Below are 57,671 nucleotides of genomic sequence, written 5' to 3'. Positions count from 1 at the left end.
AGGAATCGATGCCCTTCGTGATCCTGCAGTTCATCGTGCTGGCCCTGTGCGTCATTTTCCCGGGCATCGTCACCATGCTGCCCAGGGCGCTCGGATTCTAGGGAGCTTGCTGATGAACCATCCAAATCTGGATCTGCTGTTGACGGGCGCCACCGTCATCACGGGAGATGGCGCCCGCAGGGTGATCGAGGACGGGGTGATCGGCATTGCCGGATCGTCCATCGTCCTGCTCGACGACCGGGCCGCCCTGCCCGCCCTGCCTCCCGCGCGGCGCACGCTCGGCCTCGACGGCCACGTGATCCTTCCAGGATTCGTCAACGTGCACACGCACACGATCCTGACCATGGTGCGGGGCGTGGCCGAGGACATGGGCTTTGCGCCCGCCTACACGCCGGGCGTGCCGCACGGCCACGAAGTCACGGAAGAGGAAGCGGTGGCGCTGGCGCGGCTGGGGGCGCTGGAGGCGCTGCTTTTCGGCTCGACCCTCATCAACGACAGCTACGTCCACGCCGACCTGACCCTGCCGGCGATGGCTGACCTGGGACTGCGCGTCTACACCTGCGGCCGGGTCCACGACGTGGACTTCTCCCGGGTCCACCTGGGCGATTGGCGGCACGACCCGGCCATCGGCGAACGCACCCTGAACGAGGCCCTGCGCCTGCATGAACGCTGGGGCGGCCAGTTCGGCGGCCGCACCGGCGTGCAACTCACGCCGCACGCCCCGGACACCTGCTCGCGCGAACTGTTGCGCCAGGTCGCCGACAGCGCCGCGCGCCACGACATGCGCGTCTCGACGCACCTGTCCCAAAGCCGGCTCGAGAACCGCCGCATCCAGGAACGCGACGGCTGCAGCCCCTGCGAACTGCTCGACTCGGTCGGCCTGCTCAATGAACGCCTGGTCGCGGCCCATGGCATGTATCTGAGCGACGACGACATCCGGCGTGCCGGCGCCGCCCGCATCAATCTGGCGCACGTCCCCAAGGGGAACGCGACCGGCGGACGCATCGCGCCCACCCGGGCCCTGCGGCAGGCCGGCGCGAACCTGACACTGGGCACCGACAATATGCACGCCGACATGATCGAAGTCATGCGCTGGGCGCTGTGCATGGCGCGTATCCAGGCCGAAAAGATCGAAGACGACTGGCAGCCTGAGGACGTCCTGGAAATGGCGACGATCAACGGGGCCCGCGCCATGGGGCTGGAGGATCGGCTGGGCAGCCTCGAGGTCGGCAAATGCGCCGACCTGGTCTGCCTGGACATGCGGCGGCCCCATCTGGTGCCTCGCATCGATGCACTGGGCAACATCGTGCATACCGGCCAGGGTCGGGACGTCGCCATGGTCATCATTGACGGCGACATCGTCGTCGAACAAGGCCGGGCGCTCAAAGCCGACCAGGATCGTATCCTGGCCGACGCGCAAGCCGCCTCGGAGGCGCTCTGGGAGCGGGCACGCGCCCAAATCGCCTAATTATCCACTCTGGACATCTCGCCATGAATCTGCTGCTGATCAACCCGAACATCTCCGCAAGCGTGACCTCGCTCATCGAAGCCGAAGCCCGGCGGGCCGCCCTGCCCGACACCGTCCTCGCGACAGCGACAGCGCAAAGCGGCGTCGCCTATATCGAAACGCCGGGAGAAGCCGTCGTGGCCGCCCACGAAGTCTTCCGCATCCTCGGCGAATGCCACGACCAGTACGACGGCGCAGTCGTCGCCGCGTTCGGCGATCCGGGCGCGGTCCAGGCCAAGGAAGTCTTTCCCATCCCCGTGATCGGTCTGACCGAAGCCGCACTCGCCAGCGCCTTCCTGCTGGGCGGCCGATTCGCGATCGTGGGGATTTCTGAACGCATCGGCTACTGGTACGAGGAAACCGTCGCCGCGCTGGGCATGACGCGCCGGTACGCCGGCTACCACGGCCTGGGGCAGGCATTCAAGGACGTCGGTTCGGTGGGCGTGGAGGCGCGCGACATCCTGCTGCGCATGTGCCTGCAACGCGTACACGAAGGGGCCGACAGCATCATCCTGGCGGGCGCGCCGCTCGCCGGGCTGGCCCGCGAAATCGAGGCAGAAGTCCCGGTGCCGCTGATCGACGGCGTCGGCAGCGCCGTCCGCATGCTCGAAAGCATGGTGCGCGCCGCCCATGGCCCGCGCAAGACCGGCGCCCTGTCCGCACCACCCGCCAAACCGCACCAGAACCTGCCGGCGGGCCTGTCCCGCGTGATCGGCCGGCATCCCTAGGATCATGCGATAATCCCGGTCTTCCGGCCCTGGGCGCACCGCGCTTCTGGCCGGAGCGGGCCTCTAGCTCATGCCTGGTTAGAGCAGCGGACTCATAATCCGTTGGTGCCGAGTTCGACTCTCGGGGGGCCCACCAGAATTATCAAACACTTAGGCCAGTTCTTCGGAACTGGCCTTTTTGTTTTTGGCTTTCATGTAGGCACTATGTAGGCATTTTGGAACAGCACAGATCACCCCGAATCCACATCATGCAGTAGCCTACAGGTTGAATATGCCTACGAACGGAGTCTAGTCAGGTGGAAGATTCAAAATTGTCGCCACGGCGCGCAGCAAGTCGCTGGCTTGCAATTCTGCGAGAGCCGGACACATCCCCTCAACGCGATTTCCTGTCATTGGAGGATGCAGCCGCTCGATTGGAATGCCAGCCAGGTGATCTGCTCGACAAAGGGCTGGCCGGGGAACTCGCACTCTACGCGCCGGTCCTGCATGAGACACTGTACTCGTGGCCAGTAACCCAACATGGGCAGCCGCACGCCCGGTTATTGGGCAACGGGGGCGATCCAGCGCCAATCTTTCAGGAAAGGCTGCAATACGGCGACTACGCTATGCTGCTGCCTGTGGACCTCAAGAAGATCAAGATAGAGCGATCCGTCAAGCCCGAAGGCTATGTTTGTCCGGAACGAGTGCATCGTCTCTTGCTTGAGTGGGAGGCATCCCAACAAGAGAAACCGTCCACATCGTTGATTGACCGTCTGAAACGGCTGGCAAACCAGGTGGGATGGATTCCGACATTTCCCCCAGAAACGGAAGTCGGCCCGGTCAAACAGGACATGTTGCGTGTGGACAGCGGAGATGTGCAGCGTCTTTTATCGGAAACAGTTCTCGCGCTGAAGCCGGAGGCAATGTCGGGGCCAGAATCGGAGGCAGCGCCGTCGCTCATGAGCAGCGAAACGGCGACTCCACTAGGGAGCGGACCACTGCCTCACGAGGAAAGCTTGCCCCAGACCTCAGCAGTCCCTGACTCAGGCTTGACGGTACTTGAAAGGCAAATACGCGCTATCGAAAAAGAAGCGCGTGAGCTGGGACTCAATCCCAAGAGTATTCCTCCGGGGAAGAAGAAAGAACTCCTGCCCATCTGCCTTGAAAACCACCCCGACTTGTTCACAACCAAACCCGGAACCAAAAACATCGCTTCTAAATTCGAAGAGGCCTGGAAAGCAGCAAGCAAGGCTGGTCGCATCATTCATAGCGAGCGAGAGAAGTTCACTGGCCGTAGCACAGGCAGGAAGTAGGGAAATTTCTTCCCACCTTTTCTGGTTGCACCCCCACTCGCCCCCACTCCCATACTCCGTTTCGCCATCCACGCAGAGCCACGCAACTCCGCATAGATGGTGCGGCGACCACGCTCTGGTCGGTTCAGAAAACGGAGTCCATCATGGCTTCTGCAGTTCAAAACGCATCGCCGTCAGCACACGGCGTTGGCACCAAACTCTTTGCCAGCAAAAACCTTGTCAAGCCTCAAACGGTTCGCAAGGGATACAGCATCAACGGAGCATACCTGGGGGTCATACCCACCAAGCTCGCCAATGGCCGATTACTGTGGCCTGACGTGATCGTAACCAAGCGCGATGGGGCCATCCCGGCTAACAACGAACTCGTCGCCACTGACACGAGCGGGGTGGCGTAATGCAACATGAACACCCTACCTACCCCAAGCGCACTATCCCTGGCATGCTTGGACGAATGCACACGCGTTACGGAAATACCGACAAAGATGCTGGAATCTTCGGCACCTGTTTCCAAGGGGTCGCATCATTGCTGACATCAGGCGTCGCCAAGGTCGCCCGCCTTGAAAATGACACATCAATGGTGTTAAGCAGTTCAAACATTGCCATAGGCCCATCCGGCTCGGGCAAATCAGTAGCTTTTCGTCTAGCCACTGCCCCCATCAAAACCAAGGAAGCCAAACTGCGGGAACACATCCGCGAAGCGCACCATGACACCGAAGCGAAACGCCTCGCCACCGGCGGCAAGATCAAAGCTGTCACGGCAGAAATTGGTAAAGAGTATCTGGAGGGCGGAGATACTTCCAACCAGGAAGGCAAGCTGCTCCAGCTCATCCGCAACGCCCCAGCAGACGTAGCGGACTCTGCCCTGATGCAATCGAACGCCACCGTACAGGCGCTGCTACGTCAACTGGCCCGCAACCCTGTTAGCGGCCTGATGACAGCAGAAGGGAATCAGGTACTAGACATGATTCGCGCCGAAGGCTTTTCCATAATCAACAGCGCACTGGATGGCGAACCGATGGCACTCAACAGGGTCAGTAGTGGAGTAATAGTCATCGACATGCCTCTCCTGACGGTACTTCTGCTAACGCAGAATGAAAATTTCAGCAGGTCTCTGCTACGGAGCGGCACTATCTTCAATACCTCTGGCCTGGGGCCGCGCACCCTATGCTCATACTGCCCCGAAGAATGGGTTGGTACGGAGAACATCATCCCCGACAGCGAAGCGGATCGGGAAATGAACCAAGCGTACACGGACCGCTGCCACGATCTTCTCGACTGCATGGACGAAAACGTGCGCTCAGGCATGACCAGCATGCGCATCATCAAACACTCTCAATCCGCTAAAACTCGTCTAAACGCACTCCGACGCCAGACAGCTGAACTCCTGCAGTCTGGCCTCTACCCTTCCTGCTCAGGCTTTATCAACAAGATACCCGACCATGTCAGCCGCATGTCCGCAGCATGGAATGCATTTGAAGGCCAGGAGGGAGACATTTCCAGCGAATATGTGGAGGGTGCAATTGAGGTAGTGCTGTACCACTTGGAGGTTCACCGCCTGCTCCATGCCAAGCCAGCACCTGCGCGCAACGAAGTTCAGGATGCCCAGCTATTGCTCGACATGCTGTACGAACTGCGTAGGGATGAGCGTCCGCCAACTCGCCAGGAACTGCAGAATCTAGCATTCAACGCAGGGATTTCTTCCGCTGCCCGGTTCGGCAATGCGCTGGGCCTGCTTGGTGCTGACCGCCGAATTGAGGTAACCCGCGCAGGCCGCATCCTTATCGTCCCACCTAACCGCATCCAGCCGACATCTGGACGGCTTGCCTCGCAGCCCAACATGGCGCGGGACCGTTTCGACAACTAATCATCGACACGAGCACAGAGGCGGCCGCCTCTGTGCTCCAGGAATACGCGCTATGAAACCATATCACCAACACCTGCTGGAAACCCATTCTCAGACTCGGGATACGCCCCCGGAAAACATGCCGCGCCTGAGTGACAGTCAGATTGCCGCATACCTTGACAAGATGCTGCAGACCGCCCCCCTCGCCAATGGCACGACATGCCGCATAGGCGGCAGCCTACAGCTTTTCAACAGCCTGCTGCGTTTCATGGATGCAGCCATAGCTTGCGACCTAACCAAGCTAAAAGACGAGTTATCTCTTCCCGAAGACCACGTCAAGCAGCCCCTCTGGCGTCATCTTCCCCTGCTGGATCACTACTTTCACAGCCTGTATTCCGACGACTTCAACAACTGCCCGGCAACCCAGCTTTTCTTCGATCTTCTGCCTCAAACCCGCTTCCGGTATGGCCCATTCAGCATTTTTAATCCTGCGCTGCCATTGGCAGACAACAAGCGTCTGCTGGTCTCCCAGCACTCTTTTCTTGATCTCGTGACCTGCATACAGTCGGAAGCGATCCGTATCAACCTACCACACCGAATGCAGTCATGGCAGCTCCCGGTCAACTGCAATATCCTCCGCGCCAACGCCTACGAGAGCTATCTGTTCAAACGCACCCCTGAGATCACTCTCATCGAACTGATGTTGACCTATCCCCAGTCTGCTATGGCCAATGGTGACGACTTGGATCACCGTATGACTCTCATCGAGGAGCAAAAGCTTCAAGACCAGAAAGCCAAACTGAACCAAACGTCGGCAACAGAGCAGGAGGAAGCATTTCCCGTCATTCCGCCAGACACACTCAAGCGCGACCTGGCCATGCTCTTGGGCGGCATGAAACACAAAACGATTTTCAGGGGCAAAATTGGGCATGCCACCAGCATGGAGTGGTCCCGCAGCGGCGGTCACTTTGCACGCATCATGCTGTTTTTTGACACCCCGTTGGGAAATGAGGAAACCCTGCTGCTAGGTGATCAAATCGGAGACTATTTTTCTGAGCGGACCAACGGCAGGATGGCCTGTCTGAACTGCGGCTGGAATCCTGTAGATTACCCTGAAACGGGGCGGATTCAGGCCAACGACGTCGAAAAGCGAACGCATCTCCTGCGCCGCCTGCTGCTCTGGGCGCAGAAGCACCAGTTTCTGAACATCAAAGCGTCGGCAGGCTTCCGCACGTTCACTACGTCCGACATTCCTCAGAAATGGCGTGAGCCACATCAGCCGAAGAACTCTATCCGCAAAGCACTCCCGCTCACGGAACACGGACATATCACGGCATAGCAAAAACACCTGTTTCCCTCCTGCCATGTCCAAAGTAGCCCTCCAGTCGGGGGCTACTTTGGACGCATATCCGCCACTGTACTACCTCTTGCTGATTTTTCATCGTTATGACCGTACTAGCCTGTACCTACGGCCAAGACAAATCGCTGCAAATAAGTCACGGGATCATGCATAATGAAGTTACAAGAAGACACACCAAGGATGCTAGCGTGAACACCTTCCACAATCCTGACCGATTCATGTCTGATCTCCGTCAAGTGCTGTCGCAAGGTAGGAAGCGAGTGGGCCTACTGGTAGGAGCTGGAGCCCCAATGTCATTACGCGTTGACGGTTCAGGATCCTTAGTCACTGAAGGGGGCCAACCACTAATGCCCGGCGTGGAGGACTTAACCAGCCAATCTATTAATGCGCTTGAGGGAAAACACAAAAAAGCAGCCGAAGCGATTCGTGAAGAACTAGGAGCTAATGCCAACATAGAGACCATCCTAACCCGCATTAGACTCTTGCAACAAGCATTAGGGCCAGCCAAAGTGCATGAGCTCGATTCTGATGGCTACCGAGCACTTGGATCAGAGATATGCAAGAAGATTGGCGAGGTCGTTGGTGCAGAACTACCAAAAGAGCGTAACCCTTACACCGAGCTGATCTCTTGGATCAGCGGGACTCTGCGGACTCATGCCGTTGAAATCTTCACCACCAACTATGATTTGTTATTTGAAGAGGCATTCGAAAGGTCTCATGCTTCGTATTTCGATGGTTTTACCGGCGGGCATATTCCTTTCTTTGATCCTGTTAGCGTCGCTAGTGATGATCTACCTCCGCGATGGTCGCGGCTTTGGAAACTGCATGGCTCTTTAGGATGGGCACTGGAAGGGAACTCAGTAGTCCGAGGTCGAGGGCGAGATGCTACACAACTCGTCTACCCCGACCACCTGAAGTACGAGCTGACTCAAAAACAACCGTACTCATCACTGTTCGAGCGTTTACGCCAATTTCTGCTCACACCTGATAGCATTCTGCTCACATCCGGCTTTTCCTTTCGGGATGCACACATCTGCGCGGTATTAGATGAGGCCCTGGCGATGAATGCAAACGCCTCCGTCGTTGCTTTCCAATATATGCCCCTAGCCTCGGAAGAACCTTCCTGCAAGATGGCATACGAACGTCCCAATCTTTCTGTATATGCAGCAGATGGAGCAGTCATTGGAGGGGTGAAGGGCACCTGGAGGCTCGGTGACCCGCCCAAAAACTGGGAAGAGATACGAGCAACATTCTGGGGCCCCCGATCCCCTGGCACCCCAAGCTTGTTCTTGCTTGGCGATTTTGCGCACTTCACACGCTTTTGCGCACTTGCCCAAGCAACAGACATGAATGCCCAAACAGCCCAGGATTCACCTGGGACACCCACGAGCGGAGAAATCCCCTCCACAGCTACGGTTGCGGATCCAAAAATAAGCGAGGCAACTCTGTGAGCGAGAAAGACCCAACATTCTTGGGTGCAGTTACGTCGGTATCAGGGCCAACTGTAATCGTATCCCTTGCGGAATCTCTAGCATCGGGCATAGCGCTAATCAATGGTCACATGTATCGTGTCGCTCAGGTTGGCAGTTTTGTCCGAATTCCTCAAGGCTATCAGGATCTCTTCGGCATAGTCAGCGAAGTTGGTGCATCGACAGATTTAAACGCTACCAATGGCGGACGTTGGATGAAGGTGGAACTGGCAGGAGAAGCCATTGGCCAAGGCTTCGAACGCGGCCTAAGCCAGTTACCATCCATCAATGATGCAGTACACATTGTGACCGAACCTGATCTCCTGCGTATCTATGGTACCAATGGACCTGATCAGGTTATTATCGGCACCCTATCCAGTTCCGAAAGCATCCCCGTCCAGCTATCGCTAGACGCACTCGTAACACGGCATTCCGCTGTACTTGGATCCACTGGCTCTGGAAAATCAACAACAATCGCCAGTCTATTACGTTCCATCGTCAGACCCAACCAGGATGATGGAGCACCAGCAGCCCGCATTCTCCTCCTAGATCTGCATGGAGAATATACGCACGCTCTTTCAGATTTCTCCCGGGTATACAGCGCCACACCTCAACCGGGAGAGCATCCGCTATACGTTCCGTATTGGGCGCTTCAGTCTAAAGACTTACTCAACTTTGTTGCAGGCAGCTTAACTGAGAATCAGGAAATTGCGTTCTCTGACCTAATTCAGGAGATGAAATCTGCTGTGTTAAGCACAGGCAACTTTCCCGGCTTAGACCCCCAATCGCTTACAGCAGACAGTCCTATCCCGTTCAGCCTTAAGCAATGCTGGTACAACCTCATCAACTTCGAAACCACCACATTTACTGGCCCTCATCGAGACCAACCGGCACTGGAACATCCGGGAGATGCAGAAAATCTTATCCCGCCAACATACACCCCGGCTGCAATGGGGGCGGCGGGGCCATTTCTTAATCAGCAGGCCAAAGGAATCCGACGACAGCTAAATCTAATGCGATCCCGTTTGCTAGATCACCGTTTTGATTTCATTCTGCACCCCGGACCATGGGAGCCTTCTTTGGATGGGTCGGTACAGAACGATCTAGACACACTGCTAGATAACTGGCTAGGACATGAAAAACCGGTCACAATCTTAGACCTTTCAGGAGTCCCAAGCTCAGTCCTCACAACTCTCATTGGATCCATCCTCAGAATTGTCTATGAAGCCCTTTACTGGGGCCGTGAAAAAACAGAGGGTGGGATACATCGCCCCCTCCTCGTTGTCATGGAGGAGGCACATAGGTATCTAGCAAGTACAAAAGAAGACACCCCAGCCGCAGAGGTGGTCAAGAGAATTGCCAAAGAGGGTAGAAAATATGGGATTGGCGCAATGGTAGTTTCTCAACGGCCTGCTGAAGTAGATGAAACGATCCTTTCACAATGCGGCACAATTCTAGCGTTAAGACTATCAAACCCAGAAGATCGTGCTCGTGTCAAAGGAACACTGCCAGACAACCTTGGCGGGCTAGTAGATCTCTTGCCAGTACTCCGAACCGGTGAAGCGATCATAGCGGGGGAAGCTGCCAAACTACCAGTACGGTGCAGGGTTACTCTCCCCCATCCAGAACAACGGCCTAAAAGTTCAGACCCAAAAGTTTCTGAAGCATGGGCCAATAAGCGCATTTCAGAGGGATATGACCGCGTGGTGGCCTCATGGCGAGCGCAAAGAACATTTGCTGTAATAAAAGATCTTCACATCGTACGAACTCTAGTCGAGGATGAATCTGACCGGCAAGGAGATAAGCAATGAATAGAGAATCCGTGGCATCGTCCAACATCGCATCTATCGGCTATGACGAACCATCTCAAACTCTAGAAGTGGAGTTCATCTCAGGAGCCATCTATCAGTACTACAACGTAAGCAAGGCACTAACAGAACAACTCATGCAGGCAGGATCAAAAGGCCAATTCCTAGCCTACCAGATCAAGAATGCATACCCCTACTCCCGTGTTGGATAAACATAACTCCCGGTGAAGGTAAGGCGGGTCTTGGCATCTAGCGATTGCACCGGGTGGTAGGGCGTATCTCGTTCCGCTGCACGAAAATCCACAATTGCCTAGATTAAAGAGATAACCAGTAATCCTTAGTTAAGGAAGAGGTTGGCGCGAATGCAGAATACGATCTACTCGATTTGCAAATTAAACCTATACCGAGATATTCCGTAAGGAATGCACGTTGCCACGCACTCTCCTCAACAGCCGCATTGACTACAATAACTCTGTCTGGCGGTGGATTTCCCTCACTCTGTCGCCGATAAGCATATTCTTCAACTTGACCAATAGCAGTCCTTAGACGTCCTTGAATAGAGAACGGTATGATACCCACAGATGGCTGCATTCACTGGTGCAACCGCCGTGTGGATTTAAGCCCCCCCGCTGAGGATCAAGTCTTTATAAAACCGTCCGCACCCATGCCTGTGCGATCAATACATTCAAAACAAACGCAGGAAGCGCATCATGGCTCTCTATGTTGTCAATGACGATCAACTCAAAGCTGTACAAACTACCACCTTCGCACAAGAATCAATCTTGGAACGCAAACATCTACAAGCCATGCTGCGCCAGGATGCAACGCCCTTAGGTGAAGATCTACTGGTGCTCTGCGAGGAGTTCGGTAACTGGCAGGACAGCAATCGCCGGATTGACTTGCTTTGCCTAGACAAACAGCGCAACGTTGTAGTGGTCGAGATCAAGCGCACAGAAGATGGTGGCCACATGGAACTACAAGCCATCCGCTATGCCGCCATGGTGTCCAGCATGACGCTGGATCAGGTGATTGCTGCTCATGCCCAGATGCTGGGTGGCGACAACGCCGCCAATGAAGCGCGTGATGCCATTCTCGAGTTTCTGGAATTGGACTCAGTTGACGAAGCCGAACTCAATGGCGAAGTCCGCATCATCCTAGCCTCGGCCGACTTTTCACCAGAAATTACTACATCTGTCATCTGGCTCAATCGCCAAGGATTGGACATTCGATGCATCCGTCTTCGGCCCTACAAAATGAACACACAAGTGCTGATTGATGCCACACAGATCATCCCTTTACCCGAAGCCGCCGATTACGAAATCAAGATCCGTGAGCAGGTCGAAGAAACGCGCAAAGTACGTACTAAGCGACAGGAAATCTTCAAGCGGTTCTGGACCCAGTTCATCGACAGGTCCAGTAAGCATGCAGAGCTATTCCGCAACCGCAGCACAACCACCGACCATTGGCTTTCAGCGGGCATTGGTCGCGCGGGTTTTGCTCTCACCGTGTCACTAACCGAGGACCGCGCCCGAGTTGAATGTTTCATCCGAATTGGCAAAGACAACGCGCCGATCAACAAAGCTGTATTCCGGGCACTAAAAGCTCAGCACACCACCATAGAGGCCACATTCGGCGGTGAATTAGACTGGCAAGAACTGCCGACCAAAAGTAGCTGCCGCATCTGTAAGGATTTCAACGAAGGAGGCTGGAAATCACCCGAGACCGAATGGCCAACCATTCAGGATTGGCTGACAGAAACGGCTGTGAGAATGGAGAAAGCGCTCAAAGCCCCCATCCAATCCCTAAAAATTGAAGCACTGAAGACCATAACGGGGATTGAATCATGAATCAAAAAAATCCAATTAAAACTATGCGGCTAAAAAGGTTGGATATTGAGACCAGCTAGCATGAACACCCTAACGGAATTCACATTTACCAAATAAAAATATTTAATTTAACAATAGCACCCATTACCAAGCAGCACACTCGGTTTATTGAAAAGCCATCTGCAATTCACAACCAAACCACCTATTAAATAAGAATCGTCCTATGAAAAATCCCCCGCAAGATAGGGGATCAGTGGCGGATTATTCGGATCCCCATTGACAAGATGGCGACAGCTTATCTGAAGATTTATTCCATCAGGAACAGCATTGAACTCATTATCAATAATAATAAACTGAGTCCCGACAAGTTCCCCCGCAGCAAGTTCATAAACCAACCTAAAAAACGCATCAATCACTTCAGGATTTTCAATCGAACTAACATTCTTAGTAGGTGTATCAATGATGAGTATTGAGGGCAGCTTTGCATCACCCGCCCGTGAGCAAACCCGATGCAATGCCAAAGCAAAGCAGGTCTTGAATAACGCCTTCATCCCACCGCTTCCAGCGTTATCAAAGGAAAGCACTACAAGAGCTTCACCTACCCCAAGGGGAATACTCGGATAAAAAGTCGCGGGATCAATCTCCACCCGATAGTCTGCTCTAACATCCGGGAACTTCACACGCACCAAGCAGTCCAGAAAAAGCTCACCAAGCAACTCAACGTTCTTGCGATCATTGAAAGCAGATTTCTTGGCCGCATCCAACTTAATCCGCAGATCTGCCTCATCAATCTTTAAAGCCTCTGCTTGTGTCTGCTGCTCTTGAAGCACATCTGGCAACTTTCGGTATTTCAGCATCGCATCAAGCCGTTGTTCCAGGGTCGCTACAGTGCGTTCGTGCTGCAACGCCTGAGAGAGGAATGCAGAATCATATTCCCTCAGCCGTACTCCTAACGCATGATCTGCTGCACTACGCTCTGCCACTACCTCGTCAACACGAATCTGAACGGCTCGCTTTTGAGCATGCATGCGCGCCAAGGTCTCCTTCAATTCTGCCTGCCGAGCCCTCAAGTCTTTATCGACCACTGCCTCATCAAGCGTCCCTACGGCATCAGTGACATGCTCAGGCTGTCCACACACAACACAAAGCCCTGTCTCTCGGACCGGGAGTTTTTGGGTACATCTAGGACACGACGAAAAATCAACTCCGCCCAAAATCATTCGGGCAGACGCCGTTCGCTGAAAGCGAACGGAAAGCATCTGCAATTCGTTGGAATATCGTTTAAGCTCATCAATACGCTGGTCGATCTCCGCAGAAGCCTGTTCAAGCGCGATCTGTTCTTGGGCAAGGTGTCGCGCACGGTCTCGAAGTTCCTCTGCTGCATGCGGTACGGGCGACCGCTGCTCCCTTGCGATTTTTGCTGCCTTGCGAGCCTGATCGATTTCAGCTTTGGTCAACTCAATCTTGGTGTCATACGCATTGATATCATCCAACCCAGCATCCATCAGCGCCTTTGCAAGCGCCTGCGCGCTAGCCTGCAACCCCAAGCGTTGCGTTCTTACATCCTGAAGACAGGACTCCAACTCAGCAACCTGCTCTGTCCGATAACCAAGGACATATCGCAAAGCGTCTACACTTTTTGCGCGAATCGCATAGTTATCCGAGTCCAGCCTAAAAAAGACGCTGTCCATCCCATCTTGATCTAAATAGCAAAATCTAAACAAATCTCGAAAACTCAATCGCTCCAGCCGCTCATTGGGGGTTCCTTTACGCCTACGCACATATGGCGGTTCCTCTCCCGCAAGATAGAAAAGCAGATCTGACAACACAGCAACACCAGTATCAGGCAGTACCTCTCTATCCCCTACTTTTGCAGGGACAAGCACCTGCAAAATCTCATTAGCATCCTGCCAGGAAACAGTGATCTGACTTGAATCCTTATCCCGATGCAATATCACGGGAACATCATTAATAGACATCCCCAACGCTGCCGAAAGCATCTCCGCCTGCAAAGCGGGCGTCCAAGCACTATTACTTCCAAGACAAAAATCAATCAATCGACCGATGCTGGACTTTCCGGACCCTATAGGTCCGAAAAAATAAACCACCCGCGGCAGGCCGATCCGCTCGACTGTTCTATGAAGAGATAGGTGAAGTTCTTTAAATTTAATTCTCATATATTAATTTCCTCCCCCCACTTCATATCGGTCAGTTCAGGAAACGTGGCATAAACAAAATTTTTTAGGTTTGTCCCATTACGATTTCCGAAGCTCTTTGCCACAAGTTTCGCGCGAGCAGCAAGATCCTCAAGTGGCTCTTGACCCGAAAGCACTGTGGCCATGGCTTGGCCCGCTGGAGTAGGCCAAAGCTGAACAGTATTCCCCTTCACACCGACAATCACTAGCCCCCTCGCCACCATCAGCGCAACCCAACGACGGTACCTGTAGTCCCAAGGACCATAGCGAAATCTAACCATTTTGCTTTCAATGGTTGTTCGCTCAAACTCAGTCACATCCGCCTTCCTCGGGTCCTTCCCATCAGACACCAAAGCACGCTCAAGACAATTGGGATAACGCAACAGAAAGTCGAGCTTCGCCAACTTTGTCAGCCCCTCGATAGGACGCCCTTTGTCACCTGCATGTGCAGACATAAGCAAGAGCAATCGTGCCACATGCAAATTGTCATCTCGCTCAGTAGCGGCAAGTGCGCGTGCGAGTTCAAGCGCCATCTTGATTCTCCTCCTCTAACGGAGTACCCCATGCAAATTTACACTCACCAGAAAGCATTCCGGCAATGCCCATCAGGGTATCTTTCGGCTCATGAAAAACACGCGCTGATTCCTCTTTCGCGAGGCTATCCATTCGCTGCAAAATTTCCTTGTAAATTGCTAGACCACGTGTTTTCTCATCGGCATGATCAAATGTCATCACCTCAGCATCTTTGCACTCAACCAGCACAGTACTAATGAGTTGATTTGCGATCTCATCAAAGTCATCCGGCTCGAGAAAGGCTCGCTCCATCAAACGTTGATCTGCTGAGTCCATACGCATGCGCAACGGCTCAAACTGACTGCCTAGATATGCATTTCGCATTTTCCGGTTAAGAACTTCAGCCCTACCAGCCGTGGCACCAATGCAGATGCCTGTTCCGTTATCGACAAAGCGGAAAGTCGGCTGTCGAGTCCGAGCCACCAATTCGGCTGCTGACTCGGGGGTTAAACACTTCCCTCGAATGGCCGCATCCGGCCGCCCGTTCGTAGCAAGATACCCGAAAGCACCATCTATGCCAGCAACCCGCAGCCTGCATGCTGCTTGGACAAGCCCTATCAATTCGTCCCTCAAACGACAACATGAAACCGCTGTCAACCCAGCACAACCAGGTAATTTTGGAACGACCGAGACTGCCAAAGCATCATCACACCCCCTAAGGACTGGTCCTTGCACAAATCTAAGCTTACGCAGGACACGGAAGAGCAGCACTGCATCACCTCCAGTTTTGCAAACAAGAGAGGCGAAAGCCGCCTTATATGGCTCCTCCAATTCCGAAAACGCTGAAACTCGAGAACAACACTGAGTGAGACGAATAGGACTCGCCCTCAGTGAATCTGCTCTTTTTGTAGTTGGTGCTGGCACATAAGGAGCAGCATTGGAAAAGAACTCATAGCCATCTATAACAGCCCCATGCTTGCCTTCAAACGAACAGAATCGGAAGACCGCATCGACTAAAGCATCATCGCCCCACCGCCAACACGCGTTCTCTCTACTATCAGTCTTGACCTGCACAGCAATGAAGCGACCTGTCGGAAGCTCCAGTAAATAATCATCGTGATGCTCACACCACAATGCACGAACTGTGCGAACCGCAGTCAAACTCTGCGCGAGCAACCATACACCGGCAGACCATTGATACCGAAACCGCTCTTGCGTTTCATCCCCACGATCTAAAGGCACTGTCGCCAACTCATCGACCTGTTCTGGCAGCCCCAGTGGTATGGGCTTATTGTTCTCCTGCCCCATCTCACCTCCATAGATTACGCTCATGTTACACATGAATACGTCATACTGGTGCTATTTCGGAAAACTGCGCTAAATTGCTGCACCGCCTACAGATCGGCATATCGACTCGCACATAGCTACGATCCTAAATTTTTTTACCCACATATCACCCTCATGAGCTTCCCCACTGGAATGCTCCAGGCAGCCCCCATCTGCCTGTCACTCCACTCCGAGGCTGATATGACCATTTCCTGTCCCCGCTGTAACTCCCAGCACATCACCACCCGCCACTATGGCAGCAAGACCGGCAGCGCCATTGGCGCGGTCGCAGGCGCAGCAGGCGGTGCCGCCGCCATGTTTGCCGGTGCAGAAACCGGCGCAACCCTGGGCCTTGTGGCTGGCCCTGTCGGCTCCATCGTCGGCGGTCTGGCGGGCGGCCTGATAGGCATGCTGCTAGGTGGTGCCACTGGCTGCGCCACCGGCCATGCTGTCGGTCGCCAACTCGATGAACAGGTACTCGACAACCATGAGTGCCTGGACTGCGGCCACACGTTCCACGTTCCGACTGCCGAGCAGTAACCCCATCCGTTTCTTTTCATAGCGTCTATGCCTACAGCCCTGACGGCTGTAGGCATAGGCGTTTCTGTCGTTCTCTTTCAAAGGAGCAATCATGGCTCATCTCGTCGAATCCATGGCCTACGTCGGCCAAACGCCCTGGCATGGCCTGGGCAATGAACTCGCTCGTCATCAACCGCTTGAAGTCTGGGCGCAGCAAGCGGGCATGAACTGGCACATCCAAGCCGGTGATGTGCGCTACATCGCCCAAGGCGATCACCTGGGTTCCATCCACGCATTTCCCGGCCAGAAGGTGCTGTACCGTTCCGACACCAAAGCCCCGCTGTCCGTGGTCTCTGATCGTTTTCAGGTGGTGCAGCCGGAGGAAATCCTGTCCTTCTACAAAGACCTGACCGAAGCCGGGGGTTACGAACTCGAAACCGCTGGTGTTCTCAAGGGCGGGCGCAAGCTCTGGGCGCTGGCCCGAACCGGCCAGAAGGCCGTCCTCAAGGGCCGGGATGAGGTCAACGGCTATCTGCTGCTGGCCACAGCCTGCGACGGCACATTGGCGACTACCGCCCAATTCACCTCTGTTCGTGTCGTCTGCAATAACACGCTGGCGATTGCCCTGGGCGACGGTGCTGGTGCCGTGCGTGTGTCGCATCGCAGTGTCTTTGATCCTGACAGCGTGAAGCGCCAACTGGGCATTGCAGTGTCCAGTTGGGACAGCTTCATGGTGCGCATGAAAGCACTGGCTGATTGCAAGGTCACGGATACTGCCGCAGAAGCGTTCTTGCGCCGTGTGCTGACCTATCCGGCTGCGGCAGATGGTGGACAGCCTGCCGTCAACAATCGGGCCTTAAAAAGCGTCCAGGAACTCTACAACGGGCATGGCATGGGTGCGGAGCTTGGTTCGGCTGCTGGCACGGCCTGGGGGCTACTGGGTTCCGTCACCGAATTCGTAGATCACCACCGCCGTTCCCGCAGCACGGATCACCGCCTGGATGCAGCGTGGTTCGGCCAGGGGGCAGCCATCAAGCAAAAAGCCTGGGACGAAGCCCTCAAACTCGTCGCATGACGGCTGTGGGCCGTTCAAGTCCCTCCGTTCGCACCCATCAACCCCATGAAGCCCGGCAGCGCCTATGCGCTGACCGGGTTTCGTCATTCTGGAGGTTTTCATCATGGCATTACCCAACCGCAAGCCAGACAGCCGCCCCGCCCTGCGTCTGGTCGATACCCGCAAGCTAGATCGCACTGAATGGCTGGAAGTCCGCAAGACCGGCATTGGCGCATCAGATGCAGCCGCTGCTGTAGGACTGTCTCCCTACAAAAGCCCGCTGGAACTGTGGCTCGAAAAAACAGGCCGGGATGACACACTGCCCAAACCGGATCCCAAGGACACCACGGAGCCTGTGTATTGGGGAACATTGCTGGAGCCGATTGTGGCGTCAGCCTACACCCAGCAGACCGGGCGCAAGGTACGCAAGGTCAATGCGGTGCTACAGCATCCCCAACACCATTTCATGCTGGCGAATCTCGACCGGGAAGTGATCGGCAGTCCTGCCGTGCAGATCCTCGAATGCAAGACCGCCGGGGAATACGGCGCTGCGCTCTGGCGCGATGGCGTCCCGGAATATGTGCAGTTGCAGGTTCAGCACCAGTTGGCCGTCACTGGCAAGCATGCAGCAGATGTCGCAGTCTTGCTGTGCGGCCAGCGGCTGGATGTTCACCGCATCGAACGTGACGATGAACTGATTGACCGGCTAATCCAGCTTGAAGCCCGGTTCTGGGATTACGTTGTGCAGGACACCCCGCCGCCTGCTGATGGCTCCGAATCGGCAGATCAGGCCTTGCGCTGTCTGTATCCGGGTAACGGCCCCACGGTGGATTTCAGTGATGACCGAACGCTGTCCGCCACCTTCGCGGATCTGGTCATGATGCGGGCCGACATCAAGGATCGGGAGGCCCAGGCCGAAAAGCTGAAGCAGACCCTGCAGCAGGCCATGGGCAATGCGGATTGCGCTCAGTTTGAGACGGGCCGCGTCACCTTCAAGCGCAGCAAGGATGCCACGCTGCTCGATGTCGATAGCCTGTTGCTCGATCATCCGGAACTGGTTGTGGCCTACGCCAGCACACGCCCTGGTTCCCGGCGTTTCCGGGTACTGACATGACCCTACGCCTTCTATCTATTTCCCTCTCACATGGCTCGCCTCTGGTGGGCCATTTTCATTTATAGGAACCTCACCATGCTCAAAGGCTTTGCCATCACCCCTCCCATCGTCGGGCGCATCTCCATTGGCCGGATTGTCGAAAAGAACGGCAAGCGCCTGCCGGAGAAAGACGATCAGTTCACCCTGACCACCCAGGTACAGAACCATGACGGCTGGATGCTGCACCCGGCCCACGAAGCGCAGTTGAAACGCTCCCAGGCAACGAAGCTGCGCACGATCCCGGTCATGCTGCCTTTTAATGATCCCGATTTGAACCTGCGGGCGGAATACATCCAGTTCAACCGGGAGACAGGCCGACCCGTGGCGATCAGCGATGGGCTGACCTGTCAACGCCGTACCGGCAAAGGCATGGAAACCATCACCTGTGCAGCCACCCAGGACTGCTGCCGTCACCAGAGCGACACCAAGCCCTACGGACGGCTGTATGTGAAGATCGGAGACGAAGACGATCTGGGCGTTTTCATCTTCCGCACCACCTCCTACAACTCGATCCGGACGCTGGCCGCCCGTCTGCGCTATTACGCGGCTGTCTCTGGCGGTCTTCTGGCAACCCTGCCGCTGGAATTGAAGCTACGCGGCAAGTCTACGACGCAAAGCTATCGCACCCCAATCTATTACGTCGATCTGGTCATCCGGGACGGCATGACGCTGCGCGACGCCATCCAGGAGGCACGGCAGGCCGATGCGGAGCGTCAGGCGCAGGGCTTTGACCAGGCGGCACTGGATGAGGCGGCACGGCTGGGATTTGGGAACGGATCACTCGAGGAAACCGACGATGATCTGCCTGCGGTCGCGGAGGAGTTTTTTCCTGAGCAACAGCAAGCCCACATCCAGCACCCAACTCCAAGTGTGATCAATGGCACAAACCTGTCCGACAAGCTGAAGAAAAAAGCAGAGGCTGTCTTACCATAGCCTCTGTCGGAACAAAGATGCCTTACCCAGAACTGGCCAGCACCCGAATAGGTTGCTGGTCACTCTTCAAAATAATCCGAGTCAATCTTCGGGATCTTCAAAGCCTTGGATGAGACCCCGACCTCATGATCCATCATCAGATTGACCAAGCGAGCACCATCAATCAGCACAATACCTTCGACAGACCTGGCGAAATCTACGGCTTGCGCAGTAAATCCAGACGTAGTCATAAAAATACCTCGCTTCGCCTTCTGTCCTGCCAAAGCGCCATAAAAGGCCTGCAACTCCGGGCGGCCCACTGTGCTCTGCCACCGCTTGGCCTGCACATAGACCTTCTCAAGCCCCAGTTTATCGAGGGAAATCACCCCATCAATGCCACCATCGCCTGTGCCGCCGACACGCTGTAGATCCGTGCGGCTGGTGCCATAGCCCAACTGGTGCAGCACATCCAGCACAATCACCTCAAAACGCGCAGGGGATACTTGCAGAAGGCTCTCATGCAGATCGCTAGCCGTTGCCTCCCGCAATTCTGCTACCGCCTGCATCAAGCGATCATCCGGACTCAAGGATGCTGCACTGACCTGCTGTACCAATGTCAATTCAGGCTCCACCGGCACTGCATCACGTGGACGCAAGGATTCAACTGTTTTGAAGATACTGGCGAGACGTTCGACCTCGCTAGCAGGTAAAGGATCCGGGTGTTGGGCGATATACGCCCGCCCGGCATCCGTAATGCGCCAATATCCGCGTTTAGCACTTTCCGATAGACCAGCGCGTTTTAGACGATCATGCGCCCACCCTGCTCGGTTCCGGTAGACCGACTGCCCACTATCGAGGCTTTCCTGCCTTTGGGCGTCATTCAAACCCAAGGCATTTGCAGCGGCTTCATGGGCGAGACTCGCCTTGATGCCAAGCTCGTCAGAGCTACTTGCCAAAAACCGTAAGAGGGGTTCAATGAATTGATCATAAGTCGGAACGGTCATCTATCGATCCTCGTCTTAAGTATCCAGGATATCCAGCGCAGGCAGGGCATCAATGATCTTCAGGGTCTCTAGGCTGACTGTGATCACGCGCATGAGCAGTTCCAAGGGATACTTGGGATTGCCCATGGTCTCGGTAGCCCAGTCGTTGGCATCATTCACAATGCCACTCGCCTTATCGACCCGCACGGCCTGACGCTCCATCACCCAGGCCAGGGCAGCCTTGCCATTGACAACATAATCCCAGGCACGGTCAGGGATGCCACTGATCGTGATCTTGCCGTTGTAAATGACCGTGCTGCGGTCATCGACGGATTTGCCGGTCTCGGGATCTTTCTTTTTGGCGAACTTCATCTTTTCCACCCGGTAATCGGTGTCCACCAATTCGCCTTTGGTCTGGATCGTCACAGGGTATGGGGTCGCTGCTTCGTACCCCAAGTGCAGATCCGCCAAAGCCCGCCCTGCCCGACTGAAGGCCCAGAAATCCTCTGCCTTTCGAGCCCGTGGAATGCGCGGCAGTTCCTTGCTCAGATTGTCCACGTAGCGTTCGCGGTAATCCGACGAATGCAGGATGCCGTAGACGTAATAGAACAGGTCTTCCTTGGTGATCGACTCACCAGGGTAAGCAGCCTGGAAATGTGCCAGGCCCGCATCCGTGATGGCATCACGGCGCTGCGGTGCCATTTGTCCTTCATGTACTGCAAACAGACTGCCTGCCTCCACAGAGGGCTCCGCCTCATCGTAGAGATAGAGCGGGAAGCACTGTGCGCCACCGTCAGTTTGCAATTCTGGAGGGCAATCAACCATCAGCGCCAAATGACCAACAGAAGATGGCCGCTGCTTCACCATAATCACCAGATTTTGATCATCCCGCCGGGGGAAAAGCCGTGGCATCTGATAGACCCTTTCATTGAAGTCACGATTGAAATACAACCATTGCTTCGTAAAGGGTCGATACAAGCTAGGGACAATACAGACATCGTCATACGCATGCTGGTGCCCCTTGGCCAAATCCTGCTTCAACGCATGCGTCCAACTTATCATCTCAGGTCGCGTGTCGATAAACCCATCGACCGCCTCATCCCGCTGCTTTCTATCCAAGCCGGGATGGGCCGCATCAAAGCGCTGCACCTCAGCGTTATAGAACCCGATCATCCGGCCCATATTGGCGGCAAGATCTTGCTTGCTGGCGTTATAGGCCCAGGCGTCGCGCTGTGTCTTGACGCCGTTGGAGTAGTTCTCGAACAAGGCCTTGACGGTCCGGTCATCCTTGTTGCCCATCGCCAGAAACTGCCCAAAGCGGTCATCCCGCTGGCGCAGCCAGTCCCCATGCGCATCGGGCACAATGGTCTGCCACGCCGGAATCCCGGCCACGCTGGCATAGTGTGCGATCCGGTCCAGCTTGTCCTCACGGCTCAGATAGTCGCCAATATCATGGAAGAAAATCTGGCCCTGCTCCTTGGATCGCGGGTTCTTGACCATCAAAGAGATAGCAATGGGTGCACGGCTGCCACTACCAAAAATCTTCCCGCCTTCCTTGCGCGAGGTATCTCCAGACGTACGTTGATTTCCCCGCAAATGAAAGACATACAGGCTTGAAAATTCATCCGCCAGGCACTGGCGCAACCCATCCGCCGTATTGGCTTCCAGAAACCCTGCATTCGTCACAAACCCGATGATCCCTGCATCACCTAAGCGGTCACTTGCCCAGCGGATTGCACGAATGTAGCTGTCATACAGCGAATTTTTATTGGTGGCACTCGACCGAGCGGCATACGTATCCCGAATCTTGGCATCCAGATCCGGATACGGCACATTGGCATTGTTGGCATTGGCGTCGCCCTGTCCCACCGAATACGGCGGGTTGCCCACAATCACCCGGATATCCAGCTTCTTCTGACGCTTGCGGCGCTTGCTGTTGTCTTCCAGCAGCTGATCGACCAGATCGTCCTTTTCGTACATCTGGAAGGTATCGGTCAGGCAGATCCCTTCAAAGGGCACGTAATCCCCGCCCATCAAGCCATGGTAGGTCGCCTCGATATTGATGGCAGCAATGTAGTAGGCCAGCAACACGATTTCATTGGCGTGGATCTCGTGGCGGTACTTATGTTCAAGCTCCGCAGGCTTGATGAGGCCCGTCTGCAGCAGGCGGGTAATAAAGGTGCCCGTACCCGTGAAAGGGTCCAGGATATGCACCCCTTCGCTGCCCAGACGCTGACCAAACGTTTGCTGCAACAGATGATCGACACTGTGCAGGATGAAATCCACCACCTCGACTGGGGTGTAGACGATGCCTAAGCGCTCGGTCATCTTGGGGAAAGCATTGCGGAAGAACTTGTCATAGAGCTCGACCACGATCTTCTGCTTGCCCAAGGCATTGTCGATGCCTTCGGCGCGAAGCTGCACGCTGGCATAGAAATCCTGCAAGGCGGCGGCCTCTTTGTGCAGGCTTTGCGCGTCCAGTTCATCCAGAATTTTCTGCATGGCCTGGCTCATGGGATTATGGTTGGCAAAGCTGTAGTCCGAGAACAGCGCCTCGAAAACCGGACGCGTGATCAGATGCTGGGCCAGCATCTCGATGATTTCCTCATCGGACACCCGGTCGTTCAGATCATCGCGCAACTCCGCAGCAAACGCCTCAAATGCCTGGCGGGCAGCAGTCTGAGAGCCATCTTCCAGCAAGGCCCGGATACGATCAATGTGCGTCCGGGCGATCTTGGCGATATCGTTGGCCCAGTCTTCCCAGTGGTGACGGTTACCGCACTTGTCGACCACCTTGGCGTACAAGGCGCGTTCGATCTCGCCCACCTCGAAGGCCAATTCCGCCTGTTGCGGCACAGGAAATTCGCGGGGCAATTCCCCCAACTGGTTCCGCCCCCGGGCTTTTGAAAGCGCCTTCTGGCTGGGCGTCTGTCTGGGTACCTTGCGCTGCTGCACCTTGTCTGCGATGGCGATCACTTCCATCCGGCTGCGATCCGGCCCCACAAGTTCCATCTTGTTGACCATGGCATCGAAGCGGTCGTCGTGCGAGCGCAGGGCCTGCAAGACCTGCCAGACCACGGCATAAGTCTTGTTGTCGTTCAAGGCTTCGTGCGGCTCCACCCCAGCAGGAATCACCACCGGCAGCACGACATAGCCCCGCTGCTTCAGATCATTGCCCTGATCGTCCTTGACCGTGCGCATGACACGCCCGACCGATTGCACCACATCCACCTGGGAATTGCGGGGGGTCAGAAACAGCACGGCATCCAGCGCCGGGACGTCCACCCCTTCGGACAGACACCGCACGTTGGACAGGACGCGGCAGGTATCGGGCGGCGTTTCGGCCTTCAGCCAACTGAGTTTTGCTTCCTTTTCTCCGGCATTCATGCCGCCGTCTACGTGCTCGGCTTCGCAAATCAGGCGTGCGCCTTCCTCGATGTCCTCGGCCTCCTGGTAGGCCTCGACCACCGCCTGAAACATGCCCGCAATCTCTTTCGAGCTGACCTTGTGGACTTTGCCTGCCTTGGGTTCGATCACCTGGCAAAAGGCCACAGCGCGGCGCATGGGTTCGGGTACATCGCGGCCATCTTCATGCAGCCCCAGCTTGGCCAGCGCCTTCCAGCAGCCGACGATCTTGGCCGCATCATCCACCCGCAGCGTGTTGTTTTCGTCTTTGAGCAGACCCTGCAAGCGCCGATTGATGTGGGACTCTTCGACAGCCAATACGATGACCTTGTAGTCCACCAGCAGCTTGCGCTTCACCGCCTCGGAAAAACTGATGACGTAGAGCTCGCGCCCATACCAGGCTTCATTGTCCATGGAGTAGAGCGCGACGTTGTCACGCTCGGCCACGGCCTTGGCACTATCACCGTAGATCCGTGGCGTAGCGGTCATGTACAAACGTTTCGAGGCCCGGATGTAGTCCGCATCGTGCACCCGCACGAATGCGCTTTCGTCCTCGTCTGCATAAGTGGCGCCCGTCGTGCGGTGCGCTTCGTCACAAACGATGAGATCGAAATCACCCAGACCGTGCCCCGCCTGGGCTTCATGCAGCACCCCGATCGAATGATAGGTACTGAACACGACGGTCATATGTGCGGCGTCATGGCGCTGGGCCACATGGCGGGAAAGCTGGGCCGCATCCGTAGTGGCGGGATACCGCAACTCATGCGCCAGGGTCTGGATCGCATCGTCCTCTTTACGCCCGCGTTTTTTGCCCACATCATGGTCAGAACAGACCGCAAAGCTATGCAGCGGAACGGCGGCTTCCTGGGTCCACTCGGTCAAGGTTTGCGAAAGCAGCGACAGGCTAGGCACCAGAAACAGCACGCGCCCGCCCGCCCCCGCCAACTGCTCGGCGATCTTGAGGCTGGTGAAGGTCTTGCCCGTGCCGCAGGCCATGATCAACTTGCCACGCTCGGCGGTTTGCAAACCCGCCGTTACAGCCTCCAGGGCGGCCTGCTGGTGAGGCCGAAGCGTCTTGCGCGACTTGAACACCACAGGGGCCTGCGGCTGATAGCGCGACCAGTCGATCTGGCTGGCTTCCAGATCGTGCAGTGTGATCTTAGAAACCGGCGGTTGCTGATCAACCAGAGCGTTTTCTGCATGGTCAGTCCATTGATCAGTGGTACTGACGATCACCCGATGGGCAAAGGGCTTGCGCCCTGAGGCCGTAAAAAAACTGTCGATGTCTTCTTTGCGCAGCCGGTAATCCGCATCGTAGAACTTGCACTGGATGGCGTGAATCTCGCCGGTTCCGGCAACTTCGGCCACCAGATCAATCCCATCATCACGGGCATCGAAACCATGCTCTTGCGCCCAATCAGACCAGGCCCAGACCTGACGGTATAGATCGCGGTATGTGGCCTCGTTTCTGAGGTATGCCAGCGTCAGTTCCTCAAAATACGTCCCTTTCTCGCGTTCAGTGACGGAAGCCTGACGAAAACTTTGAAGAACCGATTGCAGTGCGGTCATATCTGCTGAGCCTGTTCGTGACGTCTTGTGACAATCAAAATGAGATCCGAGGCATTGTCGCATGTCCCTCAACAGCTGCGCTCTACCAAGCTGATCAGGCAAAAAACCGGATACCCCATGCCCTGCCTGGTCCTCACGACCAGCCCGGTGCCGACATTGCCATGAAGCTCCAGAAGTCCATGAAGGAATGGACTAGCTGCGACAGTCCACCCCCATCTCGTTTTCATCAGAAAAACCGCCGAATACCAAAGAGCCGATCATGCGGATTGGTCCGCGTGGATGGCACCTGCGTCGCCTTGGACATGTACTCCGTCATAAACTGCGTCAGAGCCTCTCGCTTCTGCTCATCGTGACGGTTCACCTGCCCCAGACCATCGCCCCACCGGCTCTCATAGTGCGATCTGTTAGCATTGCTGTTGTAGTAGTCGCCCCACCCTCTGGTCGTCCGTTCGACCCAATGATCCCCAATCGACCGGGCGATCCGCACATCCCCTCGATACCGACCTGAATAGAAAATCAGCAGGTGCAGATGCAATCCACCTGTGTCCTCACCTTCCTCCAGTCGCCATAGGCAAGCGTCAATCTCGCTCAAGACACCGCTGCTCGCACGCTCTATCTGACGAAAGAACAAGTCACGATGCCTTTGTATCGTTGGCAGAGTGATGTCCTCTCTGTGCTTCTTTTGATAGTTCACAGTCAGGAACAGCACCAGGCATCGTGATCGCCTGTCGAACATCTCATCTACGAAAGCCTGTGCTGCTCTACCGTTCCTGCGGCATCGAGCCTGATCTGCTCGTACAGCCCGGATGTCACGACTAGGATCAGAGCTTTCTGGGTTAATGGGTTCATGGGTGGAATCCAGCATGTATGACCTCGTTGGTTTGTATCCCAACGGATCAATAGCTCCATTATTTTTTTAATCTTTTCATGCACTTAGAATTCCGACAGGTAGCCTGCCTTTTATTCCATAAGAAGCACATCAACCACGACACAAAAGAAAGAAACCCGAATTATTACTGACGGAATCACTCGAAAGCCTGAATAATTTCTTTTGTTTTTTGATTCAGGTAATTATGTCGCTTGCATCTGCCTCGACTACCAACACTGAAAAAAAAATTGCAGGCATAGAGAATCAGCTTACTGAACAGCCAGCACCGAAATATGCCCCACCCCTGCGGTTGCACGGGGCCGGATCATAATTTCAACATCATGATCCAAGGCGGTCAGAAATTCCATCAGCTTCTCGACTGAAAATTGATCCAGGCGGACATTTTTCAAGGCCGATACCTTCGGCTGAGGAATGCCCAACACCTCTGCTGTTTCACGCTGTTTCAGCCCTCTGGCCTTGATTAGCTGATTAATGGCAAGCGCCAAACGCGCTTTGGTCTGGCGTTCGGCTGCGTCGGGAAAGCCCAGGTCTTCAAAAACATTGGTTGTGCCTTCTGTAACGATGGTTTCTTCGGGGTGGCTCATGACTGACCTCCAATGTTCAAGTAATGTCGCTCGTAGTGCTCCCGAGCAACCTTCAGGCGTTCATGCACAAGGCTAACATCCTCCTTGGGCGTTTTGATGCCAGTTTTCGATTTCTTCTGGAAGGAGTGCAAAACATACACCACACCATCGAAATGCACCGTATAGACTGCCCGGAATGCATCCCCCCGGAAGTCTTCGACCACCTCCAGCACACCAGGGCCCTCACCTTTCCAGTGCTTCGCATGAGGATGCTTGCTACCCAGTTGGGCATAGCTCAAGGCATACCCCATCTCGGACTGGACCTCTACCGGGAACTCCCGGTAGTCCTTCTTGGCAGACCCAATCCAGTGCATCGGCTTTTCCCGCGCTGAAGCCAGAGTTGTCCGTCCTGAAGGCATACGATCCATGATAATTATATCTTATTTGGAATAAATCTAACGATTAACGGTCGCTTTCCGCCGCCCCTTTCGTGCAGACGGCTCCAGCAGTTGATACAACGCCGTCAGCGCCTCCAGCTTTTCATCCACGTAGTCATGCCCGTCATAGTGGCGGGCCTGGACTCCTGCAATGCCATGCGATTGCAACCGCCCCCGCATCTCGCTTGAGATTTTGGCCTTGGCCAACACGGTTTCCACACCAGAGCGCAGCCGCTTGGCCTGAAATGCCGGAATGGCATCCCCCACCGCCTCCACCGCCCAATGACTCAGGGTGGTGGGGGCAAGATGGGTGTCGCCCCCATCCGTGGACAGGGCATACTCACCCTGCGGTTCACACTCACGCAATGCCTTGGCTGCAGCCTCGATCAAAGGAACGGGATGCTCACGGGGCGGGCGGCCCGGACGGCCTTTACCATCGAACAGCATGATCTCACCCTTGCCGATGTCCTGGGTGCGCAGCCGGACAAATTGAGCAATGCGCTGACTGCCTGTGAGCAGATGCAGGCGCAGAACCGCCGCTTTGAAACCGGGTTCATCGCGAATGATGCGCCAATAGGTACGCAACTCTTCTGGCGTGAGAGGATTCTTGTCCGCGTTGTTCTGGGCCTCATCAGGCGCGGTATCAGACACCGGGTTGACGGTGATGCCAAAGTCTTTGAAGGCAACAGGAATACTCGGCTTGGACTTTGCGGCCCGGGCGACCTGATAGGCAGCATGCAGATAGCTGCGCAATTTATTTGCTGTACGTCCCTTCCCGTCATTGAACAGCCTGCGCATCATGTCAGCGATTTGCTCAGGCGTCACATCCATCGCAGGCAATGCGGCCTCTTGAGGCCAAGCCTCTTTCACATGCAGGTTGAAGATGCTGCGGGCATCCGAATGAGAGCTTCGGCCCAGGGATTTCAGATAGTCGCAATAACCGTCACATAAACGGGCCAGGGTATGCTCGTCGGCCTGAGCCTCCGCTGTAGCAGCCGCTCGACGTGCTGCATGAGCAGCCTCTTGCTCCGCACGTTGTTCGCGGGGATCGACACCCGTATCAATCAGCGTCTTGAGCCGTGCCGCCTCCGTGCGCGCCTTACCCAGTTCCCAGATCCGAACATCCCCGATTGTCAGGCGGATGGTCTTGCGAAACAGGCGGGACTCGAAAATGTAGGCACGGGTTCCAGACGCCGTCACACGCAGTGCCAAACCAGGCGTTTTGGCATCCCAATGAAAGGTCTGGTTCTTGCCCGGTTCGCACGGGAGGGATTCAACTCTGGCGGCTGTCAGCGCCTGCTTGAGCTTGCTCATGCGTGGTTTCCTAGAAGATGCCTGCCTACTTCCATGTAGGCACTATGTAGGCAAATTTTAGGGATTCCTATCTATGTCAGTCAACCACATAGATCTACGATATCATTACAAATTAATGATAATTAAGGATATTTTTTTATACCGCCATCATCAATCCATTTCGATCAACGTCATTGATTTCGGACTCATAATCCGTTGGTGCCGAGTTCGACTCTCGGGGGGCCCACCACACCTTCTAAAAGTGCTGGTTCACCATCCGCATCTCACATGCAGTGCCCACGTTTCCTCCTACGGGCACTCTGGATCAAATCCACGTTGTCGTGCCATTCAGGGTACATGCTGACGCCTGAGCCGCGTCCCCGGGTCAATCCGTGGGAAATACCCCACGCCCAAGTGTGACCAATCATGGCCGCCACGGCTGAAATACGGAGAAATCCAACAGCAGTGTAAGCACCGGCAAATCCAGGGGTTCGCGCACCGCGCGCCGGGATCATAATCCCCTCCATGAAGACCCTGTACTCCCGCCGCGCCGGCCGGCTGATCCTTGCGCTGGCCCTGGCATCCGCCCTGGGCGGATGCGCCGTCTACGAACCCGCGCCCGCCTACTACTATGACGACGGCGGGGTCGTCTATGGCGGTCCGACCGTGTATGTGGCGCCCCCTGTCTACGTGGCGCCGCCGACTTACTATTTCGGCTTCAGGTCATGGGGCGGGCATCGTGGCTATGGTCACGGCTGGCACGGCGGCCCGGGCCGGCATGGGGGCCGCGGCTGGCGTCACTGAGCGAGCATGTCACCGCGCGGCGGCGCGCCGGGCGCGTTCCGCCTCGACCCGCTCGGTCACGTCGCGCGCCATGGCGACCGAACCGATCGCCGCACCGCCGGCGTCCTTGACCAGCGCGAAGGTCATTTCCACATAGCATTTGCCGCCGTCTTTTTTCAGGCCCCGCGTCAAGGTCGGACGGCCCTCGAGCTTCATCCGGCCGCTGGCCAGCGCCGCGTCATAGCCGGCCCAGTGGGCCGCGCGCAGGTGTTCGGGGATGATCAGATCCAGGCCGGCGCCCAGCGCCTCGGCTGGCGTAAAGCCGAACAGCCGGCTCGCGGCCTGGTTCCAACGCACGATCTTGCCCGCATGGTCCGCGTAGATCAGCGCATCGCTCGTCTGCTCGACGATCCGCTCCGCCAGGTCTCCGGGCGCCGTCACGGCATCACGGATGTCCGTCAGGATGCGACAGAACAAGGCGGCCGGCATCGAGGTCCGCTCCGGCTCTGATTCTCCGGTCAGGTGCTGGATGTCCAGGCCCTGGGTGGATGCCAGGACACGGCGCAGGCCCTCGTGCTGGGCGAAGCGCGCGCGCAGCGCCCGCTCGACCAGCGCATGGTGCGCGTCGGACCCGAACTCAAGCTGCGTGCCGTCCCAGTAAGCGAACTGTTTTTCCGCCCCCTGGCCGCAGGCTTTGGCGTCCCAGGCCGACGCGGCAAAAGCCTGTTCCCGGGACGCATGGCCCGGGGGAAACTTGATGCCCTGGATGAAGCCCTCGACGGACGCCAGCAGTCGGCCCTCGAATTCAAAGGGCGACAGGCTGAAATTGGACAGGGCGACACCGCGCCAATCATCGGAGGTGAACGAAACATTGATCGTCTTGCGGCTCATGCAGGGACTCCCTTCCACACTTCAACAACAGTTCAACAACACACCGAAACCACCTGCGCCGGCTGCCGGCTCAGGCTGACATAGACGTGGCCGACACCGCTGTCGAAATAGGCGGCCTCGTGCCGGCCGAGCTCGACCGACTCGCCGTTCTCGAACAGGATACGCACCCGGCCCGAGAGCACCATGACGAATTCCTGTCCCGGATGGCGGATGGTTTCCGAGAAATCCCCCGCCTCGCGCGCATTGATCAGCGCCACCAGCGGCTGCATGGTCTTGCCCGGAAACGCGCCGCACAGCACACTGTATTCGTACTGGTCGGTCTCGTAGCGCTGCACGTCGTCGAAGCGGTCCTTGACGACCGTCGGGCTGACGGCCGTGTCCGGCGGCGCATCCGCGGGCATGAACAGGCGCGTCATGTCGATGTCCAGCGCGCGGCCCAGCTGCAGCACTTTTTCGTAGCTGAGCGCGATCTGGCCGCGCTCGGCTTTGGACACGGTGGACACCGCCAGGCCGCTGCTGTGGGCCACCTGTTGCAACGTCAACTGCCGTTCCTTGCGCGCGGCGCGTATCCGCGCGCCGACCTCGTGCCGTCCCGCCAGCCCAAGGGCCGTGACCGAGGCGCGAGCGCCCGGCAGCACCTTGGCTAGGACCTGAACCGCGCGGGCTTTCTTGTGTGTCGAACCGGGCATGATGGCGAAAGAGTGCGATGCGCCCGGATCGGGCGCTTGCGACATTCTATGTCGATCCGGAATCCGGCACCGGAGGACTTCAGGCGCGGGATGCGGCGCCGTCCTGACGACGCGCCACACGCAGCCAGCCCACGAACGCCAGCGCCATCAGCACGAAACCGATGTAGCCGTAGATCGGATACACGATCCCCACCAGCTTGATGAAGCCGACGAAGCTGCCCGCCAGCGCCAGCACGCCCGCCACGACGGTGCCGATGCGGAACTTTCCGGTGGCTTCGGCGGGCACGATGCGCGCCATGAAGGCGTAGAGCATGCCGACCGCCGTATTGAGGATCATGCCGAAGATCACCAGCGACATCAGATGGCCCAGCCAGGGCGAGAGCTGCGTGGCGATCGAGAGCATCGGCATGGGCATGCCGCCGATCGTGTCCATGCGCAGATACATGGCCACAGCGATCAGCAGGATCAGGACGCCCAGCAGCAGGCCGCCCAGGGCGCCGCCCCAGAACGCGGTGGCTCGCGACTTGGCCCGTCCGCCCATGATCACCAGAAACGGCATCCCCGCGACCAGGTTGTAGGATACGTACAGCAGGGCCGCGATCAGCCACTGCCCGGCGCCCCGTGGCTGGGTTTCCGCCGCCGCCGCGAGCGCGTCATGACCGGCATGAGGCGACATCAGCACATAGCCGGCCACCACGACCGTCATGAACATCAGGAACGGCGTGACGGCGCCGATGAAGGCGATCACGCTGCGGATGTCCAGGCACACGATCAGGATCGTGGCGATGGTCGCCAGCACGCTGCCCCAGACTTCGGGCACGCCCAGCCATTGATTCAGCAGCGAGCCGGCGCCGGCCAGCATCACCACGGTGATGGCAAACAGGAAGAAGGTGATCAGCACGTCGAACACCAGGCCCAGATGGCGGCCCAGCATGGCGTTGACGACTTCCTTGTGGGATTCCGCCGCCAGGCGTTGGCCCATGGTGGAAAACGCCATCGACAGCAGCGCGAACAGTGCGCCCGAAACCACGCAGCCGATCAGGCCGACGAGGCCGAAACTGGCGAAAAACTGCAGGATTTCCTGCCCCGACGCGAAACCCGCGCCCACGATGACACCCACGAACGCGCCCGCAATCTTGCAGACGTCCTTGAACGAATCCATGCCTTTGTCTCCCGAAGGTCTGGTGCTGCCTGGTGATGATGATGGAATGAATCAATGCGATGCGTACTGCCCGACCGCTGCCGTTTCGGGCAGCGGTCGGCTTATGCGCCGGCCCGGTTGAAGCGGCCCGGGCTCAGCCGATCCGCGACAACCCCCTGCCGCGTCAGAAACTCCGGCAGCGCCCGGCCCAGCAGCAGTGCGCACGCGGCGGCCGACGCGCCCGCCGAGGTCTGGATGCCGTAGCCGCCCTGCCCGGCCAGCCAAAAGAATCCCTGGCACTGCGTATCCCAGCCGATGACGAAATCGCCGTCAGGGGCAAAGCTGCGCAAGCCCGCCCAGACGTGCCTGGGCCGCCGGATGCGCAGGCTGGTCATCGCTTCGATGTGGTGGATGCCCAGGGCAATGTCCAGTTCCTCGGGCACGACGTCATGCGGCGCCACCGGGTCCGCATTGGCCGGCGAGCCCATCAACTGGCCTGCGTCGGGCTTGAAGTAAAAGGTTTCATCGATGCTGATGACGGCCGGCCAGGCGCCGACGTCCGCGCCTTCCGGGGCGTCGAACGTGAACGCGGAACGGCGCCGGGGCTCGATCCCCAGCGTGTGCGCGCCGCACAGCGCAGCCACCGGATCGGCCCAGGCGCCGGCGGCGTTCACCACGGCGCGCGCCGACACCGCGGCGCCGTCGCCAAACGTCAGCGTCCAGACGCCGTGCCGGGCGTCACGTGCAGCGCCGGTCAACTCGGCCTTGCAGCGCAACTGCGCGCCCAGCCGCACCATGCCGCGCAGAAAGCCCTGGTGGAGTTCGGCCACGTCGATATCCATGGAGTCCTGCTCGTATACGGCGCCAATCAGCCGGTCCGCTTCCAGGCACGGCACCAGGGTTTTCGCCTGGGCCGCATCGATCAGGCCGGCCTCCAGGCCCTCGCCCCGGTACAGCGCCAGCGCGTCTTCCAGCAAGGGCTCCTGCCCCGCCGTGCCGATGTACAGCACGCCGCGCGGATGCAGCAGAGGATGCGCGCAAAAGCCTTCCGGCGGCTGCTCGAAGAACGCACGCCCGGCCCGCGTCAAGGCGCGGATCTGTGCCGTGCCGTAGCTTTCCATGAACATGGCCGCCGAACGGCCCGTGGCGTGATAACCCGGCTGGGACTCGCGTTCAAGCACCACGACGGACGCCCCTTCCCCGGCCAGCCGGTAGGCGACCGACGCCCCCGCCATGCCCGCGCCGATCACGGCAAAATCGAATACAGGATCACTCATTGCGTACAGCCAAATTTTTCCAATAGGAAAATTATCGTATAAGAAAAAAATGGGAAATACCCAGGTTTACCCCAATGCGCCCGCCACCGGCCGGGACGAGCTCGGTCCGGCGCGTGCTACCGTACGGCATGCAGACGTTCTTCCTCTACCTCATCACCGCGCTTGCCGAGATCGCGGGCTGCTACTTGCCGTGGCTCTGGCTGCGTCAAGGGGGGTCGGCCTGGCTGCTGCTGCCTGCGACGCTCAGCCTGGTGGCCTTCGCCTGGCTGCTGACCCTGCACGAAGCGGCGTCCGGCCGGGTCTACGCCGCTTACGGCGGGGTCTACATCGGCGTCGCCATCCTCTGGCTCTGGGCGGTCGACGGCGTGCGCCCCACCGCCTGGGACATCGGCGGCGTCGCCGTCACACTGGCCGGCATGGGGCTGATTGCATTCCAGCCGCGCTAACGAGGAACCGCCCGATCAGAGCCGATTCCGGCTAAGCCGCGCGCTCCAGCGCAATCACCCGGGCGGGCGGCAGATTGGCCCAGACGGCCTGATCGCTGCGCGACACAAAGCCGTCCGACAGCCCGGCGACGGGCAAGCCGCGCCACACATACGTGAACTGGATCAGCGGACAGCCCGGCCGCAGCAGCGTCCGGCATTGATCGAGCACAGCGGACACGATATCCGGATCCAGAGACCGCAGCGGCAGGCTGGATACGATGGCATCGACCGCTGCGCCTGCCGCATCGACGCCCAGCATGTCCGACAGTCGGGCCGCATCGCCCTGCAGGATCGTCACCCCTGGAAACCGTCGGCGCAGATGGTGGACAAAGGCCGGGGCGCATTCCACCACCCGCAGGCGCTCTGCCGGCACACCCCGATCGAGCAAGGCCTGCGTCACCACGCCCGTCCCGGCGCCCAACTCCACCACCAGGCCTGCGCCCTGGGGATCGACCCGGGCCGCCATGCTGCGCGCCAGGCGCTCGGAACTGGGCCAGACGGCGCCCACCCCGGCCGGCGCCTCCAGCCACTCGCGCAGGAACAGGCCGGCCGGCGCCGCCCTGATCGCCCCGGCCACCCGACGGGAGTCGGCCGCATACCGTAATCCAACCGCCCCGACAGCCCGCAGGCCTTCGATCAAGGGCAACAGCGCGACACCCGCGTTCTTTGGCATGAACCCCCCTTCCTGTACTCAAGAAAAGTGCGATGTCTGACACGCTATCAGATGCGGAAACAGACTGGAGTATGCGTTCGTGACAATGAGGACATCGCGTGACATCAAGTGCCCGCACACGCGGGAATCGTACGCCTGATTGTGCGCCGGGAATAGACTCCCGGGTTGTACATCACCCTGCTGCGCCGCCGTCGAAATCCACCTGGACGCGCAGGCCGCCGCCGGGCGCGCCGTGCAGGCTGACCCGCCCCCCGCAGGCCAGCGCCGCCTCGCGCACGATGGCCAGCCCCAGGCCGGTGCCGCCGGAGACCTGGGTGTTGCCGCGATTGAAGCGCTCGAACACACGGCTGCGCAGCTCGGGCGGGATGCCGGGGCCCGTATCCTCCACCGCCAGCGTCACGCCCTGTTCGCCATGGCGCGTCAGCGACACCGTCGCCGTACCGCCCGGAGGCGTATAACGGATGGCATTATCCAGCAGGTTGAACAGAATCGCGCGCACGGCCGGTTGATGCGTGTGCAGCGCCAGCCCGGCATCCGAAGGCCCCATGCCCAGCTCCACGTTACGCCCGGCCGCCAGCGGCGCCAGGGACTCCAGGACCTCGTGCACCAGGGGGTCCAGCGCGATCAGTGCGCGCGCGCCGGGGTTGGCTTGCAGGTTCTCGGCCTGCGACAAGCTCAGCAACTGGTTCACCAACTGGGTGATGTCGCGGCGGCTTTGAACCAGTGCGGCCATGGCGCGTCGCAGCTCGGGGGTGTCGGCCAGGCTGGAAGCGTAATGCAGCTGGGTGCTCAACAGCGCCATCGGGGTGCGCAACTGATGGGCGGCGTCTTCGATGAAGCGGCGGCGAGAGTCGATCTGCCGCTGCAGCCGCGCGGCGTACTGGTTGATGGTATCCACCACGGGGCGCAGTTCCTGCGGCAGATCGTTCAGGCGGATGGGCTGCAGGTCGGCGTGGTCACGGCTCCAGATGGCGTTGCGCAGCGCGGCCAGCGGCCGCAGCTCGCGGCGCAGCCCGAGCAGCATCAGGATCATGACCAGCAGCAGGATGCCCCCTTCGCGCAGCGCATTGGGCCACCAGCGCGACCGGGCATCGGCAGCCAGCTCCACGCCCGTCTGGCCGACCAGGATTTCCACCCGGGATGAGCGCCCCGAATCGAACAGGCTGCGGCTCGTGCCGAGGAGCCGGATGCGCCGGCCGCGATAGACCGCGTCCCGCCCCGTCTGCGGTCGGATCGGGGCGGACTCGGAATCGGCCGCCGGGGCCAGGTCGGGCCATCCGGCCAGCAGGCGGCCGTCTTCGGTCAGCACCGAAAAATACACCAGGTCGTGATAAGGCGACGCAAGCAATTCCAGCGCGACGGGCGGGATCGAAGCTTCGAGCCGGTGGTCGTCCCATTGGATGTGGGCGGCGATGACTTCGGCCGACGTCCACAGCCGATGGTCCTGGCGCGCCTGGGCGTCCCGCAGGCTGTTCCGATAGGTGAACCACATGCTCAGGGACAAGGCGACGGCCAGCGGCAGCAGCACCCACAGCGCCAGCCGAACCCGCAGGCTGTTCATGGCTGTTCGCGCCGGGTCAGCAGATAACCCAGCCCGCGCAGCGTCACGATGGCCGCCTGCGAGGCCTCCAGTTTGTGGCGCAGGCGATGCACATAGAGCTCCAGCGCATCCTCGCCGGATTCGGCATCTAGCCCGAAGACGCTCTGCATCAGACTGGCCTTGCTCAGGGTGTGGCCCTGGTTCATCAGCAGCGCCTCCAGCAGGCGATGCTCGCGCTGCGGCAGCGCCAGCGCCTGCCCCGCCAGGGAAAACAGCCGCGTGTTGGTGTCGTAGCTCAGGTCGGCGCAACTGAGGATGGAGGTCGCGCTGCCGCTGCGCCGCCGGATCAGCGCCTTGATGCGGGCCGCCAGTTCCCGGATCTCGAACGGCTTGACCATGTAATCATCGGCGCCTGCATTCAGGCACTCCACCTTCATGTCCAGCGAATCGCTGGCGGTGGTCACCATCACCGGCGTCTGGTCCAGGCGCCGCCGCAGACGGCGCAGGACGCTTTGCCCGCTGGCATGGGGCAGCTTCAGGTCCAGCAGCACCACGTCGTATCCGCCGCTGCCCAACAGCACGTTGGCCGCCTCGGCATCGTGGACGCAATCCAGGGCAAAGCCTTCCTTTTGCAGGATGGCCCCCAGCCACTCGGACAATTCCACGTTGTCTTCCACCAGCAGCAGTCTCATGGAGGAAACGTTAGCAAGCGGCCCGCGATCTTCGCAATTGCGGCGTCAGTGGATTAGGGCTAACCCCTAGTTTTTCGAAGGACGGGCGAAAGCTGGATGAAAGTCCGGCCCCTCTAGCATGAAACCGTTGCAGCGAACCTGGAGACTCTCATGAACACTGTGTCGCATGTTTTGAAGATGACGGCCGTGGCGGCCGCGCTGGCCGCCTGCTCCCTGGGCACGGCCCAGGCCGCGGACACGATCACCCTGATGGTGGGCGGGATCAGCAAGATCGTCTACCTGCCGGCCAAGCTGACCGAGGACCTGGGCTATTTCAAGGACGAGGGCCTGGACGTCAAGCTGCTGTCCGAGCCGGCCGGCGTGAATGCCGAGAACGAAATGCTGGCGGGCGCCGTGCAGGGGGTGGTGGGATTCTATGACCACTCGATCGACCTGCAGTCCAAGGGCAAGAACGTGGAATCGGTGGTGCAGTTCGCGCAGGTTCCGGGAGAGGTCGAGATCGTCTCGGCCAAGGCTTCGGCCACGCTCAAGAGCCCGGCCGATTTCAAGGGCAGGACGCTGGGCGTGACGGGCCTGGGGTCTTCGACCGATTTCCTCACGCAATACATGGCCTTCAAGGCGGGCCTGAAACACGGCGACTACACCATCTTGCCCGTGGGCGGCGGCAATACCTTCATCGCGTCGATCCAGAACAACCGGATCGACGCCGGCATGACGACCGATCCGGCCGCCACGCAATTGGTGGCCAGCGGCCAGGGCAAGATCCTGGTGGACATGCGCCACCCCGAACCGACGGCCAAGGTCCTGGGCGGCCTGTACCCGGCCGCCAGCCTGTACATGCCGAACGCGTGGGTGGAATCCCATCATGACGAAGTGCAGAAGCTGGTCAATGCGTTCGTCAAGACCATGAAGTACATGCATACCCACACGGCCGAGCAGATCGCCGACCAGATGCCCAAGGACTACTACGGCGGCGACAAGGCGCTGTACGTCAAGGCGCTGGAGGCGTCCCTGCCCTCGTTCACTTCGGACGGCCGCATGCCCAAGGACGGACCGCAGACCGTGCTGCAGGTGTTGTCCACCTTCAAGCCGCAGGTCAAGGCCGCGCACATCGACCTGTCCAAGACCTACACCACGGCGTTCGTGGACGCAGCCAAGTGACGGGTGGATCATGACAGACGATTCCGCAACGCCGGCCATCGCGCTGGACCACGTCAGTTGCCGCTTCATTTCGGCCGACGGCAAGGCCACGCTGGCCTTGCAGGACTTCAGCAGGACGGTCGAACGCGGCAAGTTCTGCGCCGTGGTCGGACCCACAGGGTGCGGGAAATCCACCACCCTGAGCCTGATCACGGGATTGCTCAAGCCCACGACCGGCAGCGTCCGGGTCATGGGCCAGCCCGTGGACGGCATCGACCCCCGCATCGGGTTCGTGTTTCAGAACGACGCCATCTTCCCCTGGCGCAATGTCATCGACAACGTGGCGGCGGGGCCGCTGTTCCGGGGACGGGAACCGGCGCGCGCGAAAGAGATGGCCGAGGCCTGGGTGCATCGGGTGGGGCTTGCAGGCTTCGAGCGGCATTACTCGCACCAGCTTTCCGGCGGCATGCGCAAGCGCGTGTCGCTGGCGCAGACCTTCGTCAACAGCCCGGAAATCCTGCTCATGGACGAGCCTTTCAGCGCGCTGGACATGCAGACGCGCACGGTGATGCAGGACGAATTGCTGCAGCTCTGGGCCGAGAGCGGCAGTTCCGTGGTGTTTGTCACGCACGACCTGGAAGAGGCCATCGCCCTGGCCGACGAGGTGATCGTGCTGACGGCGCGCCCCGCCACGGTCAAGAAGATCTATGGCATCGAGCTGCCGCGCCCACGCGTCATGCCGGGCGTGCGCTACGAAGACAAGTTCATCGCCTACGCGCGTTCGATCTGGGACGACCTGCGTGCCGATGCGGGGATGGGATGAAGGAGGACAATATGGATGTGTCGAACCCTGTCCGGGAGACGGAGCGCCGGCTGCCCGATGACGTGCGCGAGGCGCTGCAGCAGGCCGAGGCAGCGGCTCAGCGCCAGATGCGCAACCGCCTCCGCCTGGTGATTTTCTGGCGCTTTGCCATCCTGATCCTGATCCTGGCCGGGTGGGAACTGGCCGCGACCCTGCACTGGATCGATCCCTTCTTCTATTCCAAACCCTCGCTGATCGCCGCACAGATCTACGACTGGTGGGTGGACGGCACCTCGCAGGGACCCTTGTGGCTGCAACTGGCCGTCACGCTGGAAGAAACGCTGATCGGCTTTTTCATCGGCGGGATCGGGGGCATCATTTGCGGAATCCTGCTGGGCCGCAACCCGTTCCTGGCCGACGTCTTCAGCGTCTACATCAAGGTGGCGAATTCCATCCCGCGCGTCGTGCTGGGCTCGGTCTTCGTGATCGCGCTCGGCCTGGGGATCGCCTCCAAGGTCGCGCTGGCGGTGGTGATGGTGTTCTTCGTGGTGTTCGGCAACGCCTTCCAGGGCGTACGGGAGGCCGACCGCTACATGATCGCCAATGCGCAGATCCTGGGCGCCTCCAGGCGCCAGGTCACGACGCAGGTGGTCATTCCGTCCGCCCTGAGCTGGATTCTCGCCAGCCTGCACGTCAGCTTCGGCTTCGCCCTGGTGGGTGCCGTCGTGGGCGAATTCCTGGGCGCGCGCGTGGGGATCGGCCTGCTGATCGCCACGGCGCAGGGGGCGTTCAACGCCAGCGGCGTCTTCGCCGCCATGATCGTACTGGGCGTCATGGCATTCATCGCCGATTATCTTCTGACGATGGTCGAAGGCCGGCTGCTCAAGTGGCGCCCCGCACAGTTCGAAAACACCTGATCGGCGCCGACGCCCTACTTCGCCGCCATCCGGCTGTCCAGCACACGCCGCAGGCGCACCGCATCGCCGAAGCGCGCGCCGCTCATGCCCTGCGCATTGAGCACCACCATGGCCAGGTTGCGCCCGTCCAGCCGGACCATCATGACCAGGCAGTCGCCGGCCTCGCGGGTGGTGCCGGTCTTGGACGCCAGGATGTCCCAATCGGGCCGCCCCACCAGCATATTGGTGTTGTGAAACGTCCGGCCGTCGACATCGTATCTGGCGTCCGTGGTGAACGCCCCGATCAGCGGCCGGAGGGAGGCCGCATGCACCAGCTTGGCCAGATCTCTGGCCGAGGATACGTTTTCATTGGACAGGCCGATGGGTTCGACGAAGCGGGAATCCTCCATGCCCAGCGCACCGGCCCGGGCGTTCATCGCCTCGACAAAGGCCGTCATGCCGCCCGGATAAGTCCGCCCCAGGGCGTGCGCCGCGCTGTTCTCGGACGAGGCCAGCGCCAGATGCAGCAGATCGGTGCGGCTCAGGCGCGCGCCGGCCGACAGGCGCGAAGGCAGCTCGCTGGGCACGTCGACATCGCCGGCGGCGATGACGATCTGCTCGTCCATGGGCAGGTCGGCATCGACCACCACCAACGCCGTCATCAGTTTGACCAGCGAGGCGATCGGCCGCACGGCGGTCTCGTCACGCGCGAACAGGACTTCGGACGTGTCCATGTCCTGCACGAACGCGCTGGTGGCCTTGAGTTTTTCGATTTCCCTGGCCGGGTCTTGCGTGACCAGGGAGGCCTTGGCCACGGCATCGGGGTCAAGCGCTTCGGGCGTCGCGCCCCAGCGTTGCACGGCGATGCGCCGGCCGTAGCCGTGCTGGCAGATCGGCAAGGCGGGCTGGGCATTGCACAGATGGAAATTGGCGGCCTGGGCCTGCGCGGGCAAGGGCCAGCCCGCTGCGGCGATCAAAGCCGCCGCCACGCACATCAGCCCCCGAATCCATCCCGAATGCCACCAGGCCATGATGATCCGCCCCCGGCCAGACGTCAGCCGCGCCCCACGAACGGCATCCGGGTAGCCATGACCGTATGGAACAGGACGTTGGCATCGAGCGGCAAATTGGCCATGTACAGCACCGACTGGCCGACGATGTTCACGTCCATGCGCGGCTCTACCGCCATCTCGCCGTTGGCCTGCAGAATGCCGTCGGCCATGCGCGTCGTCATGCTGGTGTCGGCATTGCCGATATCGATCTGGCCCACGGCGATATTGTATTTGCGCCCATCCAGCGCGGCGGTCTTCGTCAGGCCGGTCACCGCGTGCTTGGTCGCGGTATAGGGGATCGAGTTCGGACGCGGCGCATGCGCCGAAATCGACCCGTTGTTGATGATGCGGCCGCCCTGGGGCTGCTGGGCCTTCATGACGCGAAAGGCTTCGCGGATGCACAGGAACATGCCCGTCAGATTGACATCGACGACCTGCTGCCACTGCGCCAGGCTCAGGTCTTCCAGCAGCACCGACGGCAGGCCGCCCCCGGCATTGTTGAACACCACATCCAGGCGGCCGAAGTGGCGCACACAGGTCTCGAACAGGCGAATCACGGACTGCTCGTCCGTGACGTCGGTGGGGACCGTCAAAACGCGCTCCCCTGCGCCGGATTGCGCCGCGACCTCTTCGAGCGGCTGCGCGCGGCGGCCCGCCAGCGCCACCCGGTAGCCCGCCTCCAGCAGGGCCAGCGCCGCGGCCCGGCCGATGCCGGTGCCCGCCCCGGTGATGATGGCGATTTTTGAATGGTTGGAATCCACGCGAATCTCCTGACGCACCCGGCGCACGACAGGGCGCCGGATCGATACACAATGCAAATCTTACTATCATTGTGAATGGCGAAGCGCCGGGACCGCGCAATCAGGCAGGGACGGATTCAGGCGCCGGCCGGGCATACTGGCTGGGCGCCACCCCGAGATATTTGCGGAACATCGCGGTGAAAGCCCCCTGGTTCTGGTAGCCCAGGTCCAGCGAAATGTCCAGAATCGAGCGGCCTTGTTCCAGCCACTCGAGCGCCAGGCGCAGCTTGGCATGGTGGCGCCAGATCGTGAAGCTCATCCCCGTTTCTTGCAGGAACAGGCGGTGCAGCGTGCGCTCGCTGCAGTTCATGTCGGCCGCAAACTGGCCCAGCGTGGTCGCGTCGTCCGGGTGGAGCTGGATGTGCGCGCAGATGGCCGCCAGGCGCCGGTCACGCGGCTCGGGCAGCTCGACCGCCATGTCCGGGCGGTCGATGATCTTTTCCAGCAGCAGTTCCTTGAGCAAGGCGATCTTGCGGCTGCTCTGAGGCTGTCCGCCAGGGCGCGTCAGCGAGCGCATGACTTCGCGCAGCAGCGGCGTGACATGCAGCACGCAACTGCGCTCGGGCAGATTGAGCGGGCCGTCCGCCTCGAAGGCGAATGATTTCAAGCGGACGGAGCCCAAGGCACGGATGTGGTGGCGGCGGCCGCCTCCGGCCAGCCAGAAGGCCCGCGACGAAGACACCACCCAATGGCCGTCTTCGCCGGAAGCCAGCAGGACGCCGGTGACCGGGAAGATCAGGCGTGAACGCCCGCAATTCGGGGCGGTGACCAAGGCGCCGTCTGAAAAATGCTGGACGGTGCTGTTCAATATGAAATGAACCCCGGGAGCGGATCGCATGGCACCACCCTCAACGTAAAATCGGCGCCACCAGTGCAGCGCGCATCCCACCTTGAACGAAACTGCCAGGGCCTAGTATGGCCCATGCAGGCGATTTAAAGCGTCAGGGTTTTCCAGCGTGGAGGTGTCTTGCGTGATTTCGCCATTTTCGGCGACGATCCGCAACAAACGCCTCATGATCTTTCCTGAACGCGTCTTGGGCATGGCGTTGCCGAACCAGATTTCACGCGGTTTGGCGATCGGCCCGACTTCGCGCGCCACCCAGTCTCTCAGCGCCCCGGCCAGCGCGGGCGCGTCGGCCTCGCCGGGCAGTTCGTCCTTGGGGACGACAAAGGCCACCACCGCCTCGCCGGTCACCGGATCGGGGCGGCCCACGACCGCCGCCTCGGCCACGGCCTCATGGGCGACCAGCGTGGACTCGATCTCGGTGCCCCCCAGGCGATGCCCGGATACGCTCAGCACGTCGTCGGTACGTCCCAGTATCCAGCAATAGCCGTCGGCGTCGCGCTGCGCGTTGTCTCCCGACAGATAGGCGCCGCCGAATTCCGGCGGAAAATAGCTTTTGACGTAACGCTCGGCATCGCCCCAGACGGTGCGGATCATGGCCGGCCAGGGACGGGTGATGACCAGATGGCCGCCCTTGCCCTCGGGCAGGCTGTTGCCGGCCTCGTCGACCACATCGATCTCGATGCCCGGCAGCGGCAGCGTGCAGGAGCCGGGCTTGAGCGGCGTCGCGCCCGGCAAAGGCGCGACGATGTGCCCGCCCGTCTCGGTCTGCCACCAGGTGTCGACCACCGGGCAGCGCCCCCCGCCGACCTGCTGGTGATACCAGACCCAGGCCTCGGGATTGATGGGCTCGCCCACCGAACCCAGCAAGCGCAGGCTGGACAGATCGTAGTGCCGCGGCGCCGTCCCGGGCGTCGTGGCGGAGGCCTTGATCAGCGAACGGATGGCCGTCGGCGCCGTGTAGAAGATCGTGACCTTGTGGCGCCGGATCATGTCCCAGAACCGCCCGGCATCCGGGTAGGTCGGCACGCCCTCGAAGACGATCTGCGTCAGGCCCGCCGCCATGGCGCCGTAGGCGATATAGCTGTGGCCCGTGACCCAGCCGATGTCCGCCGTGCACCAGAACACGTCATCGGGCTTGGCGTCGAACACCCACTGCGCGCTCATCTTGGTCCACAGCAGATAGCCTGCGGAACTATGCTGCACGCCTTTGGGCTTGCCTGTCGATCCCGAGGTGTAGAGGATGAACAAGGGATGCTCGGCCTCCACCGGCACGGGCTCGCAGGTGTCGGGTCGGCCTTGTTCGACGTCGTGCAGCCAGCAGTCGCGGCCGTCCTGCCAGTCCACAGGTCCGCCGCTGCGCCGGTAGACCAGCACCTGGCGCACCCGCTCTGTATCGGGACCGGCCAAGGCCTCGTCCACGGCAGCCTTCAGAGGAATGGCCCGGCCGCCGCGCATCTGCGCGTCGGCGGTGATCACCAGGCTGGCCTGCACGTCGACGATGCGCTGATGCAGGCTTTTGGTCGAAAAACCGCCGAACACCACGGAATGCGTGATGCCCAGCCGCGCGCAGGCCTGCATGCAGGCAATGGCCTCGATGGACATCGGCATGTAAAGGATGGCGCGGTCGCCCTTGCGGTAGCCCAGGTTCGCAATGCCGTTGGCGATGCGGCAGACCCGCGCATGCAGCGCGCGGAAACTGACCGTCTGCACCGCGCCGTCGTCCGCCTCGAAGATGAGGGCCGTCTTGTCGGCATTGCCGTTGCTCAAATGCACGTCGAGACAGTTCTCCGACACATTCAGTTCGCCATCGTCGAACCAGCGGTAGAACGGCGCATCGGACTCATCGAGCACGCGGGTAAAGGGTTTGCGCCACACCAGGGCCTCGCGGGCCATGTCGCCCCAGAAGCCGTCGGGATCGCGCCGCGCATGCTCGCGCAAGGCCTGATAGGCCTCCATGCCCGATACCGCAGCCGCAGCCTTGAACCCGGGAGCCGGTTCGAACACCCGCTCTTCCACCAGAATGGAATCGATTGCGCCTGACATTGCTGACCTCCTTGATCGTGCGGGCCTGTGGACGCGCGCCGGACCCCGCTGTCCCGGCGCGCCTGCGGGAGCGCCGCTCAGGCGGCCACCCCCAGGTACCGGTTCATGATCTCGGGGCGGGCGCGCAGCTCGTCGCTGGATCCGCTGAAGACGATGTGGCCGGTGTTGAGCAGATAACAGCGGCTGGCCATCGACAGCGCCGCAGCGACGTTCTGTTCGACCACCAGGATCGTGCGGCCCTGATCGGCCAGTTCCTGGCAGACCCGCATCAGGTCGCGCACGATCAGGGGCGCCAGCCCCTCGAAGGGCTCGTCCAGCAGGATCAGGCGCGCATCGCGGATCATCGCCCGGGCGATCGCCACCATCTGCTGTTCGCCGCCGGACAGCTCGCGGCCCTTGTTGGTGCGCCGCTCGTACAGCCGCGGAAACGTACGATAGATTTCCGCGTAATCCAGCGGTCTGGCCGCCGTCATGGCCGCGAGCTGCAGATTCTCGTGCACCGTGATCCCGCCGATCACGCGGCGTTCCTCGGGCACGAGCTGCAGCCCCAGGCGGGCGATCTCGTGCGCGGGCTTGTCGTGGATGGACGTGCCCTCGAACGTGATCGCGCCCGACTTCGCGGCCAGCGCGCCCGCAAGCGTCTTGAGCAAAGTCGATTTGCCCGCGCCGTTGCGCCCCAGGAGGGCCACGACTTCGTTCTCGCGGATCTCGACGGACACATCGAACAGGATGTGGGAATCCCCGTAATAGGTATTGATGCGCTCCGCGCTCAGCAGGCTCATTGTCCGAACCCTCCCAGGTAGGCGTCCTGCACGGACGCGTTGGCCTTGATTTCCTCGGGCGTGCCTTCGGCCAGGAAATTACCGTCGTACAACACCGTGATGCGGTCGGCGAGTTCGAACATGGCATCCATGTCGTGCTCGACGATCAGCACCGTGCGGCCCTTGCGGATGGTCTTGAGCAGAGCCACGGCGTGCACGCGTTCCTCGGGACTCATGCCGGCCAGCGGCTCGTCGAGCAACAGCACGTTGGCGCCCGTGGCCAGGGCCAGGCCGATCTCGACCCGGCGTTTTTCCCCGTAGGACAGCTCGTGGACCGGGGTGTCGGCGCGCGCGGTGAGTTCCACCATCCCGATGGCCGCCTCGACCTGCGCATGACAGCCCTCCACGCCCTCGATGGTCGCCAGGGCGTCAAAGCGGAACGGACCGCGTTTCTGGCCCAGCACCGACATCAGGATGTTCTGGCGCACCGTCAGGGCGTCGAACAGCTCGTTGACCTGATAGGACTTGCTCATGCCGAGCTGGCAGACCCGGGTGACCCCGACGCCGGTGATCTCGGCCCCGCGCAGATGGACCGAACCCGAGGTGGGCTGGATTTCGCCGGCCAGCATGCGGAAGAACGTCGATTTTCCCGCGCCGTTGGGCCCGATCAGACCGCGCAGCTCGCCCTCCTGGACCTCGATCGACACGCCCTTGACCGCCTTGAGGCCGCCGTAATGCTTGGCGATGTTGTCGGCCCGCAGGATCGGCGTACCGGCCGGCAGGGACGCCGATGCGCGCATCTGCAGCCGATGCCGGCCGGCACGCGCCGAAGCGTCCGCCGACCCGACCGAACCCACGGCCGCGGCGACCCGCCGGGCGGCGCGACGGGCCTGCCAGGCGATGTATTCGCCGCAGATGCCGCGCCGGAACACCGTCACCAGGACCACGAAGATCACCCCCAGGATCAGGCGCCAATACGGCCCCACCGCATCCACGAACTGCAGGACCTCGAACAGGTACAGCCAGATCAGCGCGCCCAGGAGCGGACCGAACAGCGTGCCCGCGCCGCCCATCACGGTCTGGATCACGACCTCGGCGGACGTGTGGATGTTGAAGGCATCGGGCGGCATATACCCCTGGAACAGGCCGAGCAGCCCGCCCGCAATGCCGCCAAAGCCCGCAGCCACCACGAAGATCGCCAGCTTGTAGGTCTGGATGCGGTGCCCCACGGCCATGGCGCGCTGCGGATTGTCGCGGATGGCCGTCAGGATGACCCCGAACGGCGAGAACGAAATCCGCCGGGCCAGTACGAAGCCGATGAAGAACATCACGGCCAGAAAGATGTACATCGGCCAACCCGGTCCGATCGTCTGGCTGAAAAAGCCCAGGTCGATCGAGGCCTCGGGGATCCCCGGAATCCCGTTCTCGCCGCCCGTCCAGTCGCGCAGCGGCCCGAATTCGAGGAAATAGATCATTTCGGCGAACGCCAGGGTGCTCATCGCGAAATAGATGCCGCTGCGCCGCAAGGTGAGGTAGCCGATCGCCAGCCCCAGCAGCGCCGCCGCCGCCACCGCCAGCAGCAAGGCCAGCAGCATGTTTTCGACGATGCCGCTGGTCATCAGATAGGCCGTCACGAAAGCGCCCGTGCCATAGAAGGCGGCCTGGCCGAAGGACAGCAGCCCCGCATAGCCGAACAGCAGGTCGAAGCCCAGGCCGAACAGGCCCCAGATCAGCACCCGACCCAGCAGGTCGGGGCCGGCCCCCACCAGCGGCGCCAGGAACGGCGCCGCCGCCAGGACGACGACGGTCAGGCCCTCGACCTTGTAGCGGCGCCGCAGGCCTGCGGCGGGCGCCTGGGCCGCGCTTTCGGCAACCGCCGCGCCCGGCTGCTGGATTGCCACGGAATCATCATGCCTGCTCATGCCCTGCCCTCCACTCCCAGGAAGCCCTGCGGCCGAACGATCAGGATCAATGCCATGGCCGCAAACAGCATGACATCGGAATACACGGGGTTGAACAGCGAGGTCAGGCTCAGGATCTGCCCTGCCACCAGCCCGCCCAGCACCGCGCCCGGGAACGAGCCGACGCCGCCCAGCACCACCACCACGAAAGACTGGATCAGCACACGGAAGCCCATGTCCGGCACGATCGACACGATCGGCGCATAGATCATCCCGGCGAAGCCGGCGGCCGCCGCCCCCACCCCGAACACCACCAGAAAGGCGCGCTGGATGTTGATGCCCAGCAGCCGGACCATCAGCGCGTCCTCGATGCCCGAGCGCACGATCAATCCCAGGCGGGTGCGGTAGAGCACCAGCCAGCACAGGCCCAGCGCCACGGCGGCGATCACCAGGATCTCGATCCGGTACAGGGGATAGGTCACGAAACCCATGTCGACGACGCCCTCGCCCCAGGACGGCACCGGCACGCGCTGGCCGACCCCGCCGTAGATGCCGCGGATGATCTCGACCACGACGATGCTGATGCCGAAAGTCACGAGAATCTGGTCTTCGACCGGCCGGCCGTAGAACCTCCGGATCAGGCCGCGTTCAAGCACCAGGCCTACAGCCATGGCCGCCAGCGCTCCGGCGACGATGCTCAGCACAAAGGACTCCGTCGCCACGTAGGCTGAGAATCCCGCATAGGCGCCCACGACGAACAAGGCGCCGTGTGCAAAATTGATCAGGCCCAGGGTGCCGTAGATGATGGTCAAGCCGGCGGCGATCAGCGCGAGCAGGATCCCGAGCGCCAGTCCATTGAAGACCTGAGACATGATTAAGCCGATTCCAGGCATATGTCCTCCTTGTCATACTCGAATGGAACGCGGCGCCCCTGCTGTCCCGGCACGGGCGCCGCGCGGCTGCGCTCAGGTGTAGTCGGTCATCTTGCAGCCGGCATAGCCGACCGGCGGCAAGGTGGCGACCCCGTCCGCAATGGCCACGATGTCCACCAGATCGTCCTTGTCCTTGATGTCGGCCGGCTTCTTGCCGCGGACGACGGTGAAGTTGGCGGCGCCGTCATGGTCCTCGGCGCGGAAATACGCCTCGCCGCCCATGGTGTACGGGCGCTTGTGGTTGATGCTGTCCTCCAGCGCCTTGACGACCTCGGCCGGGTAGAAGGTGCCGGCGCGTTCGATCGCATCGGCCCACAGCAGCGTGGTCATGTATGCGTTGTGCTCCGGGTCGCGGGGCTTGGCGCCGAATTTCGCCTCGTAGGCCTCGACGAAGTCGCGGGCGATCTCGTTCTGCTCGGAATAGGCATGCCAGAACACCATCGTGCCGTAGACCCCTTCCATGATCTCGGGGCCGACTTCTTCGAGCATGTAGGCGGGCATGTAGGGCACGCACATCTTCATGTGCTTCAGCACGCCGAACTGGTGCGCCTGCTTGGCCGAATTGACGGCGTCGGCGCCATAGTCATGATTGATCAGGATGTCGGCGCCGCTGTTGGCGATGTTGAGCATGTACGCGCTGTAGTCGGTCGCCCCCAGGGGATGGATCTGCGGCGTATCGATGGTCGTCCAGCCCTGCTCCTCGGTGAACTTCTTCATGAACTCGTGGATCGAGTGGCCGTAGTTGTAGTCCGGCACCAGATGGATGGCCTTCATGTTCTTGCCATAGGCCTCGGCCAGCACCGGCGCGATGGCCTTGGACGCCGTGTAGGCGTGGTGGCACAGGCGAAAGCCATAGCGGCGGCAATCCTTGCCGGTGGTGTCGCTGGAGCCGCTGATGATGGGAAAATACAGGGTCTTGGCGCGATCGCAGGTGTTCTGCAGCGCGATCGCCACCGAACTGCTGACGCTGCCCGCGATCATCATGGCCTTGTCCTGGCGGATGAAGCGCGTGGCCGCCTGCACGGCGCTGTTGGGCTTGGTTTCGGCGTCGCCGACGGCCAGCACCAGTTTCTTGCCCAGGATGCCCTGCTTGGTCAGCGGCGAGATCTTGCGCACACGCGGATCGCCGTTGTTGATCATCTCGGCGGCCAGCTCGAAACCGCGCTTCTGGCCATTGCCCTCGGCCGAATAGGGTCCCGTCAGGTCCAGCGTGAGCCCGGCGGTCACGGTATCCCCGGCCACGCCATCGGGGTAGTTGCCGAGTTTCGGATGATCCTTTTGCTGGGCCAGCGCCGCCTTGCCGTAAAAGGCCGGAATCGCCAGAGCGCCGGCGGCGCCGGCGGAAATCTTGAGAAAACTGCGGCGCGGGGCCGAGCCGGGTATTTCAATACGCCGATTCTGGTGTGTCACGATGATGTCTCCTGTTTCCTGTGATGAGCGGGATAAAACAAGGATGCGCACCGTCATGAATGGCAAATTCCGATATTCGCCACCCAAACAGGCCGCTATATGCACCAGACACCGGAAAACAGAATACAAAAATACAGATTGATATTATCCGGGCTGGCAATTCTAATTATTTTGAATTTCAAAAATTCAGCCGTAGATTATCAAAGAGGATTTTTTGACGCCGCCTCGTTTCTGACAAAAAATCATGCGTTTACGACTTTTCCAGGAGAGCTAGGGAAAACACCTGAATGCGCGAAACACGCACAAAAAAAGGCTTGCGGGGCAATCACCCGCAAGCCCGAAAGAAAAATCGCGCATCACCGGAGTGCGTGCGCGAGCAATGGAAAACATATGAAATACGAGGATCTCCGGCAATATACCGGAGGCCCTCGGGATAATCAGGCGGCCTATATCAAAAACACAGGCGCAAAATCACCCAATACTATTAACACACCATTCTTACGCCAAACTTACAATGCAAAACAGGGGCGGATCACTGGATCAACTGATTGATCTCGATGATAGGCATCATCACCGCCAGCACGATCACCAGCACCATTGCGCCCATGGCCAGGATCATCACCGGTTCGAGCACGGCGGTCAGGGTCAGGGCCCGGCGCTCCAGATCGGCGGCCAACGCCTTGGCCGCGCGCTCGAGCATGGCGGGCAATTCGCCGGTGCGCTCGCCGCTGCCGACCAGATGTATCAGCAGCGGCGGAAAGACCTTCTGCGCCTGCAAGGCCTGGGCCAGGGCCCCGCCTTCACGGACCCAGCGGGCGGCATCGGCCGCGGCGGCCCGCAATTTGCGATTCCGCAGCGTGCGTCCTGAAGCCTCCAGCGACTCCAGCAGGGGCACGCGGCTGCCCGTGAGGATGGCCAGGGTGGCGGCAAACCGGGCCACGTCCACACCCTGAATGTAGCGCCCCAACACCGGCAGGCGCAGCAGCCTGGCGTGCCAGGCCAGTCGGGCCGCGGGAGACCGCAAGCGCAGACGCCATAGCGCCAGCACGAGCGCCAGCCCCGCGATCAGCCAGAGCCCCCACGCCTGCGCGCCTGCGCTCGCTGCCAGCAATACGCGCGTCAGCCAGGGCAGCGCCTGATGCGCCTGCGTGAAGGCCCCCACCACCTGCGGCACCACGTAACTGAGCAGGAAGATCACGATCGCCACCGACACCACCGTGACGATCCCCGGATAGATGAAGGCGGTCAGCACTTTGTTGCGCAAGGCGCCCCGCGTTTCGAGATAGTCGGCCAGCCGCTCCAACACGCGGTCGAGGTCGCCCGACTGCTCTCCGGCATCGACCAGCGCCCGATAAATATCCGGAAAATCGCGCGGATGCGCGTCCAGGGCCTGGCCCAGGCGCAAGCCGGCGCGCACATCGTCGCACACGGCCGCCAGCACCCGTGCGACCTGCGGGCGTTCCGCCTGCTCCAGCGTCGCGCGCAGCGCGGCCTCCAACGGCAACCGGGCCGCCAGCAGGCTGGCCAACTGGCGCGTCAACCACCCCAGCTCGGCATCCCGCAGCCGTGCGCGCACGTCGATGCCCGCGCTCCCCCGGCGACGCGCCTCGACCACGCTCAGGGGCAACAGTCCCCGATGGCGCAGCATCTGGCGGGCGCCCCGCTCACTGTCGGCTTCGATCCGCCCCCGCTCTTCGCGGCCGGCGGCATCGACCGCCTCATACTGATAGGATGGCATGTCGGTGGCCTTCGTTATTTCACGGATCGCGCGCGACGCGCTCGATCTCGGCCCGGGCGACGATGCCCGCTCGAACCCAGCGTTCGCCGTCCTGGCGCAGATCGAGCATGCCGCCGCGCTTCGCGGCGTCCCGCAGGGCCTGTTCCCCACAATTTTCGTGGACCATGGCACGCAGCGTGTCGTCCAGCACGAACAGCTCGTGCACGCCGGTGCGGCCGCTATGTCCCGTGTGCCCGCACGCCGGGCATCCCGCCGGATCACGTTCGGCCGTCCCGTCCTCTCCGGACCGGCGGCACTCGACACACAGCTTGCGCACGAGCCGCTGCGCCAGAACGCCCTGCAGCGTGGAGGCCAGCAGGAACGATTCCACCCCCATGTCCAGCAGACGCGTCACCGCCGACACGGCATCGTTGGTGTGCAGCGTGGCCAGCACCAGGTGGCCGGTCAGCGAAGCCTGGACGGCGATCTCGGCGGTTTCCAGATCCCGGATTTCACCGATCATGACCACGTCGGGATCCTGGCGCAGAATCGCCCGCAACGCCGAGGCGAACGTCAGATCGATGCGCGGATTGACCTGCGTCTGGCCGATGCCGAGCAGGTCGTACTCGATCGGATCTTCGACCGTCAGGATATTCGTCGTCGCGGCATCCAGGCGGCTGAGGGCCGCGTACAGCGTGGTGGTCTTGCCGCTGCCGGTCGGGCCGGTCACCAGCACAATGCCATGAGGGCGCCGGATCAGTCCGTCCAGCCCCTGCAGCACGGCAGGCGCCATGCCCAGACGGTCCAACTGCAGGCGGCCCGCTTCCTTGTCCAGCAGGCGCAGCACGACCCGCTCGCCGTGCCCCGTCGGCAGCGTGGACACCCGCACGTCGATGGGCCTGCCGCCCACGCGCAGCGCGATGCGCCCATCCTGCGGCAGGCGCTTTTCGGCGATGTCCAGGCTGGCCATGACCTTGATCCGCGACACCAGGGCATTGTGCAGCGCGCGGCGCGGGCTGACGATGTCGCGCAGCGTGCCGTCCACCCGGTAACGCACCACCGAATGGGTCTCGAAGGCCTCGATGTGGATATCGCTGGCGCCATCGCGGGCGGCCTGGGTGAACAAGGCATTGATCATGCGGATGATGGGCGCCCCCTCGCGGGTGTCGAGCAGGTCCTGGATCTCCGGCAGGTCCTGCAGCAGACGGCCGAGATCAACGTCGTGGGCCGCCTCATCGACGATGGCGGCGGCGTCTCCTGTATGGACATAGGCTGCAGCCAGCAGCGTATCCAGCGCCTCGTCGGATACTTCCCGCACCGGGATCACGCCGTGCACCCGGCGGATTTCCGCCAGGGCCCACGGCGGCGTACGCGACGAGATCGTCAGCGTATCGCCCGCCGTGCCGGTTTCCAGCAGGGCGCGCCAGGTATGCGCCCAGGCGTAGGGCAGACGGTGGCTCATGGCCGCTGGACCGGCACGGTCACCGCCGCCGCATTGCCCGGCAGCGGACCGCCCGGGGGAGCAGCCGGCGCAGACGAAAGTTCGTCGGCGCGCCGGAAACCGCGCAGATCGAGCAGGCCCGTGTCCGGATCGCGCTGCAGCCCGGGCAGGTCGGTCACGGCGTCGTCGGGCATCAGCCACGATGCTTCGATCGGCAGGCCCGCCTGCGCCGCCCGCATGAAGTTATAGCGATCAAGCGTCAAGCGGGCGCCGTCCTGGGCGGTGCGCACGATATGAGGCCGCAGGAACAGCATCAGGTTCGTCTTGCTGTGGCTGCGCTTCTGGTACTTGAACAGATTGCCCAGCACGGGGATGTCGCCCAACAGGGGGACGGATGCCGTGGAATCGTCCATCATGTCCTCCAGCAGACCGCCGAGCACGATAATCTGGCCGTCGTCGACCAGCACATTTGTCTCCAGGGCCCGCTTGCGGGTCACGATCGAACCATTGGTCAGCGACGAGGCCGGATCGAGGCTGCTGACCTCCTGGTACAGGGCGAGCTTGACCGTGCCGCCCTCTGAAATCTGCGGCCGGATGCGCAGGGTCAGGCCCACGTCTTCGCGCTGCACCGTCTGGAAGGGATTGCTGGCGCCATCGCCCGAGGTGGTATAGGAACCCGTCACGAACGGCACCGTGCGGCCCACGATGATGCTGGCCTGCTCATTGTCCAGCGTCATCAGATTGGGCGTGGACAGCACATTCACGCCGCCCTGCTTCTGCAGGGCCCGGGCCAGGACGCTGAGATTGAGAATCTGCGTCCCCAGGGCGCTGACCGTCCCGTTGACGACGCCCAGGTTCAGGCCCTGGCCCAGGGCGTCGATCGTGGTGCGTGTGCTGGCCGGATTCAGGCCGATCCCCGTGCCCCCCAGGTTGGCGCCGCCGAAGAACGCGGCGCCATTGCCGTTCAGGCCGTTGCCGCCGGCCATCCATTGGACGCCGAACTCGGCGGCCTTGTCCGCATTGACCTCGACGATCAGGCTTTCGATCAGCACCTGGGCACGCCGCTGATCGAGCTGGTCGACGACCTCGCGCAGGCTGCGGTACAGGGGCTCGGGCGCCGAGATGATCAGGGTATTGGTGGTGGAATCCGCCTGGATCGTGGCGCCCGCCGCCGAGAAGGCCAGATTCTGGCTGCTGGAGACCGGCAGCGCCGGCGCGGCGACGCCCGCCTGGGACGACGACGCGGCATCGGGCAGGCCCGGCTGTGCCATCGCCCCCTGCGAAGCGGCCGCAAGCGAAGCAGTCCCGAAGGACGATTCAGCGCTCCCGCCCTGCCCCATCAGCGCCCCGCGCAGCACCTCGGCCAGATGGGTGGCCTGCGCATTACGCAAGTAGACGACATGCAGATTCCCGGTGCGGGATTCCGGGGTGTCCAGGCGCAGGATCAGCTTGCGCGCCTGTTTCAGGCGTTCGGGCGTGATGGCGCGCAGCAGCACCGAATTGCTGCGGGGATCCGCCAGCACGGACACGTCCCGGGTCTTGCGGCCGCTGCCGTCCTGCAGCAACTGCTGCGCCAGGGCGGCCACGTCGAGTGCCACGCCGTATTCGATCGGCACGACGTCCGTGTTCACGGCCAGCGGCGTGTCGATGCGGGCGATGATCTGGGCGATGCGATCCAGATTGTCCGCATAGTCGGTCACCACCAGGGAATTGCTGCCTTCCTGCGCGGCCAGGGTGTTGTTGGCCGCCACCAGAGGGCGCAGCACCGGCACCAGATCGGCAGCGTTCTCGTAGCGCAGGGAGAAGACACGGGTCTGCAGTTCGCCCCGATGCATCGGCTCCGAACCCGACACCACCGTCCCCCCCAGCAACTTGGCATCGGCCTCGGGCACGACGCGGCTGACGCCGCCGACCTCCACCACGGCAAAGCCCTGCATGCGCAGGGCGCCCAGCAGCATGGCATACGCCGTGTCGGCATCGACCGGCGTGTCCGACACCAGCGTCAGCTGGCCGCGCACGCGCGGATCGACGACGAAATTGCGGCCGGTGTAGCGGGCCAGGGCGCGGACCACCGAACCCAGCTCGGCCTCCTGGAAATTGAGCTGGGTCATCGGCCCGCTCGTACCGGAATGGGCGGCCGCGGGCGCCTCGGGCCGTTCGGGTATGGGCTGCAGCCGGCGCGGGCGCTGCGCCTGCCGGAGGCCATCAGGCGCAGCGCCCGGGCGCCCGGCAGGCGCCGGCGCCCCGGATCCCACCGCGGTATAGACCACCAAAGGCGATTCCTGGGCCTGACGGGGGGCGTCCGTCGCCGCGCAGCCGCTCAGGGCCAGCAGGGACAGCATCAGAGTCAGGTGTCGGACAGTTTCTGTTTTCATGAATGCATCCGCAGGGGAGTTGCTCCGTCGGGACCGGCTTCAGGTCCCAGGACATCCAGCAGGCGGCGCAACGCAGCCTGTGTTTCGATAGGGGCCGAATCATCGGGCCAGGCCTTGCCGTCGAAGCGCAGCCGGCCGGCCGACGTCACCGTCCCGGCGCCCTCCAGGCGCAGGGGACCTTGGTCCGTCTTCAGCCTCAGGGCATAGACCGGCTCCGGACCGGCGGCGGCTTCCACCGAGAGGCGGTACTCGCCCAGCGGCACGACGCGGCTCAGGGCGGAACGGGCGTTGCGCCAGCGGGCCAGCAACAGGGGCTGTCCCGGTGCGGCTTGCGGGCCGCTACGGCCGACGCGGAGATCAGGCCACTGCAGCAGCAGCTCCCCGCCGGGCTCCAGCGTATTGAACACGGCATGCAGAGTCGTCAGGACCACTGCCGGAATGTGCAGCGTCTGGCCGGAAATATGCAGTCCGTCCCAGGCCGGGCGGATCTCCAGCGGGCTGTGCAGCCAGGCGTGCGACAACACCAGGCGCGGGCCGCCGGCCCATGCCAGGCGCCAGCGCAAGGGTTCGGGCAGACTGCGCCGCAAAGGCCCTGCGCCGACGGCCAGCGAGACCTGCGCCGACCACAGACTGCCCTGGGCCTCGGTGACCGTGACGGGCGCGGTATCCGGCACCCAGGCCATGATCCAGCGGGCCGGCAGCACGCTCAACGCCGCCAGGGCAGCCACGGCGGTCAACGCCAGGACTGCGGCCAAGCGCGCCGGCCCTGCTGTGTGCCGCGCGCGCCGGTCGTCGCGCTGAAGAGAGGCCGGCGCGTTCATGGCGTCTCCTCTATCGACAGCGCCAGTTCGACGGTGCCGCTGAGCAGGCCTGGACGGTCCCGGCCATCGACGTGGCTGCGCGCCAGATCGAGACGATGCACCCGTACCCGGGCGATTTCGGGCAATTGCGCCAGCCAGGCCAGCAGGCCTGCGGCAGGCGCGCGATCCACCACCAGCACCTGCCGCATCGGGTCGCCTTCCACGCGCGCCGTCCCGAAACGGCCATGCGCCTGCAGGCCGGCCTGTCGCAGACTGTCCTGCAGTGCGGCGACAGTTTCCTCGACCGGCATGGATCCGCGCCGGCTGCGGCTCAGGGCACGGGACTCCAGCACGATGGCCTCGAGTTCGGCTGCCTGCGCCTGCAGCACGGGCAGTTGCTCCTGCGTCCGGCGCAGCGTGTCAAGCGCGGGTCGCAAGCCCGCCAACCACAGGACGGCAGCGCCCAGCAGCAAAGCCGCCAGGCCCAGCAGGCGCCGTTCGCGCGGGCTCAGACGCCGCCAGGACGCACCCCAGCGGTCCAGCAGGGTCTGCGCCCGCGCGTTCCAGGCATCCCGCCGGCGCAGCATGTCCGGGCCGTTCACTTCCCGTCTCCCGACGGCCGGGCCGCACCTTCGGCCACATCCGGCCGAGCCGCATGCCAGACATGCGGGCGAGCCGCATCGCGTTCCAGCCGGATCCCCTGCCCGGCGGCCGTCCGCGCCAAGGCGGCCTCATCGACCGGCGGCCGGTAGCCCTCCGCCAGCGTCAGCGTCAACCGGCCGTCCGCGTAGCCCAGGCCGAGCACGTGGCCCTGCGCAAACCCCAGAACCTGAGCCGTGGCCAGGGCCAGAGGCATGAAGTCATCGGCGGCCTCATCGCCGCCGGCCAGCCGCAGGGCGTCGCGCTGCTGCCGGGCCTGACGCAGGGGATCGACGACCACGGGGATCTGCGGGTAGGCCTGTTGCACGGTCCGGCGCATGGACTCGCGCAGCGCGTCCAGCCGACCGCCCTGCCGGGCCGCATGAATGTTCAGGCCCAGGACCCAGACCGCGCAGGCGACGGCGGCCCAGGCGAGCGGCCGGCGCCAGCGTCCCGCACCGCCCGCCGGGCGGCGGGCCGGACCGGCGAAGGACCAGGCAGGCAGGGGCGCCAGCCAGCGGGGTCCTGCGGGCAGTTCGAGGGCCCGGTCAGGATGCGGGTCACCCTCCGGCAGGGCCAGGGCGTGCGGCACCAGGGACACGACGTTCAGGCCTGCAGACGCCAGCAGCGACCAGGCCCGCTCCAGAGGGTCGCGCGCCGTCCACGCCACGGCCACCATACCGTCGGTCTGGCGCGGACCGTGGGCCACCAGCAGATGATCGGGATCGGACAGCGTCATGGGTTCGATGCTGCTGCGGACCGCGTCGCCGAGCCGCCGGGCGGCGACGGGCGGCACCGTGACATGGGTGACCACCGCGTCGCCGTCGCACACGATGGCGTGTACGGGCCAGGCGCCCGCCAGCGCCGCCAGAGGCCTCAGGTCCAGTTGTCCCGAACGCAGCAGGCGGCCGTCGCGGCCCACCAGTGCAAAGGCCAGCGGCACGACAGGTGTCAGTTCCGACAGAGGAGGCAGCAGCAGCCGTACGTGTTGTCTCTTCATTCTTTTTATCTTGTCATCCGTAGCTGACCCAGCGGACCGAGGCTCTCCCCTGCCTGTCCCGCTGGAGCAAGGCTCGCAGCCCGACCATCGTATCACCCACCGAAACCTCGCCCGCCACGCTGAACCAATCGCTGCGCACATCCAGGCGACGCATCCGGCTCGCTTGCAACGTCGGCAGGCGGTTGACGAGATCGCCGCGATTGACGAACCACAGTCCCCGGTCGCGCTGAGCGGCCAGGTCTCGTGCCCCGGCCAGCCCCAGCCCCTCGATCACCGCGCCCAGCACTTCGGCCGGCGCGG

At 61.2% G+C, this 57,671-nt stretch carries 52 protein-coding genes and 1 tRNA gene (2 of these 53 only partly in view); 22 read left to right on the top strand and 31 right to left on the bottom strand.

From position 1 onward, the window contains the following. The 12 genes from ACFO0J_RS16265 to ACFO0J_RS16210 all read left to right on the top strand — a co-directional run. Positions 1-101, top strand: partial view of a TRAP transporter large permease gene (locus ACFO0J_RS16265; RefSeq protein WP_376814107.1) — the 3' portion only. It extends 1,180 nt beyond the left edge of the window; only the last 101 of its 1,281 coding nucleotides appear in the window; its start codon lies off the left edge, out of view; the stop codon is at positions 99-101. Between the two features lie 11 nt (positions 102-112). Next, the gene (locus ACFO0J_RS16260) at positions 113-1,468 is read left to right on the top strand and encodes an amidohydrolase family protein (protein WP_376814106.1); all 1,356 of its coding nucleotides are present in this window, start codon (positions 113-115) and stop codon (positions 1,466-1,468) included. A 23-nt stretch (positions 1,469-1,491) separates the two neighbouring features. After that, entirely contained in the window at positions 1,492-2,235 is a 744-nt protein-coding gene (locus ACFO0J_RS16255; RefSeq protein WP_376814105.1) for an aspartate/glutamate racemase family protein, read from the top strand. A 57-nt stretch (positions 2,236-2,292) separates the two neighbouring features. Continuing rightward, a tRNA-Ile gene (locus ACFO0J_RS16250) sits at positions 2,293-2,371 on the top strand. 160 nt (positions 2,372-2,531) lie between these two features. After that, complete coding sequence (locus tag ACFO0J_RS16245) at positions 2,532-3,527, top strand: hypothetical protein (RefSeq protein ID WP_368647139.1); 996 nt, start codon at positions 2,532-2,534, stop codon at positions 3,525-3,527. 143 nt (positions 3,528-3,670) lie between these two features. Further along, entirely contained in the window at positions 3,671-3,922 is a 252-nt protein-coding gene (locus ACFO0J_RS16240; RefSeq protein ID WP_368647140.1) for a hypothetical protein, read from the top strand. A gap of 56 nt (positions 3,923-3,978) precedes the next feature. Further along, on the top strand, positions 3,979-5,391 hold the full coding sequence (locus ACFO0J_RS16235; RefSeq protein ID WP_376814104.1) for a DUF3987 domain-containing protein: 1,413 nt from the start codon (positions 3,979-3,981) through the stop codon (positions 5,389-5,391). A 52-nt stretch (positions 5,392-5,443) separates the two neighbouring features. Further along, complete coding sequence (locus ACFO0J_RS16230) at positions 5,444-6,709, top strand: hypothetical protein (protein ID WP_368647142.1); 1,266 nt, start codon at positions 5,444-5,446, stop codon at positions 6,707-6,709. Positions 6,710-7,020: 311 nt separating this feature from the next. After that, positions 7,021-8,181, top strand: coding sequence for an SIR2 family NAD-dependent protein deacylase (locus tag ACFO0J_RS16225; protein ID WP_376814103.1), 1,161 nt, complete (start codon positions 7,021-7,023; stop codon positions 8,179-8,181). Then, positions 8,178-10,010 (top strand): ATP-binding protein, encoded by a 1,833-nt coding sequence (locus ACFO0J_RS16220; protein ID WP_368647144.1) that lies wholly within the window; start codon positions 8,178-8,180, stop codon positions 10,008-10,010. The genes ACFO0J_RS16225 and ACFO0J_RS16220 overlap by 4 nt, the downstream gene beginning before the upstream one ends. Continuing rightward, a complete protein-coding gene (locus ACFO0J_RS16215; RefSeq protein ID WP_368647145.1) occupies positions 10,007-10,219 on the top strand; it encodes a KTSC domain-containing protein in 213 nt (70 codons plus the stop codon). Before ACFO0J_RS16220 ends, ACFO0J_RS16215 begins: the two co-directional genes overlap by 4 nt. A 498-nt stretch (positions 10,220-10,717) precedes the next feature. Then, a complete protein-coding gene (locus ACFO0J_RS16210; RefSeq protein WP_376814102.1) occupies positions 10,718-11,854 on the top strand; it encodes a DUF4268 domain-containing protein in 1,137 nt (378 codons plus the stop codon). Positions 11,855-12,054: 200 nt separating this feature from the next. Here ACFO0J_RS16210 and ACFO0J_RS16205 read toward each other — a convergent pair whose 3' ends face one another. The 3 genes from ACFO0J_RS16205 to ACFO0J_RS16195 are packed head-to-tail and all read right to left on the bottom strand — an operon-like array spanning position 12,055 to position 15,873. Then, positions 12,055-14,010 carry a hypothetical protein gene (locus ACFO0J_RS16205; protein WP_368647148.1) on the bottom strand — a complete coding sequence of 652 codons (1,956 nt, stop codon included), beginning with the start codon at positions 14,008-14,010 and terminating at the stop codon, positions 12,055-12,057. After that, on the bottom strand, positions 14,007-14,561 hold the full coding sequence (locus tag ACFO0J_RS16200) for a hypothetical protein (RefSeq protein ID WP_368647149.1): 555 nt from the start codon (positions 14,559-14,561) through the stop codon (positions 14,007-14,009). The genes ACFO0J_RS16205 and ACFO0J_RS16200 overlap by 4 nt, the downstream gene beginning before the upstream one ends. Further along, the gene (locus tag ACFO0J_RS16195; protein ID WP_368647150.1) at positions 14,551-15,873 is read right to left on the bottom strand and encodes a dsDNA nuclease domain-containing protein; all 1,323 of its coding nucleotides are present in this window, start codon (positions 15,871-15,873) and stop codon (positions 14,551-14,553) included. Before ACFO0J_RS16195 ends, ACFO0J_RS16200 begins: the two co-directional genes overlap by 11 nt. Before the next feature lie 195 nt (positions 15,874-16,068). On the opposite strand from ACFO0J_RS16195, the gene ACFO0J_RS16190 reads away from it, so the two are divergent. The 4 genes from ACFO0J_RS16190 to ACFO0J_RS16175 all read left to right on the top strand — a co-directional run bounded on the left by ACFO0J_RS16190 (position 16,069) and on the right by ACFO0J_RS16175 (position 19,526). Continuing rightward, complete coding sequence (locus tag ACFO0J_RS16190; RefSeq protein ID WP_376814101.1) at positions 16,069-16,407, top strand: hypothetical protein; 339 nt, start codon at positions 16,069-16,071, stop codon at positions 16,405-16,407. A gap of 91 nt (positions 16,408-16,498) precedes the next feature. Beyond that, positions 16,499-17,461, top strand: coding sequence for a DUF932 domain-containing protein (locus ACFO0J_RS16185; RefSeq protein ID WP_376814100.1), 963 nt, complete (start codon positions 16,499-16,501; stop codon positions 17,459-17,461). 103 nt (positions 17,462-17,564) lie between these two features. Further along, positions 17,565-18,554 carry a YqaJ viral recombinase family nuclease gene (locus tag ACFO0J_RS16180; RefSeq protein ID WP_368647154.1) on the top strand — a complete coding sequence of 330 codons (990 nt, stop codon included), beginning with the start codon at positions 17,565-17,567 and terminating at the stop codon, positions 18,552-18,554. A gap of 75 nt (positions 18,555-18,629) precedes the next feature. Then, positions 18,630-19,526 carry a recombination directionality factor gene (locus tag ACFO0J_RS16175; protein ID WP_368647155.1) on the top strand — a complete coding sequence of 299 codons (897 nt, stop codon included), beginning with the start codon at positions 18,630-18,632 and terminating at the stop codon, positions 19,524-19,526. A 59-nt stretch (positions 19,527-19,585) separates the two neighbouring features. On the opposite strand, the gene ACFO0J_RS16170 is transcribed toward ACFO0J_RS16175, so the two are convergent. From ACFO0J_RS16170 to ACFO0J_RS16145, 6 genes are all read right to left on the bottom strand, one after another. Next, on the bottom strand, positions 19,586-20,509 hold the full coding sequence (locus tag ACFO0J_RS16170; RefSeq protein ID WP_368647156.1) for a restriction endonuclease: 924 nt from the start codon (positions 20,507-20,509) through the stop codon (positions 19,586-19,588). Positions 20,510-20,524: 15 nt separating this feature from the next. Next, on the bottom strand, positions 20,525-25,462 hold the full coding sequence (locus ACFO0J_RS16165) for a DEAD/DEAH box helicase (protein WP_368647157.1): 4,938 nt from the start codon (positions 25,460-25,462) through the stop codon (positions 20,525-20,527). A gap of 226 nt (positions 25,463-25,688) precedes the next feature. After that, positions 25,689-26,327, bottom strand: a complete 639-nt coding sequence (locus tag ACFO0J_RS16160) for a hypothetical protein (RefSeq protein ID WP_368647158.1) — start codon at positions 26,325-26,327, stop codon at positions 25,689-25,691. A gap of 272 nt (positions 26,328-26,599) precedes the next feature. Then, positions 26,600-26,935: a helix-turn-helix domain-containing protein gene (locus ACFO0J_RS16155; RefSeq protein ID WP_368647159.1), complete on the bottom strand. Its 336-nt coding sequence runs from the start codon at positions 26,933-26,935 to the stop codon at positions 26,600-26,602. After that, the gene (locus tag ACFO0J_RS16150) at positions 26,932-27,342 is read right to left on the bottom strand and encodes a type II toxin-antitoxin system RelE/ParE family toxin (protein ID WP_368647160.1); all 411 of its coding nucleotides are present in this window, start codon (positions 27,340-27,342) and stop codon (positions 26,932-26,934) included. Before ACFO0J_RS16150 ends, ACFO0J_RS16155 begins: the two co-directional genes overlap by 4 nt. A gap of 27 nt (positions 27,343-27,369) precedes the next feature. Further along, positions 27,370-28,665, bottom strand: coding sequence for an integrase arm-type DNA-binding domain-containing protein (locus ACFO0J_RS16145; RefSeq protein ID WP_368647161.1), 1,296 nt, complete (start codon positions 28,663-28,665; stop codon positions 27,370-27,372). A gap of 504 nt (positions 28,666-29,169) precedes the next feature. Between ACFO0J_RS16145 and ACFO0J_RS16140 the strand changes: the two genes are divergently transcribed. Next, a complete protein-coding gene (locus ACFO0J_RS16140; RefSeq protein ID WP_376814099.1) occupies positions 29,170-29,448 on the top strand; it encodes a hypothetical protein in 279 nt (92 codons plus the stop codon). Between the two features lie 9 nt (positions 29,449-29,457). On the opposite strand, the gene ACFO0J_RS16135 is transcribed toward ACFO0J_RS16140, so the two are convergent. From ACFO0J_RS16135 to ACFO0J_RS16120, 4 genes are all read right to left on the bottom strand, one after another. Continuing rightward, positions 29,458-30,318 (bottom strand): PAS domain S-box protein, encoded by an 861-nt coding sequence (locus tag ACFO0J_RS16135; protein WP_376814098.1) that lies wholly within the window; start codon positions 30,316-30,318, stop codon positions 29,458-29,460. Between the two features lie 32 nt (positions 30,319-30,350). After that, positions 30,351-31,052 (bottom strand): helix-turn-helix domain-containing protein, encoded by a 702-nt coding sequence (locus ACFO0J_RS16130; protein ID WP_376814097.1) that lies wholly within the window; start codon positions 31,050-31,052, stop codon positions 30,351-30,353. 34 nt (positions 31,053-31,086) lie between these two features. Continuing rightward, positions 31,087-32,169: a YkvI family membrane protein gene (locus ACFO0J_RS16125; protein WP_376814096.1), complete on the bottom strand. Its 1,083-nt coding sequence runs from the start codon at positions 32,167-32,169 to the stop codon at positions 31,087-31,089. Positions 32,170-32,270: 101 nt separating this feature from the next. Continuing rightward, a complete protein-coding gene (locus tag ACFO0J_RS16120) occupies positions 32,271-33,425 on the bottom strand; it encodes an NAD(P)/FAD-dependent oxidoreductase (protein WP_376814095.1) in 1,155 nt (384 codons plus the stop codon). Between the two features lie 128 nt (positions 33,426-33,553). Between ACFO0J_RS16120 and ACFO0J_RS16115 the strand changes: the two genes are divergently transcribed. Then, entirely contained in the window at positions 33,554-33,871 is a 318-nt protein-coding gene (locus tag ACFO0J_RS16115; RefSeq protein WP_376814094.1) for a YnfA family protein, read from the top strand. Between the two features lie 31 nt (positions 33,872-33,902). Here ACFO0J_RS16115 and ACFO0J_RS16110 read toward each other — a convergent pair whose 3' ends face one another. The 3 genes from ACFO0J_RS16110 to ACFO0J_RS16100 all read right to left on the bottom strand — a co-directional run bounded on the left by ACFO0J_RS16110 (position 33,903) and on the right by ACFO0J_RS16100 (position 36,815). After that, entirely contained in the window at positions 33,903-34,583 is a 681-nt protein-coding gene (locus ACFO0J_RS16110) for a class I SAM-dependent methyltransferase (protein WP_376814093.1), read from the bottom strand. A 172-nt stretch (positions 34,584-34,755) separates the two neighbouring features. Further along, a complete protein-coding gene (locus ACFO0J_RS16105; protein ID WP_376814092.1) occupies positions 34,756-36,144 on the bottom strand; it encodes a sensor histidine kinase in 1,389 nt (462 codons plus the stop codon). Next, on the bottom strand, positions 36,141-36,815 hold the full coding sequence (locus ACFO0J_RS16100) for a response regulator (protein WP_376814091.1): 675 nt from the start codon (positions 36,813-36,815) through the stop codon (positions 36,141-36,143). The genes ACFO0J_RS16105 and ACFO0J_RS16100 overlap by 4 nt, the downstream gene beginning before the upstream one ends. A gap of 150 nt (positions 36,816-36,965) precedes the next feature. Between ACFO0J_RS16100 and ACFO0J_RS16095 the strand changes: the two genes are divergently transcribed. The 3 genes from ACFO0J_RS16095 (at position 36,966) to ACFO0J_RS16085 (ending at position 39,674) form a co-directional block, all read left to right on the top strand. Then, the gene (locus tag ACFO0J_RS16095; protein ID WP_376814090.1) at positions 36,966-37,976 is read left to right on the top strand and encodes an ABC transporter substrate-binding protein; all 1,011 of its coding nucleotides are present in this window, start codon (positions 36,966-36,968) and stop codon (positions 37,974-37,976) included. A gap of 10 nt (positions 37,977-37,986) precedes the next feature. Then, positions 37,987-38,778, top strand: coding sequence for an ABC transporter ATP-binding protein (locus ACFO0J_RS16090; RefSeq protein ID WP_376814089.1), 792 nt, complete (start codon positions 37,987-37,989; stop codon positions 38,776-38,778). Positions 38,779-38,885: 107 nt separating this feature from the next. Next, positions 38,886-39,674 (top strand): ABC transporter permease, encoded by a 789-nt coding sequence (locus tag ACFO0J_RS16085; RefSeq protein WP_376814183.1) that lies wholly within the window; start codon positions 38,886-38,888, stop codon positions 39,672-39,674. Positions 39,675-39,688: 14 nt separating this feature from the next. On the opposite strand, the gene ACFO0J_RS16080 is transcribed toward ACFO0J_RS16085, so the two are convergent. From ACFO0J_RS16080 to ACFO0J_RS16045, 8 genes are all read right to left on the bottom strand, one after another. Then, on the bottom strand, positions 39,689-40,684 hold the full coding sequence (locus ACFO0J_RS16080) for a serine hydrolase (protein WP_376814088.1): 996 nt from the start codon (positions 40,682-40,684) through the stop codon (positions 39,689-39,691). 23 nt (positions 40,685-40,707) lie between these two features. After that, positions 40,708-41,472, bottom strand: a complete 765-nt coding sequence (locus tag ACFO0J_RS16075; protein WP_376814182.1) for an SDR family oxidoreductase — start codon at positions 41,470-41,472, stop codon at positions 40,708-40,710. A gap of 94 nt (positions 41,473-41,566) precedes the next feature. After that, positions 41,567-42,343 carry a helix-turn-helix transcriptional regulator gene (locus ACFO0J_RS16070; RefSeq protein ID WP_376814087.1) on the bottom strand — a complete coding sequence of 259 codons (777 nt, stop codon included), beginning with the start codon at positions 42,341-42,343 and terminating at the stop codon, positions 41,567-41,569. A gap of 72 nt (positions 42,344-42,415) precedes the next feature. Then, positions 42,416-44,395, bottom strand: a complete 1,980-nt coding sequence (acs, locus tag ACFO0J_RS16065) for an acetate--CoA ligase (protein WP_376814086.1) — start codon at positions 44,393-44,395, stop codon at positions 42,416-42,418. 77 nt (positions 44,396-44,472) lie between these two features. Then, positions 44,473-45,177: an ABC transporter ATP-binding protein gene (locus tag ACFO0J_RS16060; RefSeq protein ID WP_376814085.1), complete on the bottom strand. Its 705-nt coding sequence runs from the start codon at positions 45,175-45,177 to the stop codon at positions 44,473-44,475. Continuing rightward, positions 45,174-47,078 carry a branched-chain amino acid ABC transporter ATP-binding protein/permease gene (locus ACFO0J_RS16055; RefSeq protein ID WP_376814084.1) on the bottom strand — a complete coding sequence of 635 codons (1,905 nt, stop codon included), beginning with the start codon at positions 47,076-47,078 and terminating at the stop codon, positions 45,174-45,176. The genes ACFO0J_RS16060 and ACFO0J_RS16055 overlap by 4 nt, the downstream gene beginning before the upstream one ends. After that, positions 47,075-47,929: a branched-chain amino acid ABC transporter permease gene (locus ACFO0J_RS16050; RefSeq protein ID WP_376814083.1), complete on the bottom strand. Its 855-nt coding sequence runs from the start codon at positions 47,927-47,929 to the stop codon at positions 47,075-47,077. Before ACFO0J_RS16050 ends, ACFO0J_RS16055 begins: the two co-directional genes overlap by 4 nt. Before the next feature lie 93 nt (positions 47,930-48,022). Beyond that, complete coding sequence (locus ACFO0J_RS16045) at positions 48,023-49,399, bottom strand: substrate-binding protein (RefSeq protein WP_376814082.1); 1,377 nt, start codon at positions 49,397-49,399, stop codon at positions 48,023-48,025. 99 nt (positions 49,400-49,498) lie between these two features. Here ACFO0J_RS16045 and ACFO0J_RS16040 point away from each other — a divergent pair, with 99 nt between their 5' ends. Further along, positions 49,499-49,951, top strand: a complete 453-nt coding sequence (locus ACFO0J_RS16040; protein ID WP_376814081.1) for a hypothetical protein — start codon at positions 49,499-49,501, stop codon at positions 49,949-49,951. On the opposite strand, the gene gspF is transcribed toward ACFO0J_RS16040, so the two are convergent. The 7 genes in view from gspF to gspK are tightly spaced (at most 19 nt apart) and all read right to left on the bottom strand, a layout consistent with a single transcriptional unit that may run on beyond the window. Further along, positions 49,932-51,137, bottom strand: a complete 1,206-nt coding sequence (gene gspF, locus ACFO0J_RS16035; protein WP_376814080.1) for a type II secretion system inner membrane protein GspF — start codon at positions 51,135-51,137, stop codon at positions 49,932-49,934. The genes ACFO0J_RS16040 and gspF overlap by 20 nt on opposite strands. A 19-nt stretch (positions 51,138-51,156) precedes the next feature. Next, on the bottom strand, positions 51,157-52,578 hold the full coding sequence (gene gspE / locus ACFO0J_RS16030) for a type II secretion system ATPase GspE (protein ID WP_376814079.1): 1,422 nt from the start codon (positions 52,576-52,578) through the stop codon (positions 51,157-51,159). Then, entirely contained in the window at positions 52,575-54,932 is a 2,358-nt protein-coding gene (gspD, locus tag ACFO0J_RS16025; RefSeq protein WP_376814078.1) for a type II secretion system secretin GspD, read from the bottom strand. Before gspD ends, gspE begins: the two co-directional genes overlap by 4 nt. Beyond that, on the bottom strand, positions 54,929-55,753 hold the full coding sequence (gene gspN, locus ACFO0J_RS16020) for a type II secretion system protein N (RefSeq protein ID WP_376814077.1): 825 nt from the start codon (positions 55,751-55,753) through the stop codon (positions 54,929-54,931). The genes gspD and gspN overlap by 4 nt, the downstream gene beginning before the upstream one ends. Continuing rightward, positions 55,750-56,334, bottom strand: coding sequence for a type II secretion system protein GspM (gene gspM, locus ACFO0J_RS16015; protein ID WP_376814076.1), 585 nt, complete (start codon positions 56,332-56,334; stop codon positions 55,750-55,752). The genes gspN and gspM overlap by 4 nt, the downstream gene beginning before the upstream one ends. Further along, on the bottom strand, positions 56,331-57,371 hold the full coding sequence (gene gspL / locus ACFO0J_RS16010) for a type II secretion system protein GspL (RefSeq protein ID WP_376814075.1): 1,041 nt from the start codon (positions 57,369-57,371) through the stop codon (positions 56,331-56,333). Before gspL ends, gspM begins: the two co-directional genes overlap by 4 nt. 13 nt (positions 57,372-57,384) lie before the next feature. Then, a protein-coding gene (gene gspK / locus ACFO0J_RS16005; RefSeq protein ID WP_376814074.1) for a type II secretion system minor pseudopilin GspK crosses the window boundary here: on the bottom strand, positions 57,385-57,671 show its end. It continues 613 nt past the right edge of the window; 287 of the gene's 900 nt are visible here — the last part of the coding sequence; its start codon lies off the right edge, out of view; it ends in the stop codon at positions 57,385-57,387.

The sequence above is a fragment of the Castellaniella hirudinis genome, from assembly GCF_042651965.1.
GTDB lineage: Bacteria > Pseudomonadota > Gammaproteobacteria > Burkholderiales > Burkholderiaceae_B > Castellaniella > Castellaniella hirudinis.
This window is presented reverse-complemented; position numbering and strand designations above follow the sequence as displayed.

Excerpts from the sequence above, each read along its gene's own strand:
- ACFO0J_RS16170 (WP_368647156.1), bottom strand. The coding sequence starts at position 20,509 with ATGACCGTTCCGACTTATGATCAATTCATTGAACCCCTCTTACGGTTT.
- acs (WP_376814086.1), bottom strand. The coding sequence starts at position 44,395 with ATGTCAGGCGCAATCGATTCCATTCTGGTGGAAGAGCGGGTGTTCGAA.
- gspE (WP_376814079.1), bottom strand. The coding sequence starts at position 52,578 with ATGAGCCACCGTCTGCCCTACGCCTGGGCGCATACCTGGCGCGCCCTG.
- ACFO0J_RS16215 (WP_368647145.1), top strand. The coding sequence starts at position 10,007 with ATGAATAGAGAATCCGTGGCATCGTCCAACATCGCATCTATCGGCTAT.
- ACFO0J_RS16080 (WP_376814088.1), bottom strand. The coding sequence starts at position 40,684 with ATGGCCTGGTGGCATTCGGGATGGATTCGGGGGCTGATGTGCGTGGCG.
- ACFO0J_RS16090 (WP_376814089.1), top strand. The coding sequence starts at position 37,987 with ATGACAGACGATTCCGCAACGCCGGCCATCGCGCTGGACCACGTCAGT.
- gspN (WP_376814077.1), bottom strand. The coding sequence starts at position 55,753 with ATGAACGCGCCGGCCTCTCTTCAGCGCGACGACCGGCGCGCGCGGCAC.
- ACFO0J_RS16050 (WP_376814083.1), bottom strand. The coding sequence starts at position 47,929 with ATGTCTCAGGTCTTCAATGGACTGGCGCTCGGGATCCTGCTCGCGCTG.
- ACFO0J_RS16155 (WP_368647159.1), bottom strand. The coding sequence starts at position 26,935 with ATGAGCCACCCCGAAGAAACCATCGTTACAGAAGGCACAACCAATGTT.
- ACFO0J_RS16210 (WP_376814102.1), top strand. The coding sequence starts at position 10,718 with ATGGCTCTCTATGTTGTCAATGACGATCAACTCAAAGCTGTACAAACT.
- ACFO0J_RS16205 (WP_368647148.1), bottom strand. The coding sequence starts at position 14,010 with ATGAGAATTAAATTTAAAGAACTTCACCTATCTCTTCATAGAACAGTC.
- ACFO0J_RS16110 (WP_376814093.1), bottom strand. The coding sequence starts at position 34,583 with ATGCCAAAGAACGCGGGTGTCGCGCTGTTGCCCTTGATCGAAGGCCTG.
- gspD (WP_376814078.1), bottom strand. The coding sequence starts at position 54,932 with ATGAAAACAGAAACTGTCCGACACCTGACTCTGATGCTGTCCCTGCTG.
- ACFO0J_RS16125 (WP_376814096.1), bottom strand. The coding sequence starts at position 32,169 with ATGGATTCGTTCAAGGACGTCTGCAAGATTGCGGGCGCGTTCGTGGGT.
- ACFO0J_RS16255 (WP_376814105.1), top strand. The coding sequence starts at position 1,492 with ATGAATCTGCTGCTGATCAACCCGAACATCTCCGCAAGCGTGACCTCG.
- ACFO0J_RS16195 (WP_368647150.1), bottom strand. The coding sequence starts at position 15,873 with ATGAGCGTAATCTATGGAGGTGAGATGGGGCAGGAGAACAATAAGCCC.
- ACFO0J_RS16105 (WP_376814092.1), bottom strand. The coding sequence starts at position 36,144 with ATGAACAGCCTGCGGGTTCGGCTGGCGCTGTGGGTGCTGCTGCCGCTG.
- ACFO0J_RS16230 (WP_368647142.1), top strand. The coding sequence starts at position 5,444 with ATGAAACCATATCACCAACACCTGCTGGAAACCCATTCTCAGACTCGG.
- ACFO0J_RS16135 (WP_376814098.1), bottom strand. The coding sequence starts at position 30,318 with ATGAGCCGCAAGACGATCAATGTTTCGTTCACCTCCGATGATTGGCGC.
- ACFO0J_RS16130 (WP_376814097.1), bottom strand. The coding sequence starts at position 31,052 with ATGTCGCAAGCGCCCGATCCGGGCGCATCGCACTCTTTCGCCATCATG.
- gspL (WP_376814075.1), bottom strand. The coding sequence starts at position 57,371 with ATGAAGAGACAACACGTACGGCTGCTGCTGCCTCCTCTGTCGGAACTG.
- ACFO0J_RS16060 (WP_376814085.1), bottom strand. The coding sequence starts at position 45,177 with ATGAGCCTGCTGAGCGCGGAGCGCATCAATACCTATTACGGGGATTCC.
- ACFO0J_RS16240 (WP_368647140.1), top strand. The coding sequence starts at position 3,671 with ATGGCTTCTGCAGTTCAAAACGCATCGCCGTCAGCACACGGCGTTGGC.
- ACFO0J_RS16150 (WP_368647160.1), bottom strand. The coding sequence starts at position 27,342 with ATGGATCGTATGCCTTCAGGACGGACAACTCTGGCTTCAGCGCGGGAA.
- ACFO0J_RS16160 (WP_368647158.1), bottom strand. The coding sequence starts at position 26,327 with ATGCTGGATTCCACCCATGAACCCATTAACCCAGAAAGCTCTGATCCT.
- ACFO0J_RS16165 (WP_368647157.1), bottom strand. The coding sequence starts at position 25,462 with ATGACCGCACTGCAATCGGTTCTTCAAAGTTTTCGTCAGGCTTCCGTC.
- ACFO0J_RS16095 (WP_376814090.1), top strand. The coding sequence starts at position 36,966 with ATGAACACTGTGTCGCATGTTTTGAAGATGACGGCCGTGGCGGCCGCG.
- ACFO0J_RS16120 (WP_376814095.1), bottom strand. The coding sequence starts at position 33,425 with ATGAGTGATCCTGTATTCGATTTTGCCGTGATCGGCGCGGGCATGGCG.
- ACFO0J_RS16225 (WP_376814103.1), top strand. The coding sequence starts at position 7,021 with ATGTCATTACGCGTTGACGGTTCAGGATCCTTAGTCACTGAAGGGGGC.
- ACFO0J_RS16145 (WP_368647161.1), bottom strand. The coding sequence starts at position 28,665 with ATGAGCAAGCTCAAGCAGGCGCTGACAGCCGCCAGAGTTGAATCCCTC.
- ACFO0J_RS16070 (WP_376814087.1), bottom strand. The coding sequence starts at position 42,343 with ATGCGATCCGCTCCCGGGGTTCATTTCATATTGAACAGCACCGTCCAG.
- ACFO0J_RS16235 (WP_376814104.1), top strand. The coding sequence starts at position 3,979 with ATGCACACGCGTTACGGAAATACCGACAAAGATGCTGGAATCTTCGGC.
- ACFO0J_RS16175 (WP_368647155.1), top strand. The coding sequence starts at position 18,630 with ATGCTCAAAGGCTTTGCCATCACCCCTCCCATCGTCGGGCGCATCTCC.
- ACFO0J_RS16040 (WP_376814081.1), top strand. The coding sequence starts at position 49,499 with ATGCACCAGACACCGGAAAACAGAATACAAAAATACAGATTGATATTA.
- ACFO0J_RS16085 (WP_376814183.1), top strand. The coding sequence starts at position 38,886 with ATGCGCAACCGCCTCCGCCTGGTGATTTTCTGGCGCTTTGCCATCCTG.
- ACFO0J_RS16260 (WP_376814106.1), top strand. The coding sequence starts at position 113 with ATGAACCATCCAAATCTGGATCTGCTGTTGACGGGCGCCACCGTCATC.
- ACFO0J_RS16185 (WP_376814100.1), top strand. The coding sequence starts at position 16,499 with ATGGCTCATCTCGTCGAATCCATGGCCTACGTCGGCCAAACGCCCTGG.
- gspF (WP_376814080.1), bottom strand. The coding sequence starts at position 51,137 with ATGCCATCCTATCAGTATGAGGCGGTCGATGCCGCCGGCCGCGAAGAG.
- ACFO0J_RS16200 (WP_368647149.1), bottom strand. The coding sequence starts at position 14,561 with ATGGCGCTTGAACTCGCACGCGCACTTGCCGCTACTGAGCGAGATGAC.
- ACFO0J_RS16115 (WP_376814094.1), top strand. The coding sequence starts at position 33,554 with ATGCAGACGTTCTTCCTCTACCTCATCACCGCGCTTGCCGAGATCGCG.
- ACFO0J_RS16190 (WP_376814101.1), top strand. The coding sequence starts at position 16,069 with ATGACCATTTCCTGTCCCCGCTGTAACTCCCAGCACATCACCACCCGC.
- ACFO0J_RS16100 (WP_376814091.1), bottom strand. The coding sequence starts at position 36,815 with ATGAGACTGCTGCTGGTGGAAGACAACGTGGAATTGTCCGAGTGGCTG.
- ACFO0J_RS16180 (WP_368647154.1), top strand. The coding sequence starts at position 17,565 with ATGGCATTACCCAACCGCAAGCCAGACAGCCGCCCCGCCCTGCGTCTG.
- ACFO0J_RS16140 (WP_376814099.1), top strand. The coding sequence starts at position 29,170 with ATGAAGACCCTGTACTCCCGCCGCGCCGGCCGGCTGATCCTTGCGCTG.
- ACFO0J_RS16055 (WP_376814084.1), bottom strand. The coding sequence starts at position 47,078 with ATGAGCAGGCATGATGATTCCGTGGCAATCCAGCAGCCGGGCGCGGCG.